Annotated in this window: 55 protein-coding genes and 3 pseudogenes (2 of these 58 running past the window's edge); 10 read left to right on the top strand and 48 right to left on the bottom strand. The window is 53.8% G+C overall.

Annotated elements, in window-relative coordinates; all coding sequences use genetic code 11:
- A protein-coding gene (locus tag MCM46_16095) for a hypothetical protein (protein ID MCG3113336.1) crosses the window boundary here: on the top strand, positions 1-204 show its 3' portion. The gene continues 72 nt to the left of window position 1, outside the view; 204 of the gene's 276 nt are visible here — the last part of the coding sequence; its start codon lies beyond the left edge, outside the window; the stop codon is at positions 202-204.
- A gap of 20 nt (positions 205-224) precedes the next feature.
- Here MCM46_16095 and MCM46_16090 read toward each other — a convergent pair whose 3' ends face one another.
- Both MCM46_16090 and MCM46_16085 read right to left on the bottom strand, forming a co-directional pair.
- A complete protein-coding gene (locus MCM46_16090; protein ID MCG3113335.1) occupies positions 225-497 on the bottom strand; it encodes a LuxR C-terminal-related transcriptional regulator in 273 nt (90 codons plus the stop codon).
- A gap of 15 nt (positions 498-512) precedes the next feature.
- Complete coding sequence (locus MCM46_16085) at positions 513-791, bottom strand: HU family DNA-binding protein (protein MCG3113334.1); 279 nt, start codon at positions 789-791, stop codon at positions 513-515.
- A 218-nt stretch (positions 792-1,009) separates the two neighbouring features.
- On the opposite strand from MCM46_16085, the gene MCM46_16080 reads away from it, so the two are divergent.
- The 6 genes from MCM46_16080 (at position 1,010) to MCM46_16055 (ending at position 9,072) form a co-directional block, all read left to right on the top strand.
- Positions 1,010-1,351 carry a hypothetical protein gene (locus MCM46_16080; protein MCG3113333.1) on the top strand — a complete coding sequence of 114 codons (342 nt, stop codon included), beginning with the start codon at positions 1,010-1,012 and terminating at the stop codon, positions 1,349-1,351.
- A gap of 209 nt (positions 1,352-1,560) precedes the next feature.
- Positions 1,561-1,935, top strand: coding sequence for a hypothetical protein (locus MCM46_16075; protein ID MCG3113332.1), 375 nt, complete (start codon positions 1,561-1,563; stop codon positions 1,933-1,935).
- 118 nt (positions 1,936-2,053) lie between these two features.
- Positions 2,054-3,307, top strand: a complete 1,254-nt coding sequence (locus MCM46_16070) for a TolC family protein (GenBank protein MCG3113331.1) — start codon at positions 2,054-2,056, stop codon at positions 3,305-3,307.
- Positions 3,308-3,333: 26 nt separating this feature from the next.
- Positions 3,334-5,013, top strand: coding sequence for an efflux RND transporter periplasmic adaptor subunit (locus MCM46_16065; protein ID MCG3113330.1), 1,680 nt, complete (start codon positions 3,334-3,336; stop codon positions 5,011-5,013).
- 70 nt (positions 5,014-5,083) lie between these two features.
- Positions 5,084-8,242, top strand: coding sequence for a CusA/CzcA family heavy metal efflux RND transporter (locus tag MCM46_16060; protein MCG3113329.1), 3,159 nt, complete (start codon positions 5,084-5,086; stop codon positions 8,240-8,242).
- Between the two features lie 56 nt (positions 8,243-8,298).
- Entirely contained in the window at positions 8,299-9,072 is a 774-nt protein-coding gene (locus MCM46_16055; GenBank protein ID MCG3113328.1) for a hypothetical protein, read from the top strand.
- Between the two features lie 33 nt (positions 9,073-9,105).
- Here MCM46_16055 and MCM46_16050 read toward each other — a convergent pair whose 3' ends face one another.
- Together MCM46_16050 and merA are read right to left on the bottom strand one after the other, a co-directional pair.
- Positions 9,106-9,477 carry a metalloregulator ArsR/SmtB family transcription factor gene (locus MCM46_16050; protein MCG3113327.1) on the bottom strand — a complete coding sequence of 124 codons (372 nt, stop codon included), beginning with the start codon at positions 9,475-9,477 and terminating at the stop codon, positions 9,106-9,108.
- 16 nt (positions 9,478-9,493) lie between these two features.
- Positions 9,494-10,891, bottom strand: coding sequence for a mercury(II) reductase (merA, locus tag MCM46_16045; protein ID MCG3113326.1), 1,398 nt, complete (start codon positions 10,889-10,891; stop codon positions 9,494-9,496).
- A 162-nt stretch (positions 10,892-11,053) separates the two neighbouring features.
- Between merA and MCM46_16040 the strand changes: the two are divergent.
- The 3 genes and pseudogenes from MCM46_16040 to cadA (MCM46_16030) all read left to right on the top strand — a co-directional run bounded on the left by MCM46_16040 (position 11,054) and on the right by cadA (MCM46_16030) (position 13,937).
- A pseudogene (locus tag MCM46_16040) lies at positions 11,054-11,251 on the top strand (MerR family transcriptional regulator).
- Complete coding sequence (locus MCM46_16035; protein MCG3113325.1) at positions 11,252-11,455, top strand: MerR family DNA-binding protein; 204 nt, start codon at positions 11,252-11,254, stop codon at positions 11,453-11,455. It abuts the pseudogene before it with no gap.
- Positions 11,456-11,537: 82 nt separating this feature from the next.
- Complete coding sequence (cadA, locus tag MCM46_16030; GenBank protein MCG3113324.1) at positions 11,538-13,937, top strand: cadmium-translocating P-type ATPase; 2,400 nt, start codon at positions 11,538-11,540, stop codon at positions 13,935-13,937.
- 13 nt (positions 13,938-13,950) lie between these two features.
- Here the strand turns inward: cadA (MCM46_16030) and cadA (MCM46_16025) are convergent, their stop codons facing one another.
- The 44 genes and pseudogenes from cadA (MCM46_16025) to MCM46_15810 form a co-directional block, all read right to left on the bottom strand.
- Positions 13,951-16,716: a cadmium-translocating P-type ATPase gene (gene cadA, locus MCM46_16025; GenBank protein MCG3113323.1), complete on the bottom strand. Its 2,766-nt coding sequence runs from the start codon at positions 16,714-16,716 to the stop codon at positions 13,951-13,953.
- Between the two features lie 20 nt (positions 16,717-16,736).
- Positions 16,737-16,913: a hypothetical protein gene (locus tag MCM46_16020; GenBank protein ID MCG3113322.1), complete on the bottom strand. Its 177-nt coding sequence runs from the start codon at positions 16,911-16,913 to the stop codon at positions 16,737-16,739.
- Between the two features lie 234 nt (positions 16,914-17,147).
- Complete coding sequence (locus tag MCM46_16015) at positions 17,148-18,134, bottom strand: SDR family oxidoreductase (protein MCG3113321.1); 987 nt, start codon at positions 18,132-18,134, stop codon at positions 17,148-17,150.
- Positions 18,135-18,183: 49 nt separating this feature from the next.
- Positions 18,184-19,617 (bottom strand): SPW repeat protein, encoded by a 1,434-nt coding sequence (locus MCM46_16010; GenBank protein ID MCG3113320.1) that lies wholly within the window; start codon positions 19,615-19,617, stop codon positions 18,184-18,186.
- A gap of 48 nt (positions 19,618-19,665) precedes the next feature.
- A complete protein-coding gene (locus MCM46_16005; GenBank protein MCG3113319.1) occupies positions 19,666-20,037 on the bottom strand; it encodes a hypothetical protein in 372 nt (123 codons plus the stop codon).
- 25 nt (positions 20,038-20,062) lie between these two features.
- Positions 20,063-20,497, bottom strand: coding sequence for a hypothetical protein (locus MCM46_16000; protein MCG3113318.1), 435 nt, complete (start codon positions 20,495-20,497; stop codon positions 20,063-20,065).
- Positions 20,494-20,763, bottom strand: a complete 270-nt coding sequence (locus MCM46_15995; protein MCG3113317.1) for a hypothetical protein — start codon at positions 20,761-20,763, stop codon at positions 20,494-20,496. The genes MCM46_16000 and MCM46_15995 overlap by 4 nt, the downstream gene beginning before the upstream one ends.
- Positions 20,764-20,926: 163 nt before the next feature.
- A complete protein-coding gene (locus tag MCM46_15990) occupies positions 20,927-21,271 on the bottom strand; it encodes a hypothetical protein (GenBank protein ID MCG3113316.1) in 345 nt (114 codons plus the stop codon).
- 209 nt (positions 21,272-21,480) lie between these two features.
- Positions 21,481-22,287, bottom strand: a complete 807-nt coding sequence (locus MCM46_15985) for a copper resistance protein B (protein ID MCG3113315.1) — start codon at positions 22,285-22,287, stop codon at positions 21,481-21,483.
- Positions 22,284-24,176 carry a copper resistance system multicopper oxidase gene (locus MCM46_15980; protein ID MCG3113314.1) on the bottom strand — a complete coding sequence of 631 codons (1,893 nt, stop codon included), beginning with the start codon at positions 24,174-24,176 and terminating at the stop codon, positions 22,284-22,286. The genes MCM46_15985 and MCM46_15980 overlap by 4 nt, the downstream gene beginning before the upstream one ends.
- 464 nt (positions 24,177-24,640) lie before the next feature.
- The gene (locus tag MCM46_15975) at positions 24,641-25,798 is read right to left on the bottom strand and encodes an OprO/OprP family phosphate-selective porin (protein MCG3113313.1); all 1,158 of its coding nucleotides are present in this window, start codon (positions 25,796-25,798) and stop codon (positions 24,641-24,643) included.
- A 281-nt stretch (positions 25,799-26,079) separates the two neighbouring features.
- Positions 26,080-26,310: pseudogene (locus MCM46_15970) on the bottom strand (helix-turn-helix transcriptional regulator).
- 515 nt (positions 26,311-26,825) lie between these two features.
- Positions 26,826-27,305: a hypothetical protein gene (locus MCM46_15965; GenBank protein ID MCG3113312.1), complete on the bottom strand. Its 480-nt coding sequence runs from the start codon at positions 27,303-27,305 to the stop codon at positions 26,826-26,828.
- A 113-nt stretch (positions 27,306-27,418) separates the two neighbouring features.
- Positions 27,419-28,570, bottom strand: a complete 1,152-nt coding sequence (locus tag MCM46_15960) for a cytochrome b N-terminal domain-containing protein (protein MCG3113311.1) — start codon at positions 28,568-28,570, stop codon at positions 27,419-27,421.
- An 87-nt stretch (positions 28,571-28,657) separates the two neighbouring features.
- Positions 28,658-29,029 carry a four-helix bundle copper-binding protein gene (locus MCM46_15955; protein MCG3113310.1) on the bottom strand — a complete coding sequence of 124 codons (372 nt, stop codon included), beginning with the start codon at positions 29,027-29,029 and terminating at the stop codon, positions 28,658-28,660.
- Between the two features lie 34 nt (positions 29,030-29,063).
- A complete protein-coding gene (locus MCM46_15950; protein MCG3113309.1) occupies positions 29,064-30,251 on the bottom strand; it encodes a hypothetical protein in 1,188 nt (395 codons plus the stop codon).
- A gap of 34 nt (positions 30,252-30,285) precedes the next feature.
- Positions 30,286-31,071 carry a hypothetical protein gene (locus tag MCM46_15945; protein MCG3113308.1) on the bottom strand — a complete coding sequence of 262 codons (786 nt, stop codon included), beginning with the start codon at positions 31,069-31,071 and terminating at the stop codon, positions 30,286-30,288.
- Positions 31,072-31,711: 640 nt separating this feature from the next.
- The gene (locus tag MCM46_15940; GenBank protein ID MCG3113307.1) at positions 31,712-32,494 is read right to left on the bottom strand and encodes a class I SAM-dependent methyltransferase; all 783 of its coding nucleotides are present in this window, start codon (positions 32,492-32,494) and stop codon (positions 31,712-31,714) included.
- A 70-nt stretch (positions 32,495-32,564) separates the two neighbouring features.
- On the bottom strand, positions 32,565-33,608 hold the full coding sequence (locus tag MCM46_15935) for an aldo/keto reductase (protein ID MCG3113306.1): 1,044 nt from the start codon (positions 33,606-33,608) through the stop codon (positions 32,565-32,567).
- A gap of 190 nt (positions 33,609-33,798) precedes the next feature.
- Positions 33,799-34,092 (bottom strand): hypothetical protein, encoded by a 294-nt coding sequence (locus tag MCM46_15930; GenBank protein MCG3113305.1) that lies wholly within the window; start codon positions 34,090-34,092, stop codon positions 33,799-33,801.
- A gap of 205 nt (positions 34,093-34,297) precedes the next feature.
- Entirely contained in the window at positions 34,298-34,684 is a 387-nt protein-coding gene (locus tag MCM46_15925; protein ID MCG3113304.1) for a hypothetical protein, read from the bottom strand.
- A gap of 151 nt (positions 34,685-34,835) precedes the next feature.
- The gene (locus MCM46_15920; GenBank protein ID MCG3113303.1) at positions 34,836-35,645 is read right to left on the bottom strand and encodes a prohibitin family protein; all 810 of its coding nucleotides are present in this window, start codon (positions 35,643-35,645) and stop codon (positions 34,836-34,838) included.
- Positions 35,635-36,513 carry a hypothetical protein gene (locus MCM46_15915; GenBank protein MCG3113302.1) on the bottom strand — a complete coding sequence of 293 codons (879 nt, stop codon included), beginning with the start codon at positions 36,511-36,513 and terminating at the stop codon, positions 35,635-35,637. The genes MCM46_15920 and MCM46_15915 overlap by 11 nt, the downstream gene beginning before the upstream one ends.
- 254 nt (positions 36,514-36,767) lie before the next feature.
- Entirely contained in the window at positions 36,768-37,157 is a 390-nt protein-coding gene (locus MCM46_15910; protein MCG3113301.1) for a hypothetical protein, read from the bottom strand.
- Between the two features lie 117 nt (positions 37,158-37,274).
- Positions 37,275-37,748, bottom strand: coding sequence for a hypothetical protein (locus tag MCM46_15905; protein MCG3113300.1), 474 nt, complete (start codon positions 37,746-37,748; stop codon positions 37,275-37,277).
- 81 nt (positions 37,749-37,829) lie between these two features.
- Positions 37,830-38,216 carry a hypothetical protein gene (locus tag MCM46_15900; protein ID MCG3113299.1) on the bottom strand — a complete coding sequence of 129 codons (387 nt, stop codon included), beginning with the start codon at positions 38,214-38,216 and terminating at the stop codon, positions 37,830-37,832.
- 35 nt (positions 38,217-38,251) lie between these two features.
- Positions 38,252-38,710: a hypothetical protein gene (locus tag MCM46_15895; GenBank protein ID MCG3113298.1), complete on the bottom strand. Its 459-nt coding sequence runs from the start codon at positions 38,708-38,710 to the stop codon at positions 38,252-38,254.
- A 163-nt stretch (positions 38,711-38,873) separates the two neighbouring features.
- On the bottom strand, positions 38,874-39,359 hold the full coding sequence (locus tag MCM46_15890; GenBank protein ID MCG3113297.1) for a response regulator: 486 nt from the start codon (positions 39,357-39,359) through the stop codon (positions 38,874-38,876).
- A gap of 187 nt (positions 39,360-39,546) precedes the next feature.
- Positions 39,547-39,888, bottom strand: coding sequence for a hypothetical protein (locus MCM46_15885; protein ID MCG3113296.1), 342 nt, complete (start codon positions 39,886-39,888; stop codon positions 39,547-39,549).
- A 104-nt stretch (positions 39,889-39,992) separates the two neighbouring features.
- The gene (locus MCM46_15880) at positions 39,993-43,184 is read right to left on the bottom strand and encodes an efflux RND transporter permease subunit (GenBank protein ID MCG3113295.1); all 3,192 of its coding nucleotides are present in this window, start codon (positions 43,182-43,184) and stop codon (positions 39,993-39,995) included.
- Positions 43,185-43,198: 14 nt separating this feature from the next.
- On the bottom strand, positions 43,199-44,431 hold the full coding sequence (locus tag MCM46_15875; GenBank protein MCG3113294.1) for an efflux RND transporter periplasmic adaptor subunit: 1,233 nt from the start codon (positions 44,429-44,431) through the stop codon (positions 43,199-43,201).
- Between the two features lie 11 nt (positions 44,432-44,442).
- Positions 44,443-45,738, bottom strand: coding sequence for a TolC family protein (locus tag MCM46_15870; GenBank protein MCG3113293.1), 1,296 nt, complete (start codon positions 45,736-45,738; stop codon positions 44,443-44,445).
- A gap of 92 nt (positions 45,739-45,830) precedes the next feature.
- Complete coding sequence (locus MCM46_15865; protein ID MCG3113292.1) at positions 45,831-46,232, bottom strand: hypothetical protein; 402 nt, start codon at positions 46,230-46,232, stop codon at positions 45,831-45,833.
- A gap of 203 nt (positions 46,233-46,435) precedes the next feature.
- Entirely contained in the window at positions 46,436-47,389 is a 954-nt protein-coding gene (locus tag MCM46_15860) for a transporter (protein MCG3113291.1), read from the bottom strand.
- Between the two features lie 963 nt (positions 47,390-48,352).
- A pseudogene (locus tag MCM46_15855) lies at positions 48,353-48,677 on the bottom strand (YnfA family protein).
- Between the two features lie 37 nt (positions 48,678-48,714).
- On the bottom strand, positions 48,715-49,323 hold the full coding sequence (locus MCM46_15850; GenBank protein ID MCG3113290.1) for a cation transporter: 609 nt from the start codon (positions 49,321-49,323) through the stop codon (positions 48,715-48,717).
- A 4-nt stretch (positions 49,324-49,327) separates the two neighbouring features.
- The gene (locus MCM46_15845) at positions 49,328-49,609 is read right to left on the bottom strand and encodes a DUF1232 domain-containing protein (protein ID MCG3113289.1); all 282 of its coding nucleotides are present in this window, start codon (positions 49,607-49,609) and stop codon (positions 49,328-49,330) included.
- Between the two features lie 57 nt (positions 49,610-49,666).
- Positions 49,667-50,581 carry a cation diffusion facilitator family transporter gene (locus MCM46_15840; protein MCG3113288.1) on the bottom strand — a complete coding sequence of 305 codons (915 nt, stop codon included), beginning with the start codon at positions 50,579-50,581 and terminating at the stop codon, positions 49,667-49,669.
- Positions 50,565-51,092 carry a hypothetical protein gene (locus MCM46_15835; GenBank protein MCG3113287.1) on the bottom strand — a complete coding sequence of 176 codons (528 nt, stop codon included), beginning with the start codon at positions 51,090-51,092 and terminating at the stop codon, positions 50,565-50,567. The genes MCM46_15840 and MCM46_15835 overlap by 17 nt, the downstream gene beginning before the upstream one ends.
- Before the next feature lie 75 nt (positions 51,093-51,167).
- Entirely contained in the window at positions 51,168-51,389 is a 222-nt protein-coding gene (locus MCM46_15830; protein MCG3113286.1) for a hypothetical protein, read from the bottom strand.
- A 55-nt stretch (positions 51,390-51,444) separates the two neighbouring features.
- On the bottom strand, positions 51,445-54,660 hold the full coding sequence (locus MCM46_15825) for a CusA/CzcA family heavy metal efflux RND transporter (GenBank protein ID MCG3113285.1): 3,216 nt from the start codon (positions 54,658-54,660) through the stop codon (positions 51,445-51,447).
- An 88-nt stretch (positions 54,661-54,748) separates the two neighbouring features.
- Positions 54,749-55,090 (bottom strand): P-II family nitrogen regulator, encoded by a 342-nt coding sequence (locus MCM46_15820; protein MCG3113284.1) that lies wholly within the window; start codon positions 55,088-55,090, stop codon positions 54,749-54,751.
- A 57-nt stretch (positions 55,091-55,147) separates the two neighbouring features.
- Positions 55,148-56,641 (bottom strand): efflux RND transporter periplasmic adaptor subunit, encoded by a 1,494-nt coding sequence (locus MCM46_15815; protein ID MCG3113283.1) that lies wholly within the window; start codon positions 56,639-56,641, stop codon positions 55,148-55,150.
- A gap of 89 nt (positions 56,642-56,730) precedes the next feature.
- Positions 56,731-57,671, bottom strand: the 3' portion of a protein-coding gene (locus MCM46_15810; protein ID MCG3113282.1) for a TolC family protein. Its footprint extends 445 nt past the window's final position; 941 of the gene's 1,386 nt are visible here — the last part of the coding sequence; the start codon falls outside the window, past its right edge; it ends in the stop codon at positions 56,731-56,733.

The raw sequence follows: 57,671 nt of genomic DNA, 5'->3' as shown, positions 1-57,671 counted from the left end.
TATAAGGCCATCTCTCTTCGAAACGAAACCCTTTCCGCTCGAACCGCTGCCAATTATTATCAGAAAGCCTATGAAGAGATCGCTGAAAGGAAAGACCCCGTACTTCAGTCCTTGCTCGCCGAGCGAGAGAGACTTACCCAGGAATACACAGCCACCCGCGAGATCGCGCACGAATACGGAGTCAAACCAGCCGATTCATTTTGATGCCAAATGGATCGGTCCCCTCATTCGTCTTCAATGGGTGCGATTCCCTTTGCGATTGCGTAGCGGATCATTTCCGAGATATTTCGAAAGGCAAGCTTGTTCATGATGTTGAAGCGGTGGGTTTCCACCGTCTTTACCTTAACACCCAGCTCTTTGGCGATTTCCTTATTCTTGTAACCGAGCGCAGCAAGCCGCAACACCTCCTTCTCGCGTTCGGTGATGCTTCTTTCTACGACCGGTCCTCGATCAATCTTTTTATCGCTTCTGGTGGCTCTTTTCAATACCGACGGCATAGTTGTCCCCCCGGCTTATAATCCTTTCTTGAGTGACGGCGCGGCTTTAAACTTCACCGATTTGCTTGCCTTGATTTTGATCGGCTGCCCGGTCTGAGGATTTCTGCCTTTGCGCGCGGCACGGGCCTTCACGGTAAAGGTTCCGAAGCCCGGAAAGGAGAACCGACCCGCCTTCTTCACCCCTTTCGTGATCGCCGCAAAGGTATCATCCACAATCGCCACGACGGCCTTTCGGGTGAGACCACTGCCCGCATGGGCTTTCGCAATCACATCGATAAGATCTGTTTTATTCATACAACCCACCTGAAAGAGATTGGTAAAACAGTACGGAATTTTAGCGAGTCGGCCACCGAAAGTCAAAAGAAAACGCTAAGGATTCTTAACTGAAGGGAGAATTGTCCCTCCTCTTCAGTTCAATCAAAAACCAGGGAGACTCGATTCGTAGTTTCCGGGGGGAAAGAAATCCTCCAGAAAAACTATGAGAAACTGCAATAGGAGAGGACAGCAGCAAGGTGAAGCATCCTCTATGTGAACTGCCGATTGAGCCGATCTACTTTTCCTTTCTTCTGGATCGCCTGGACAATCTCATTGGTGAATTCAGAAATGTTAAATGGCTTCGTCAGATAACCGCACGCACCGAGCCGAACCAACTCAATCGCGTTTTTGATCGTCCCATATCCAGTCATGATCAAGACCTCAATTTGGGAATCATCGGTTTGATTGCCCGCAGGACAGCCAGTCCATCCATTCCCGGCATTCTCAGATCAAGCGCACCGCATCGATTTTCTTTTTTGGATGATTTGCAGGGCCTGCAGACCCTCTTCCGCCATCCTCGATGCGGTAATGCGGTGTGAGGATCATCTTGAGTGATTCCCGAGAACCCCTTTCGTCATCAACAATTAAAATCGTATGCTTGACTTCCATTCCGCCTACCTATTGATCCTTTATATACCCGATGTGGATTGATCTTCTATCGATCCCCGCTCTGGACAAGGTGATGGTCATCAATCCCTTGACATAAACCAATCGAATCTGTATTCTCTTGTAGACATTGGGAGAGTTTATGTTTTCGAGTAGAAAAATAAAGTTGTTGATTCTCGTTATCCTCGGGTTCTCCTTTCTGACCCTCTCATTGGCCAGCGCTTGCATGATTCCGGATTGGGCGCCGAAGGCCGATGACTGCTGCGTCTTACCATGCAAAACGGTTTCTTCACCGGAGCTGGCCAAGAGTTACTGCGATCTATCTAATCAACAGCGCTCGCTGCACTCCGGGCCCCAACTCCCCGCGCCGGCAGTTCTTGTGGAAGATGGGCTTGCCCTGATCGCCCACTCGCTCAAAGCCCCTCCTCCCGTTTTCTTATCCCGATTTGAATTGGATCATTCCATACAACAGCCCCAAGAGGATCTCTTTATCCTCCACCGTACCCTTCTGCTTTAAATCAATCCCCTACAAAAACGAATCGTAAGTAATCGCCTGCTCGTCTGAAAATCAGAGCGGTGATTGCTCACCTCTACATTTACTCAACTCATATTTAAATAAGCTGGAGTGGTCTACGATGAAACGACTTCTCTTGTCCTTCATTTTTCTCATTGGCACGGTTGGGGCGCCGATCGGCGCTTTTGGCGCCAAAGAGGAATCTTTTGAAACGCTGAGCTTGGAGGAGGTTCTTCAACAAGTTGCCGAAAGGAACCCGGAAATTTCAGCCGCAAGGAGACAGGTGGACGCGGCGGAAGAGCGAATTCCACAGGCCCGCGCCTTCGACGATCCCCAGGTCGGCCTGATGCAGTGGTCGATTCCATCGAACTTTAATGTCTTTGATCCGAATGAAACCTGGTATATCGTCTCTCAAAACGTCCCCTTTTTTGGGAAAAGGGAGCTTCGAGGCAGGTTCGCGAAGCTGGAAAGCGCGATGGCTCGTGAAGATTTTCATGGCGTGGAGAAAAGAATCATTGCCCAGGCCCAGCAGGCCTATTATGATCTCTTTTTCGCGCATAAGGCTTTAGAGATTCATCATGAGCAGGTGGAGCTGGCCCGACGATTCTCTCAAATCGCCCGGGAGAAATTTGCTGTTGGAGAAGTCGGTCAACAGGATGTGATCCGCGCCCAGGTGGAGTTGCTTGATCTCTCGAATGCGTTGATTACCTTGGAGCAAGAGCGGGAGACCGCCATGGCACGCCTCAACGCCCTCTTGAATCGCCCCGCCCAATCTCCGCTCGGCGTGCCACAGACACCCACGGTTCCATTCTTCGAGCTTCCATTGGAGACGCTGCAAAAGGCAGCGGAGGAGGAGCGGCCCGAAAATCGAATGCAGGCCCTGGCGATTCGGCGCGGCGCCGAGGCGGTGAAGCTGGCCAAACGGGACCTCTTTCCGGATTTTATGACAGAGATTGCTTATTGGGATGTCCACGACGGCCCCAACCGATGGATGGCGACGATTCGAATCAATCTCCCCTGGTTCAATAAGAAAAAGTATGAGGCCCGGGTTCGGGAAAACGAGGCGGAGCGAATGCGTGCCCAGTCCGCCTATCAAGCGGCGATCAATGAAACGCAGTTTCGGGTCAAAGATCTTTTTGTCCGGTTTCAGACAAACAGGCGGCTGGTCAAACTCTATGAAGACGGCATTCTACCGCTGGCCGAGCAATCGCTGGAGGCGGCGACCGTCGGATATCAGACGAGAAAGAATGATTTCTTAACGCTGGTTGAGGCGCAGCAAACTCTACGGGAAATCGAGCTCACTTATTTTCGGTTCCTGACGGATGTGAACAAAAACCTGGCCGAGCTGGAAGAGGTGGTTGGAAGCGCGTTTTAATAAAAATGATAAAGGAGGATATCCACATGAAAAAGTTACAAAAAATTGGGATAACAGCGAAGATCGCTTTCTTGCTCGTCATGATCGTGGTTGGGGCTTTCTTCACCTTGCGCATGACCCACAATCAAGCAATGGGGGTCACTGAACAGGGTGGATCACTGGATGTCACAGAGCAGGCGATGCAGGAGCAGGGTGGGACACTGGATGCCATGGAAGGAATGGAAGGGATGAACATGGGAACCAATGAGACCGGCCAGGCGATGGCGATGCTGACCCCTCAAAAAAAGCAGTTGATCGGGGTCAAAATCGCCCAGGTCCAGGAGAAAGAGGCGGAGAAGGTCATTCGGACTGTCGGCAGGGTGGCTTACGATGAGCGGAAGCTCGCCCATATCAATCTCAGGATCGATGGCTGGATCCAGGACCTCTTTGTCAACTTCACCGGTCAGGAGGTGAAAAAGGGAGAGCCGCTCTTCACACTCTACTCCCCTGATTTGCTCTCCACACAGCAGGAGTATCTGCTGGCCATCAGGAGTCAGGAGAAATTTGCCGCAAGCCCGATCGCCGATGTCCGGGAGACCGGAGAGACTTTGGTCTCTTCGGCCCGAGAAAGGCTCCTTTTATGGGAGATTACCGAAAAACAGATTCAGGAGCTTGAGAAGCGAGGAAAACCCCAGACCTATATGACCATCTATGCGCCGATCAACGGTGTCGTGACCAAAAGGGAGGGAACCAAGGGGATGCGCGTGACCCCTGGGATGACCCTTTACGAAATTGCCGACATCTCGACGGTTTGGGTCTTTGCCGATGTCTATGAATACGAGCTCTCCTACATCAAGATAGGGCAGGAGGCCGATATCATGGTCGACGCCTATCCTGGAGAGACATTTAAAGGAAAGGTCACCTTTATCGATCCCTTTTTAAACCCCCAAACCCGAACGGTTCGTGTCCGGCTGGAACTGCCGAACCCCGGTTTTAAGTTGAAACCGGAAATGTTTGCCCAGGTGATGTTGAAGTCTCCTGTGGGGAAGGGACTCGTGATTCCCGAGTCGGCGATCCTCGATTCCGGTCTGCGCCAGATCGTCTTTGTCGATAAAGGGATGGAGATGTATGCGCCCCGCGAGATCAAGGCGCGCCGCCTTGACGGCGACTATCTGGTTTTAGAAGGGCTCACGGCGGGAGAGCGGATTGTCACCTCGGCCAATTTCCTGATCGATGCCGAAAGCAAATTGATGTCCTCCGCCAATATGATGGGGGCGCTCGGGATGGCCGGCATCAAGATGGAGCAGGCCCAGATGGGTGAAATGGACATGAAAGGGATGGAAGGAATGAAGGGGGAGAAAGCTCCCACAGGACCCCAAACCAGGAAGGCCGGCGGTCTCACCCTGACCCTGTCGACGGAACCGGCCCCTCCGAAAGACGGGGAGAACCTCCTTCGGTTGAAAGTGGTCGATGCCTCCGGAAAATCGATTGAGAACGCCAAGGTCATCTTTTCTTACACCATGCCGATGCCGGGGATGAAGGCGGTCAAAGCGCCGGCCTCCTTTAAGAACGGCCAATATGAAGGTAAAGCCAAGTTCGGCATGGCCGGGACGTGGGAGGTGACCGCGATCGTGACCCCGCCCGGAAAGCCGGAGGTCCAGGAAAAATTCACCCTGGAGGCCGGCGGAGGCGAGATGGAAGGAATGGAGGGAATGCCTGGGATGTGATGGGGCCGGAGGGGTCGTGCGGATGATCCCCAGACCCCTCCGGAAAGCCGATTTACCGACAGGAGTCACCATGCTTGCAAAAATCATTGAATACAGCGCAAAAAACAAATTCCTCATCTTTTTGATGATCTTCTTCCTCTCGGCCTGGGGAATCTGGGCGATGCGGAAGGTCCCATTGGATGCCATTCCCGACCTCTCCGATGTCCAGGTGATCATCTATACCGAGTGGCCCGGCCGAAGCCCGGATCTGGTTGAAGATCAGATCACCTATCCGATTGTGACCTCGATGATCGCCGCGCCCAAGGTGAAGAATGTCCGGGGGCAGTCGATGCTCGGCTTCTCCTTCGTCTATGTCATTTTCGAGGACGACACCGACATGTACTGGGCGCGAAGCCGGGTGCTGGAGTATATGCAGGGGGTCTCCGACAAGCTGCCGGAAGGGATCACGCCGCGGTTGGGCCCTGACGCCACCGGCGTCGGCTGGGTCTATGAATATGCGCTGGTGGATGAGACGGGCCGGCATGACCTTGCGGAGCTTCGCTCTTTTCAGGACTGGACCCTTCGCTACTGGCTCCAGGCGGTCCCCGGCGTCGCCGAGGTCGCTTCGATCGGCGGGTTTGTGAAGCAATATCAGGTGAACATCGACCCGAATAAACTCCTGGCCTACAACATCCCCCTTCGCGAGGTGACCGAAAAAATCCGGATGAGCAACAACGATGTGGGGGGGCGGGTGATCGAACAGGCCGGCCTGGAATATATGGTCCGCGGCCGGGGATATATTCAGTCCCTCGACGACCTCAGAAGCGTGGTGCTTGGGATCAATCAGCAAGGCACCCCCGTTCGCGTGGCCGACGTGGCGCGCGTAAGCTTCGGCCCCGACATCCGCAGAGGGGTGGTCGAATTGGATGGAAAAGGAGAGGTGGTCGGCGGGATCGTCGTGATGCGCTATGGCTCAAACGCCCTGGAGGTGATCGAGAATGTAAAGGCGAAGCTCAAGGAGATCACGCCTTCCCTGCCGGAGGGTGTGAAAATTGTCCCGGTGTATGACCGCTCGGAGCTGATCCACGCCTCGATTGATACCTTGAAGGAAGAATTGATCAAGCTGGCGATTGTGGTGAGTGTGGTCACCGCGGTCTTCCTCTTCCATCTTCCGAGCGCCTTTGTCGCGATCGTTACCCTGCCGGTGGCGATCCTGATCTCTTTTATTTTGATGTATTACCTCGGGATCACGTCGAATATCATGTCGCTCGGCGGGATCGCGATTGCGATCGGGGCGATGGTCGACTCTTCGATTGTGATGGTGGAGAATGCCCATAAGAAGCTGGAGAAATGGGAAGAGGGAGGGAAAGTCGGAAGCCGAACGGAGGTCATCATCAACGCCGCCAAAGAGGTCGGGCCGGCCCTTTTCTTTGCCCTGCTGATCATCTCAGTCGGCTTTCTGCCGATCTTCGTCTTGCAGGGGCAGGAGGGAAGGCTCTTTCAGCCGCTCGCCTACACCAAGACGCTGGCGATGTTCTTCTCTGCCTTCCTGGCTATCACCCTCACGCCGGTTCTCATGGTGCTGTTTATTCGAGGAAAGATCCGGTCGGAGGCGCAAAATCCGATCAGTCGGTTTCTGATCGCAATTTATGATCCGATCCTTCGATGGGTTCTCCGGTGGCCGAAGATGATGCTGGCGCTGACGGTATTGCTCCTTCTCTCGACCGTCCCGGTCTTTTTCAAGCTGGGGTCGGAATTTATGCCCCCTTTAAATGAAGGGACGATCCTCTACATGCCGACCACCCTGCCCGGTATCTCGATCACCGAAGCGACGCGGATCTTGAAACTTCAAGATCAAATGCTCAAAGAAATTCCGGAGGTGGCGCGGGTCTTCGGCAAGATCGGCCAGGCGCAGACCCCGACCGACCCCGCCCCCCTTTCGATGACCGAGACCACCATCACCCTAAAACCGAAAGATCAGTGGCGGCCCGGGATGACCTGGGATAAGCTGATCGCCGAAATGGACAAGAAACTCCGGTTTCCGGGGATGCCGAACATCTGGTGGATGCCGATCCAGACGAGAACCGAAATGCTGGCGACCGGCGTCCGAAGCAGCGTCGGGATCAAGATCCTCGGAGCAAACCTGGAAGAGATCGAAAAAATCGGCCGCCAGATCGAAGGGGTGATACAAGCAGTCCCCGGAACGCGCTCCGCTTTCTTCGAACGGGTCACCGGCGGTTATTACCTTGACTTTAAAATCAATCGCCAAGAGGCCGCTCGATACGGGCTCACTGTGGGGGAGATCGAAGAGGTGATCGAGTCGGCCGTCGGCGGCAAAAATATCTCACAGGTGATCGCAGGCCGCGAGCGCTATCCGATCAATGTCCGCTATTCCAGAGAATACCGGGATGATTTGGAGAAGCTCAAGCGGGTCTTGGTCGCCGCCCCGACCGGCGCGCAGATTCCGCTGGCCCAATTGGCCGAGATCGGGTATACGGAAGGGCCGCCGATGATCAAAAATGAAAACGGAATGCTCTCCGGCACGGTCTTTGTCGATGTGGCCGGGAGAGACCTTGGCGGTTTTGTTCAAGAAGCGAAAAAAGTGGTTGCGGAGGAGGTCAAGATGCCGGCGGGGTATGCGCTTCTCTGGGCCGGACAGTACGAGTATTTGGAGCGCGCCAAAGCGCAGTTAATGTATGTCGTCCCGTTGACCCTTCTCATCGTCTTTTTGCTCCTCTACCTCCACTTTAAGTCGGTCCCGGAAACCCTGATTATCTTCCTGGCGATCCCTTTTTCGCTCATCGGCGCGACCTGGATCCTTTATCTGCTCGGATATAACATGAGCATCGCCGTCTGGGTCGGGATCATTGCGCTCGCGGGTGTCGATGCAGAAACGGGCATCGTCATGATCCTCTACCTGGACGAGGCCTTTTATCGAAGAAGGGAGGAAGGGAAGATGGCCACCCTCTCCGATCTTTACGCGGCGGTGATGGAAGGGGCGGTGCAGCGGGTCCGACCGAAGCTGATGACCGTTTCAACCACCATGGCCGGCCTGGCCCCGATCCTCTGGAGCACCGGGACCGGCGCGGATGTCATGAAGCGGATTGCAGCGCCGATGGTCGGCGGCATGGCCAGCGCCACAATTCTGGAGCTTTTGGTCCTTCCGGTCATCTATATTCTTTGGAGGAAATCGGGCCTCATGAGAGAGATTGAACAGAGGCCGGTGATCGAGCAGGAAGTCTTGAAGTAAAGATAAGAGGCAGGCAGGTTGGCTCGCTTAAAGCGCATCGCGATGGGGGAAAGAGGATGAATAAAAAACAATATGCGACATTGCTGGCGTCGGTTTTCTGTGTTGGACTGGTCAGCGGAATATTCATCTGGTTTTTAACCAGCGCATTCGCCTCCGCCCAGAAGAGCGCTGAATCCGAGAGAAAAGAGTCCGGTTCTTCGAAAATCATTCTGACAGAAGAGATTCGCCTCATTGATCAGGATCGAAAGGTCCGCGCGACCCTTTCCGTACAGCCGGACGGGAGCGTGGGGCTGCACTTTATCGATCAAGCCGGAAGACCCCGCCTTGCGGTCGGTCTACTCGCGGATGGAAGTCCTGTGCTTAATCTTGCAGATCAGAATGGCAGGCCCCGCGCCGGCTTGAGCCTGATGGAAGACGGCAGTCCAGGGATGGCTTTCAATGATCGAGATGGGACATTGCGGGCCGGCCTGGGATTGGATCACAAAGGAAGCCCGGGTCTAGCCTTTTATGATCAGAAGAGTGAGCGCCGCCTGAATCTCATTTTGCTGGATGGAAATCCAAGTTTGGGTCTTTACGATCCGAATGATAAAGTGCGAATCGGGCTTGGAGTCGACGGGAACAGAGGCTCGGCGCTGATCCTCTCCGACCGGAATGGCAAATTGCGCGCGGGGCTCGGTCTACAGCCGGACGGGGTTCCAGGCTTCAAGCTCTATGACAAAAGCGGCGCGCGCCGCGCCGAGCTGGCTTTAACACCGCAGGGGAAACCTGACCTCTCCTTTTTTGATGAGAAAGGGGAAAAGAGCCAGAACAAAGAGAAAGACCGATTTTAAATCCTTCGTAGCGAATACAACTTGAGAAAAACTTCACTTTTTGCCATATTTTTTTCCGGATCGTTTTCCAGTGTGTCCTTTCTTTCCCACCAAGCTGCAAGATAAGATCCGCTCCGCCTGCACGATGACCTGCTTATGCGCCCAATCGAGGATTCGATCGATCTCAGGATTTGCCACCCGGTAGATCGCCATCCGGCCCTGTTTCTCCATTTCGGCCAATCCACAGGTTCTCAAACAATTGAGATGGTGGGAGACGAGATTCTGCGGTTTGCCGAGCGCCTCGTAGATTTTCGTCACATGCATCGGCCCTTTCTGGTGAAGCAACTCTAAGATCTGAAGCCGCGTCGGATCGGCCAAGGCCGAGAAGAGGCCGACTTGGGCAGAAAGCAGTTCATCCTGGATCATGAATCCTCCTCATATCCTATTCAATGCAGCACGAAAGATTGGCCACATCTTTTGTGAACGATTGGGCCACCAGCTTGATCGACTCCGACAGGGTCGGAAAGACAAAAAGGGTAGAGCGAATCTCTTTAATCGTATGCTTGAACTTCACCGCCATCACGGCGGCGTGAATCAAGTCGGCTGCCCCCGATGCGAGAAGATGCACTCCGATCACCCGCTCGCTCTTCGCCTCGATCACCATTTTAATGTAGCCTTTGGTTTCATGGATCAGATTGGCCTTGGGGATCACCTTAAACTCCAATCCCCGGCAGGAACAGGCGACGCCCATCTCCTCCGCTTTCCTCTCTGTGAGGCCGACGGAGGCGACCTCCGGACGGGTGAAGACCGCGCTCGGGACGGAGAGATAATCAAATGTGTGATGGCTTCCGGTGAGCGCATTCTCCGCGGCCATGCTTCCTTGCGAGGCCGCCACCGTTTCCAATGCGATTTTTGAGGCCACATCACCGACCGCATAGATGTTCTCGTTCGCCGTCCGCATCTCTTCATTGACCTGGATATACCCTTTTTTAGTGACCTCCACACCCGCTCTCTCCAATCCGATCTCTCTGCTATTGGGGGAGATCCCGACGCCGACCAGCAGCGCTTCCCCTTCAAAGGTTCTCTCTTTCCCATCGATCTCTGCGGTGATGATCTTCATCCTGCCACGGCCTTGCACCCGGGTCACAGTTGCTCCGGTGACGATGCCGATCCCCTCTTCTTTCAGGTACTCGGTGAGCCGCTCGGAAATCGACTCTTCCTGCTCCGCCAGGATGCGGGGCTTCATCTCCAGAAGAATGACACGCGAGCCGAAGCGGTGATACATCTGGGCAAACTCCAATCCGACATAGCCGCCCCCCAGAATGACCATCGATTCGGGAGGCGATTCGAGTTCGAGTGCCGTCGTGCTCGTCAAGACATCAACCGCTTCGATCCCCGGAATCGGCGGAATCGCAGGCTTGGCCCCGGTGGCAACAATAAATTTCCTGCCGGCGACCCGTTCGCCATTGACCTCCACTACTTGGTCTGACACAAATCGCCCCATATCAGGAATGTAAGTGATGCCGAGATGGGAAATAACATCGGCATATTTGCTCTTCTGTTCTCTCTGGATGACCTGGCGCTTCTGCGCCATCACTTCCTCAAAATTGAATCTGCCCTCTCCATGACGAATGCCGGGGAAATGAGCGCCCCGGTGGTAGTAGAAGTCCTCACCCGCTTTCAGAAGATTTTTTGAAGGAACACAGCCGCGGTTGATGCAGGTGCCGCCCAATCGATCGCCTTCAATGAGCGCGACAGACTTATCCAACTCCCGCGCCTTGATCGCCGCGGCAAAGGCGCCGGAACCGCCGCCCAAGATAACCAGATCAAACTGCCGCATCTCTTTCTCCCTTTGTCATATAGAGCCAGCTTATTTTTAATATATCGATATGGGTAGATATTTTACAACTAAAATTTAAAATGAATCCTGATGCGAATGGAGAAATAAAGGGCTTGACTCTACACCCAGGTGCAGGGTTTATAGTAGGGACGGAGGTGAGAGATGAAGGGGCTGACCATCGGGCAGTTGGCGAAGAGAGCGGGGGTCAAAATTGAAACGGTCCGTTATTATGAAAGACGCGGGCTGATCCTGGAGCCTCCCCGACGGGAGTCGGGCTACCGGCAGTACGCTGAAGACGCCGTGGCGCGCATTCAGTTTATCAAGCGCGCCCAGGAGCTTGGGTTCTCTCTCAAGGAGATTTTGGAACTCCTCTCTTTGCGAGTCGATCGGCATACGACCTGCAGTGATGTCAAACAACGGGCCGAAGCCAAAATTTACGACATCGAGGTAAAGATCGCCGACTTGAGAAAAATGAAACAGGCCCTTGTCAAAGTAACCAACGCTTGCAGCGGGCGCGGTCCAACCAGAGAATGCCCCATCTTGGAAGCAATGAACGAAGATTGATCTTATTCAAGAGTCGGCTATCGAAGATCGCCACGTCCCTCGGAGCCGATTTCGTCGCTTTTCTGACGAGGAGGATTTTGGCATGGCAACAGAAACGGTACAACTGAAGGTATCAGGGCTCATGTGCTCCTTTTGCACCATGAGCGTGGAGAAAGCGCTGAAGCGCCATTCAGGCGTAAAGAAGGTCGTGGTCAATCTTGTTCACGGGATTGTCCTCGTGGAGGCCGATACGTCGCAAATCAGCAAAGCGGATCTCGCGGCGGCCGTCGAAAAGCTGGGATACAGCGTTTCCTCCACGGAGACGCAACAATACGCCACTGATCAAGCCCTCTTCAAGTTGATTAAAGGGAGAAGCACGCTCGGAATGATCTTGGCAATTATCGGCATGCTCGTGGATCCTTTAAATCTCTTTAGGCTTCCCCAAAACATAAGGGCTTATTTCAGCCTGGCGATTGCCGCCTTTATCCTTTTCTGGGTCGGTCAGCCGATTCTGAGGAAGACCCTTTTGGCGATTCGTCAGCGGGTGATTAACGCCAACGTGCTCCTTTCGGCCGGCGCCTGGGGCTCTTTCATCGTGGGCGTCGCGTCCCTCTTCGATCCACGCTGGCCGAACTTCCTCCCTGTGGCATCGTGGTTGATGGCGCTGCACCTCTTTTTCGGCTACTTCAAACTCGACACCCGGCGAAAAGCGGCCGAAGCGGTTCGAAAACTCCTCTCCCTTCAACCAACGAGAGCGCGGGTGTTGCGTGGGGAGCGCCCCGTCGAAGTACTCACGAATGAAGTCGAAGCCGGAGAGGTGACGATCGTCCGGCCGGGCGAGCGGATTCCGCTCGATGGAAAAGTAATTGAAGGGTCCGCCAGTGTCGATGAATCGAGCTTCACCGGAGAGTCGGTCCCTTCCGCGAAGACCGCTGGAAGCGACGTCATCGGGGGGACGCTCAACCTCGATGGTGAACTCAAAATCGGCGTCACCAAAGTCGGCGAAGAGAGCTTCCTGAACCAGATTGTCAGACTCATGACCCAGATTCACGACCGAAAGCCCCCGCTGGAGCTTCTGGCCGATCGGCTCATGAACTACTACGGACCGGTGGTTTTCATCGTCGCAGGAATTGCCTTTGCAGGGTGGTTGCTCGCCACCGGAAACGGGGTTGCTTCCGTCCTCGTTCTCCTGACGACGGTGATCATGGGCTATCCCTGTGCCTTGGGGATTACCACCCCGATGCTCGCTGCCATCGCCGGCGGCAAAGGAATCTCCATCGGACTTCTCGTAAAAGCCAGCGAAGTCTTTCATGAACTTTCGATCACCGACACGGTGGTCTTCGATAAGACAGGCACCTTAACCTACGGACGCCCGACGGTCACCGATGTGGTTCCTCTGGGCGTGGACGAAGCCGATCTCTTAAGACTTGCCTCGGCGGTAGAAGGACCCTCCGAACATCCGATCGGACAGGCGATTCACTTTTATGCCGAGAAAGAAGGGGCGAAACCGGTCGCAGTGAAAGACTTCAGAGCCTTTCCCGGGAAGGGGGTTTCAGCAAAGGTGGAGGGGGTCGAGATTCTCGCAGGGAAGCCCTCTTTCCTCGAAGAACGAGGGGTCGCGCTTCTGGAAGGGGGGCATCTTCGGTTAAGACAGCTCTCCGCTCAGGGAAAGACGGTGGTCCTCTTTGCCCGCGATGGGAGTCTTGCCGGGATGATTGCGCTTCAAGACACCCCGAGAAGGGGGGCGACGCGGGCGATCGAGCGGTTAAAGGAGCAGGGCATCCGGACCGTGATGCTCACCGGCGACGCCCAGCCGGTGGCAGAGGCGATCGCGGGACAGCTCGGCATCGATGAGGTCCGGGCGGAACTCCTTCCTCCTGAAAAAGTCTCCGCGATCGAATCGCTTCAAAAAGAGGGAAGAAAGGTGGCAATGGTGGGGGATGGGATCAATGACGCCCCGGCGCTGGCCCAGGCCGATGTCGGAATCGCGATTGCCGCCGGAACCGACGTGGCGATTGAATCGGCGGGGGTGATCCTGGTGAGCGACCGGCTGGAAGATGTGGCGAATGCGCTGACGTTGGGCAACGCGGCCTATCGCACGATGACCGGAAATGTCGTCGTGGCGGTCCTCTTCAATATCATCGGAATGCTCCTGGCCGCCCTCGGCCTCATCACCCCGCTCTATGCGATCGGCTTCATGATCCTGAGCATCTTCGCCATCTTGCTCAACACCCTTTGGATCCGCCGAATTCCGCTTGCGCATGAAGCGGAGGCGGAAGAGAACGTTCAACTTGCCGAAGTGGAGTTTTTGATTCCGAAGATGGTCTGTGAAGGGTGCGCTCAGACGATCAGCGAAAGATTGAGGCCGATCTCCGGTGTACGCGAAGTCAAGCCGAAGGTCGCACAAAAACATGTCGTCGTTCGGTATGAGCCGGCAAAAGTGAAAGAGCCGCAGCTCAAGAAAGCGCTCGACGATGCCGGCTACACCGCGCTGGAGGCATAATTCAACCCTTTCTTTAAGCCGCCTTCTTCCGTTCCTCAGGCTCAGAGATGCCCATTGTCCTTTCATTGGCCGGGCGGGCGGGCATGTGAAAGGTCTTCAATCGCAGCGCATTGAGCACCACCGAAATGGAGCTGGCGGCCATCGCCGCCGAAGCGATGATCGGCGAGAGCAAAAGACCGGTGAACGGGTAGAGCACGCCGGCCGCAATCGGGATACCGAGACCATTATAGATAAACGCAAAGAAGAGATTCTGTTTGATGTTCCGCATCGTGGCCCGCGAGAGTTGAATCACCCGGGCGACATCAAAAACATCATTCTTCACCAAGGATATGTCGGCCGATTCGATGGCGACATCAGTCCCCGAGCCGATCGCGATCCCGACATCGGCTTGCGCGAGCGCCGGCGCGTCGTTGATCCCATCGCCCACCATTGCGACGATCTTCCCCTGGCGCTGAAGCTTCTTAACTTCCTGGGCCTTATGCTCCGGCAGGACTTCGGCCAGAACGGTGTCGATGCCGAGCTCCTTCGCAATCGCGCGGCCGACCCCCCAATTGTCGCCGGTGATCATCGCCACCTCGATTCCCAGGCGATGGAATTCCGCCACCGCCGCACGCGAACTCGGCCGGACCTGATCGGCCAGGCTGATCAGCCCGATCAGGCGGCCACCTTTGGCGATGAAGTTCACCGTCTTCCCTTCCTCATCCAGCCGCCTGGCCTGATCCTCCAGCGAAGTGATGTTCACCTCCCGCTCGGCCATCAGCCGGCGGTTGCCGACGAGCAGCTCGGCCCCCTCGACGACCGCCCCCGTCCCCTTGCCGGTGAAGTAGCGAAAATCTTTCGGCGGCGGAATCGCCCCTCCCTGATCCTCGGCCGCGCGGACAATCGCCTTTGCCAAGGGGTGCTCCGAGCCCCGCTGCGTCGCCGCGGCCCAGCGGAGCAGATCCTCTTTGGAGACCCCTTCCGCAGGAATCAGATCCCGGACGGCGTGGCGCCCTTCGGTCAACGTGCCGGTCTTATCCAGAATCACCGTCGTCACCTTGCCGGTCACCTCCAGCGCCTCGGCATCCTTGATCAGAACCCCGTTCTCGGCCCCCTTGCCGGTCGCCACCATCACCGAGGTCGGCGTCGCCAGCCCGAGCGCGCAGGGACAGGCGATCAGAAGGACCGCCACGGTGTTCAGGAGCGCCAAGACAAATGCAGGCGCCGGCCCCCAGACGAACCAGACGGAAAAAGTGATCACGCCGATGATGATCACGGCCGGGACAAAGTAGCTTGAGACCAGATCGGCCAGCCGTTGAATCGGCGCCTTCGACCCCTGGGCCTGCTGGACCAGCCGGACGATCTGCGCGAGCATCGTCTCCTTGCCGACTTTCGTCGCTTCAAAGACAAACCCGCCGGCGCTGTTGAAGGTCGCGCCGATCACAAGATCGCCGGGGCCTTTGGTCACCGGGAGACTCTCGCCGGTCACCATGCTTTCGTCGATGACGCTCTCCCCCTCCCGGATCACCCCATCGACCGGGATCTTTTCGCCCGGCCGGACGATGACGAAGTCACCGACCCGGACCTCCTCGACGGGGAGATCGATCTCTTTGCCGTCCCGCCGGACCCGCGCCGTCTTCGCCTGGAGCGAGAGGAGCTTCTCGATGGCGGCCGAGGTGCCGGCCTTCGCGCGCGCCTCCAGCAGGCGCCCCAATAAAATCAGGGTGACGATCACCGCAGCGGTCTCGTAGTAAACGCCCGCCTCGACCCCGCGGCGAAGCAGCCAGTCGTCAAAGAAGGTCGCGGCGACGCTGTAGAGGTAGGCGGCGCCGATGCCGATCCCGATCAGCGTGTTCATGTCGGCGGTTCGGTTCTTGAGGGTGAACCAGGTCCCTTTGAAGAACCCCCAGCCGCTGTAGAAGAGGACCGGCGTGGAGAGAACGAGCTGGATGTAAGGATTGGCCAGCAACGCGATCAGGGCGCCGAACGGCCCGCCCGGCATCGGGAAGAGCTCATGCCACATCGCGCCAACCAGCAGCGGAATGGTCAGAATCAGCGAGACGAGAAAGCGGCGTTTGATATCGGCCACCTCCGATTCCCGGGAGTCTCCCTGATGATCGGCCTTCCCTTCACCCGCTGTGACCGGTTCCGCCTGATATCCGGCCTCAGCCATCGCGCGCGCCATCTGATCGGGCGAAACCTGTCCGGGGGTATAGTCAATCGTCACCCGCTCTGTGGCCGCATTGACCTGTGCTTGCTCCACCCCCGGCAGCCGTTCGATCAAATCCTCGATCGCAGTGGTCGTGGTGATGCTGCGCATCCCCCGGATCAAAAACTCAGCGCGGGCCGGTTTCTCATCGGCGCTTGGATGCGGTGTCACCTCAGAAGGGATCTGTTGGGGGGACGCTGCCCTCTCGGCCTGTTTCATTTTCTCATCGGGCTCGACGACCAGCGTCCCCCGGTACATATTCATGGCGCAGGAAAAGGGGTACTCCCCCGGCTTCTGAGGGGTGAATTCAACCGATGTGGCGGCGAATGCCGGCAGGGCGAGCGAGATCCCGAAGTCGGGAAGGACAACACGATTTGAGCAATCGGTCCCTTCGCGTCGGTCGAATTTCAACCGGACCGGCATCCCGGCTTTGACGACAACCCGATTTGGCTGATAAGCTCCCTCGACCCGGATCGTCACCTCCTGCACACCGGCCTGGATGGCGGCGGCTTTTCCTTGCTTGGAACCGAAGAAAAACCAGAGGAGGAAGACGATCAGCCCCAATCCGGCGACGATTACAGTTAAATCCATTGCTGTCATGTTCTCCTTCCTTAATTATTGGAAGTTTCTCCCGCATCTCCGATGGGCGTATGCTTCTGTTGAAGCCTTCGAATTTCTCTGAGAATTTTGAATTGAAGCGCCGTCTGGATGATGAGGGTCACCATCACGATCAGGACAAACAATGTTAAGGCCGTCATACAATACATCATCATGCCGTCCATCATCATCTCGTCCACTCCCGGTTCATTTATCGCCCTCTCCATAAAGACTGTTGTGCGTTCCTAAAATTCCTAATGCCCGTTTCCTTCTCGACTCTGAAGGCGCGGGGATACTTCGTCCCTCATCGTCCTCGATCCGATTCGCTGTCCGGCGCGGAAGAAGCGACAGCGCCGGACCGAAGCGAAAAAAAATTTCTTCCCGACATCATAGGGGGCAGATTGTTTCTTGACCGCCCCGGTCGGTCAAAGCGCGATGCCAATCAATAGGCCGAGGAGCGCCGCGCCAAGGGCGACCCACCCGCGATGCGTGGTCACCCACACCTGCACGCTTTGGGTCTTTGCCCTTTTATCGAAGATGCCGTGCGCCCCATGATCGCCCGGAACCGGCTGCCAGAGGTTATCCGGCCTATTGGGATCGACCGGCTGATCGGTTTGCTGGGAAGCATAGCCTTTCCGGGCAAGATAGTGATCCAGAAGACCTGGGATAAATTTCTCTCCCCAGATCGCTTTCACCGTCGGCCACCCCACATAGACCTCCCGCCGGGTGTGATGCGCGGCCCAGACAATCGCTTCCGCCGCCACCTCCGGCTGGAAGATCGGGGGGACCGGCTGGGGATGGTTCGGCATGCGGGTTCTGATCCAGCTGAATTGCGGCGTGTTCAATGCCGGAAGCTGCACCATCGTGACATGGACACGGCTTCCATCATGAATCAATTCGGAGCGGAGCGATTCGGTAAAACCTTTGATCGCATGTTTGGCGCCGCAGTAGGCCGACTGCAATGGGATCGAGCGGTAGGCGAGCGCTGAGCCGACCTGAACGATCGTCCCATGATCGCGCGGGAGCATCCGCTTGAGCGCCGCAAGCGTCCCATAGACATAACCGAGGTAAGTGACTTCGGTGACCCGTTTGAATTCTTCGAAGAGCATCTCTTTGGCCGGCGAAAGGACGGAGACCATGGCATTGTTGATCCAGATATCGATCGGTCCGAACGCCTCCTCGACCGCGGCGGCCGCCGCTTCCATCCGATTAAAATCAGCCACATCGGTTGGCAGAACCAACGCCTTTCCCCCCTCTGATTCGACCTCCTTGCGCGCCCCCTCGAGCCCATCCCCGCGCGCAATGAGGCCGATGTGCGCTTTCCGCTTAGCGAATTCCCGAACGACCGCCCGACCCACGCCGGCGGATGCCCCCGTGACGACAACGACTTCAGACCTATTTTCTCTGTTCATTGCTATTCCTCTTTTTCTATCTCTTCACTATTTTAATGATCCATGACGCCTATGCCGCCTTTCGTTGTTCTTGCACGGCTTTCTTACGCCCCGGCCGCCAGACGACATAGTGATCGAATCTCCCGTAAGCATCCCGGATTCTTCCTACCGGCAAGCTAAGAACTATCAGAAGGAGCCCGGAGAGAAGATCGCTCCATCGGCTCACCGTCGACCCGCCGCTTAGAAACCAGGTTCCGGCCGCCAGCCAGGCGCCGAGAAGAAGGTTCAGGTATCGCGCCGGACGACCAACCTCTGCCCACGCAATCACGGCAATGGTAATCACCAGCGCCCCGACCAGGCGGTCGCTATCGGCCGATGCCGATCTTGTGTCAATTCCGAATAGGGCAGGGGCGAACAGCAGCCAGATTCCAATCGCCGTACTGAGGATCAGATTCCAGCCGGCGGTCACCCCCCACGCCATCGCAGACGGCTCCCAGGCAGGCTGCCGGTCCGGCCCCGGCTTCTCCTTGGCATCGGGAAGATTTCCGCCGGTCCAGAAGACTTTCCACCAAGGCTTCCCGGCGCGATGGCTTTGGGCCAGAAACTGGATCATCGCCACCACCTCATCGAGCGAAAGAGCAATCATCACCAGCATCGCCCCGGCTGCCGCCAGGCAGAGGGTGCACCACTGTCCGATGACCAGCGGCTGCATGATCACCAGCACGACGCTGACCACCCCTAGAGGGATGACGGCAAAACCGAAGATCGCGACCATCCAGGGCATCGTCCGCCAGCGGCGTGCATCTCCCATCGCTCCCGAAAGCGCTTCGATCAGATAGACCACCGCCCCCAAGCCCGCATCCGAGATCGGCCAGGCGCGGGAGACCTCCGATTTGAGGATGATGTCCGTCCCTCTTCCAAAAAAAGGATCCCAGACGGAAGAGAGATATCCCAGCTGGTAGCCGGCCATATAGCGGGCCAGGAAGAAACCGAAGAGTCCCAGCGCAATAATCGGCGCCCGCTGCGCCCAGGTCGATGGATTGTACGACCAGCCGGGAGGGACCTCCGGCCCCGGCATCTCCATGCTCATCGGAATGATGAAGGAAAAGAGGATCAAGAAGGCGCCGATGAGGGTGTCGGTCTCATACGCCGCCGCATCGGGGGCCCAAAAGATCAGCGGCGCAAACAGAAGCCAGAGACCGACGAAGGTATTGCCATAAGAGACCCAGGCGCGGCGGGGTGAGATCAGAGCAAAGAGGGCGATCGAGATCGCGACCGCCCCGCTGATGATGTTGCTCCAGGTCATGGCTGTGCTCCGATAGCCGAGGGTGACCGGGCTGAAGATCAGCCAGACGCCGAGCAGCATGATGATCGGCTGAATCCAGGGGTACATGCTCGGATGCTCCAGCATCATCGCGCCGGGGTTTTCGATATAGTACTTCTCATCCTGTTTCATCGAGCCCATCGAATGGCTCATCTCTGTTGTACGATCTATCTGTTTCATAATGATCTCCGACATCTAAATCTGTCAGACGCGGGTAGAAAGACGATTTCATTTTGATCCGCCACGGCCCGACATCGTTCCCATCATCATTTGATGCTGGGATTTCATTTGATCGATATGGGCCAGCATTTGATCCGCCTTTGCCTTTGCATTGGGGTCTTCTGCCTGATCTTTCATCATCTGGGCCATCTCTTTCATGGTGTCGAGCATCTTGGCCATCATTTCGTTTTGGTTGGACATCATGGACATCATGGAATCGTCCATCATGCCTCCGTCTTTCATTCCGCCCATTTCCTGTTTCTCGGTTTTCTTTTGCGGGAACTGGGGACCTTTCTTGTTCTGCTCTTGAGATAAAGCGGGGGCAAGCGCGATGCCCCCCAACAGAATGACCAACAGCGCAAACTGAAATAACCGTTTCATTTTTATCCTCCTTTGCTGATTACTTTCATGCTCTTTGTATGGTAACTTCCCACTTCCTTAATGCAGTTCCATTGACTTTCAAAGTAAAGGATGTCTCTGATGAGAGATCATGCCGCCAAATCCTTTTTTTCTCCTCATACTCTTTTTGATCGATCTCCCCCTTTGCATAGTGTTCTTTCAAAATGGCGATCGCTCGATCAGTAGATCGCGCTTTCCGAGAAAAGTATCCTTCCCGTTTTGCCAGCCGAATTGCCCAGATCATTCCTGCGATCAGCAGGATGAAGAGGACAACCCAGAGCAATCCGATCAATAAAACCGAAAGACACATCGGACACATCATCTCCCCGCCGTTTTGCATCAATCCCTCCTTCTTCACGGCAAGTGGCGCTCCTGAAGTCGGTCCTCCGCCGCCGTGATCATTCTGTGAAATGGATAAAAACGCTCCGGGTGTTCGTTTCATTTTTCACCCATGGCTCTCCCCCTTTTGTATTCCGGGTCTTCTCTCTTCGGCTTGGAAACAGACCGATCCGAATGTTCACGCATCCCGTCGCGAGCCGACTCTCCTCCCATGGTATGGCCGGTCATGCCCAAGTAGTAGATGGCCAGGGGACAGCCCAGGATAAGCGCAATCAGCAACAGCGTAAGCGGCGGCATACCCAGCGCGAGGGCGGCGGCAGCCGCTGCCACGGCGCCCCCCAGCCAGAGCCATTTTCTCCGTATCATCATCACCTTTCCTCCATGTCAAAACGATCTTGATTTTCCTCCGATCGTTAAAATCGTTCCGTACATCCGATGCCTCGATATTCTTCAAGTTAAACGCTTTTTTATAGGAGACGGCAAAAACGACCGGATAAACGGCGAAGAACGATTTTATTTTGGGAAGTTTTGATTAAATCAAGAGGGCATGGTGAAGAATAGAGAGATCCTGGGAAGATTCTTTCCTGGGATAATTCAAATCACATTGAGGCGCAAAAAGAGCGGGAGGGGGCTTAATCGACGCGGCAATCAGAACAAGCCCGTCCTCCACAAGAATAGCCGGCGGAGGAAGCTGAGGGCCGGCGTGAAGGGAGCGCTGCTGATCGGAGAGATTGCAATAAGTTTTGGCCAGCTCCGGAGAGGAGACCGTCTTGCACGGCAGCACGCAGCAATCTTCCGCGTCGGGCGCCCAATCGGGCACCATGCAGGCATTGGCCAGGGAGAGGGTTAAAAACGAAAAACCCAAAATGATGAACACCAGCCACTTTGATTTTGGATTAAAAAATAAAGAATACCGCATATCATCAGCATAGAGATTTCCATCGGCCGGTGTCAAGGTATGGGTCCTTACACCGCAAGAACAAGGCGGAACCTGCCTCATCCAGCTTCAATGGGTAGAAAAGGAAAAGTTTTTAAACGCAGAGGGCTTAAAATGAAAAGGGATCAAACAGATCCTTTCCGAAAGGTTTAGAACCACATCCGCACGCCCGCGGCAAAGCGAACCTGGCGTGGGTCGCCCCCTTCTTGCCGCACGAGGTCGGCAGTGCCGGAGAAGCTTCGGTCGAACGAGACGCCGATGTAAGGGGCGAGCTCGCGCCGGATTTCATATCGCAGACGCAGTCCGAACTCGATGTTGTTCAGGCCTCTACCGGTCGTAAACCGCGCGACTCTTTGCACCGCAGCGTGGGATTCAAGACGCGGCTGAAAGACGACCCGCTGCGTTAAAAGAAAATTTTTTGTAATTGTGAAACGCACCGACAAATCGCCCCGATGGCTGATAAATAGCGCCGACTCGACTTCATATCGATAAGGGGCAAGTCCTTCTACTCCCACCACGGCCTGTACCCGAGTTACATTTTGCCCTCCGAATGTCTGCGTTTCGGAACGAAGGCCAGCCTGAAAATCATAGTATTTCCTGAAGAAGCGGCCGTAGAGCAACTGGAAATCGATATCGTAATCGGCTTTGAACGCAGTGTTGCGCTCGCCTTCGCTCTTAAACCAGATCCGCTTGTAGTCGCCCCCGTGCCAACCCTCGATGTCCCACCGGAAGTCGCTGTGGTCTCCTTTCGGACGGTATTCGAGCACGTCTGCAAGGATGAAGGTGAACCGCTCCATATCGTCGACCGGGCTGGGCCAATGCTGCTGGGGTATCAGGTTGGATGGTGTGCTGCCTTCGTCCTCCGGTAATGCGTTCGCAGTCGCAGCGAGAGAGGGTGCCGGATGCAGCAGATAGATCAAAACCATTACAATGAGAGTGCCCAAGGAGGTTTTCATGACGGCGCCTCCGCTCCTTTGCCTGAGACCTCGACGACGCGGAACATTCCTGCTTCCATATGAAATAGCAAGTGGCAATGAAACGCCCAGGGCCCTGGGGCATCCGCCGTGATCGCCACCGAGACGCGCTCGGCGGGTTTGACGTTGACCGTGTGCTTACGGGGCAGGTAATCACCCGCTCCGTTTTCCAGTTCCATAAACATCCCATGCAGGTGCAGCGGATGTTCCATCATGGTGTCATTGACGAACGTCCAGCGAAGGCGCTCGCCGTACTTAAAATGGATTGGCTCTCTGGCCTCGGAGTATTTTTTTCCGTCGAATGACCAGATAAAGCGCTCCATATGACCCGTGATGTGAATTTCGATTTCCCGCTCCGGCTGGCGTCGATCCGGATAGGGATGCAAGCTCTTCAGATCGGTATAGACAAGCACCCGTCGCCCATCGTTTCCCAATCCAGCACCGGGTTCGCCCAATCGGCTGCGCGTAAAATCGGGGACCATCTGGTTTCCTGGGCCATGTGTGTCCGGCCCATGCTTGACCGGGGCGCTTCCGGGGATCTCCGACCGCATTCCAAGCATGGCCTTCGTATCCTCCATCTTGTGCTCCCCATGTTCTTTCGGCATTTCTTCCATCTCATAGTCATGCTGCGTCTCCGGCATTGCTTCATCCTTTGCGCCATGCTGCATATGTTCCATATCTTTCATGCCGCCGGACGGTTCCTTGTCCGGCATCTCCATGTTTCCATGATCCATCCCTTCCATGCTCATCCCCATATCTTCCATGGTCCGGAGTGGACGCGGACGGGGCGGCGGGACCTCCGCATTCATGCCGGGCCTGGGGGCAAGTGTCCCGCGCGTGTAGCCGCTGCGGTCGATCGACTCAGCAAAGATGGTATATGCGCGGTCTTCTTCTGGTTCGACGATCACATCGTACGTCTCCGCCACCGCGATCCGGAACTCGTCGACCTCGACCGGCTGCACATTTTGACCGTCGGCCTGTACGACCGTCATCTTCAATCCCGGAATGCGCACATCGAAAATGGACATCGCGGCAGCGTTGATGAAGCGTAAACGGACTCGCTCGCCTGGACGGAATAGTGCTGTCCAGTTGGCGTTATCCGACAGACCGTTCATTAAATAGGTGTAGGCGTGGCCGGTGATGTCGGCGAAATCGGTCGGATCCATCCGCATCCGCGCCCACATCCGATAGTCGTCGAATGTCGCCCGCCAGCCGTTTTTCTTCGCGTCGGAGAGGAACTCGCGCATCGTCCGCCGTTGAAAATTGAAATAGCCCGCCTGCTTCTTGAGCTTCCCCATCATCTTCATCGGCTCCTCAAAGGTCCAGTCCGAGAGGATTACCACATATTCGCGATCGTACCGGACCGGATCGGACTCGATCGGATCGATGATCATCGGCCCATAGACCCCCAACTGTTCTTGAAATCCTGAATGGCTGTGATACCAGTAGGTGCCGCTCTGCTTGAGGGGAAAGCGGTAGGTGAAGGTCGTTCGCGGCTTGATCCCGCCGAAGCTGACGCCGGGCACCCCGTCCATCTCGGGAGGAAGAAGGATCCCATGCCAGTGAATCGAAGCAATCTCCTTTAATCGGTTCGTCACGCGCAGCGTGACCTCGTCTCCTTCGCGCAGGCGAATGAGCGGGCCCGGCACCGTGCCGTTGATCGTATGCGCCGTCCCGGTCCGATCGCCGATACGGAACGGCGTCTCGGCGATGGTCAAGTCGATGACCTTTCCGTTCAGTTGCGGAGTTTGGGCGGCTTCCGTCGGCCTCGCCCAAGCGTAGGCGGGGGCGAGGCGTTCCAGGACCGCCAACATTCCAAGCGCCCCGGCGCGCTTCAGCAGTTGACGCCGAGAGATTAGGTCGTTTTTCATTTGGTAATCCTCCTTGCTTGATATCGCTCGACGAGCGAAGAGAAGAATACTCTGTAAATCTGCGGCCTCATAATCGATGGACAAATTCGATCCATTATCTCAAGCAACCCAGGGAAGTTCGATCGAAGCAAAGCTCGTCTGCTGTGTCTTTCTATTGTATCGATAAGTTGTGTAAAAGGTTGATATATCATTGATGAAATCATCAATTTAATAAACAGGCAGCGATTTATCCATAGCGAACAGCTGTCCCAGGATGCTGTTTCATGTATCCTGCGCGTTTCCTATCTTGACGAATTTAATTTATTTATTGTGAATTTAATTTATTTATTGTTTGATGTAACATTCTGTCTACAAATTGTCTTGAATTAAAAAGGTGAGTTAATCTTCCTTCTCACCTCAGGGGAGGCCAAGCGGCCTCCCCTTCCTGTTGTCATATATACATTGCATTCTCATTATTGATGGGGTCAGAACATCCAACCGACGCCTAAATTAAATTGCTTGAGGGTCGTCCCATCTTCGCGATCAAACGTCTGGTAGTCTCCCTTCAGGGCGACCCGCTCATGGGGATAATAGGCCACACCCGCAGTGATGACCTCCTGGGCATTGGCCAGGTTCCTTGAAAAACCTGCTGGCACTTTGTCCTGTGTATCGAGCTGCTCATAACGGACAAAAGGAACCAAGTCTTGGCCTGACGGCATCAAACCGCCCAAATGATAGCCTAAGGTGACATACCATCCAAACAACTGTTCTCCAACGGATTGGCTGCCTGTGAACCCTTTGGCCGCATTCAGCGCCGCCACATCGTCGATGGTGGCCCGGACATAGAGTCCCTGGAGATCAAAACCTGCATATCGCAGATGAGCATCGACATCCCACATCGTGACAGTTACATCGGCGCCAGGAATCTTCCCCTGGTCGGCTCCTCCCCGATAACCGGAAATCCCCAATTGCAGCCCAGGGAAACTTGTGTATTCAATCCGCCCGACCACTGCGAAGTCCTCAGAAGAGCTTTCGGCCGCTTTACATCGTCCCCCCCGAAGGCCGCTTCCGGCTGTGAAACCATCTCTGCAAAACTGCGCAGCTCTATCTTCATCCCCTAGAGCATCCAACCCTGAAACCAAATAGACACGGTAGCGAAGGCCTGGGAGTAGACTTCCAAAGAGACCGGCCCCTCCCTCCGGCCAGGTAGTCGGAATGATCCTGTTTTCTACTAAAGGTCGCTCAACACTAAAGAAAACAGGCGGCTCGTGATACTCATTGGTAAATCCCATCGGCACCAAGACGCTGCCGGCCCGAACATTAAAAGCGGAGTTCAGCTCTAAATCCAAATGAGCATATTCTACATACGGCTCCGCGAAGCCATGCTCCAGGTCGACCTCCGAATGAAAACTAATCCAACTATTAAATTGATGCGAAATCCCGATGACAAGACGGTGGAAATCCATCTGATTGGTCCCCCCCTTCGGGGAATTAAAATGCATTTCGCCATATCCATAAAGAGAAGTGGGTTGCCCATTTTCACGTTCCGTGATTCCTGGCTCGGGCTCCAACTCCAGCGCTTTTCCCCAAACCGGTTGAACCAGAACAAAGACAAGCAAAAAAACCTCCGATATCCATTTCATACGCATTTCCCGGACCTCCTTGTTGTAACGTGATTTTGGTTCGGGCGCTGGCTCGAAGGGGCCTCAGGCCTCTTTTTGTGGGACACCCCATGTGCCCGCACTCTTTTATTACTTTTAAGAATATTGCCTTCTTCTGACTTAGAACGATAAAAATAATGTAGATAGAATCATCCGGATGCTGCAAACCCAATGTATGACCTCTGTCTCCGAAATGTGGCGAAAACTGATCTTCCCGATTAATTGTCAATGACGGGCACCGCGACTTTAAGACTCTTTTCCATTCATACCAATTTAAATATCCCGATGGTGCTATTTGCCCGAGATCTCAACAGAGAGAATTTCTGGATGGCATAGCGAATCAAATCGACTACATTGCGAAAAGCAAGCTTGTTATTGATGTTTGCCCGGTGAGTTTCTACTGTTTTAACAGAGATGCCGAGCAGCTGGGCAATCTCCTTATTTTTGTGCCCTTCGGCGACCAGACGAAGTACTTCGCGCTCCCTCGCGGTTAGCGGTTTGTGGTTTCTGACAGTCGTAGATCTGTGGGACGCTCCTTCTATTGTTATTATGTGATCTGATTTGGGCACTTTCATGGGAATACCTCCTTTGACGGATAGCGGCAGTCTGCCGATTCTCTTTAGGGTCGCGAGAACACGATCTCCAGATCCTAAATCACTCCAAAGGATGGCTCGAACCGTCACCGCCGCGATGTTCGTCAGGTTTTTCTCGAAAATGCCACAGCAGAGCGTGACCGCCTACATGTCGCGATACTCCCTCTCAATGGTAGAAAACTCGCGATCCGTTCCAATTGCCTCGAGTATTCCTTTCAAACCGGCTCTAAATATGAGGAAGGTGTTTTCAACGTCCTCTATCAGCGTTTCTGCTACGGTCACGGTGACAAAAGTATTCCAGAGATATCTTTGTAAATAGTCGTCGAGAAAACTTCCAGAATCTCAAACCCTATTGTCATTATGACCAAGATTTTTTTGATTTTCCGGATACCGTTTCTGCAGTTTACGCGATGACTCTACTCCGACGTGGCATCCGAATTTGAAGAATGAAGACCTTGGGTAACGGCCGAGCAAAGCCCCTTTAAATTCCCTTCATTTGCCATGCCGGCGCCGCTCTTCTCTGAGCCAATGACCTTTGCAAGATCATTCGAGAATATAGTGTCGGTATTGCCATCCTCTACTACCTGAGGTTGAAATTCCGGACGCTGCTTCGAATTAGATGGGTCCTGAACGATAATGGTGGTATGAGCATTCTCCTCCTGATTTTTACTTTTTACGTGGTCTGTCTCAATAGTGGGCGTATTCGTCTTCATCGGACAAGGATCCTGTTGCTGCTCTTTCTTGCTGATATCCGCCTGCTTAGGGGGCGGCTCGAGAATCCCGTCTGCGTCTTTCTTTTTCTCTTGCTTTACCACGGTGACACCGAAAACCAAAAACAGAATAAGCACGATCGTCGTAACGAATCCGCTTTGCAGACCACCGGTAAATCCTCTCACGACCTTCTCCTTTCTTGATTTCTATAGTTACACTTATTACTAACTGCTAATGGGCGAGGTTGCAGGGAAGTACTCGAAGCGGCACTGCTCCGTCGATAACGTCACCAATCACCCTATGAGTCGTCATGTGCTTCGTCATCGGAATGGGGCGCCTCGTCCCCTCCATGTTGGTGGACTTTCAGCGGTGCAACCAACGCATAAATGGAGAAGCTGATGATAAGAAGAAGGATGATTGCTCCCCCTGCCATCGTCCCAATCCGCTTCATTGGATTTCGCTCCGGACCCCGGTCCAGAAGCGGCAGGAGAATAAGTAGAATAAAGAAAACCCCAGTGGCATAAATAAGGGTGTCGCTCCGTCCGGTGAGATTCTCAAGGCCATAAAGCCAAAGGAACGGCCAGGGGGGTTTTGAGCCGACCTCTTCCCCGGAATTTGGGGGGCCGAGTGGGGCCGGAATCATCAAGGAGACGATCGTCACCAGGGTGTAATAAATCACGCTGTATAGAACGATACTTTTGGAATGCTCTAAAAACTTTCCGGTCATTCGCTCGGATGGAACGTGGGCACGGGCGGAATCTTCTCCGAACGGAAGCGGCGAGAGATTAAAAACGTTGATCAAATAGAAGTGCCCGAGAATCAAAACAACTAAAAGAAGTGGAAAGAATGAGATGTGGGAGAGGTAGAGTTTGATGTTCAGAGGAACCGCCTCTACCGACCCTATAAATTCCCCAATTGGACCTAAAAAACGAAGCCCTTCCCGGTAATGCGCAAGGGCTTCAAAGCTCTCCTGGTCCCACTTCAAGACAGTCCCACTAAAATAGGGCCCAAGCAGGGTCGTTGCCAGAAGGACCACACCAAAATACCAGGTGAAGAGCCGGGGCGCCTTATAGGCCCCGGTGACAAAGACCCTCAGCATGTGCAGAAGAAGGACGAAGACCACCGCCTGCGCCGTCCAGTAGTGAAAGGCACGAAGGAATGTGCCTCCCGGAACCTCTTTTACGACATACTTGATGCTCTCATAGGCACTTTCCGGCGCGGGATTGTAGAACTGACCTAAAATCAGACCACTCACAAACAGGAGAAGAAAGCCGACGAAGGTGATTCCCCCAAGCGTGTAGGGGAGCATCCTGGCATGCGGCGGAACCGGATAGGAAAGACGACTGATTTTAAACCATCGCTCCAGAAAACCAACTCGCGATGGTACAGCACTCTCACTTCGCTCAAGCTCTCCTCGATTTAAGATTTTCTTTTGCCTTAGATAGCCCATCTCACTGTTCCTTTCCTCGCCTATGCGGCGGTCTGCGAAGGAGGGAACAGACCGCCGCATACCCCCCGAAAGATTGTTAAGATTTCCTCATGCTGCCTTGCCTTGAGCTCGGGCCATTTGGTTGCAAGAAGCCGCGCAACGGCGGCAGGCTTCGGCGCAAGCCTTCATCTGGATATCTTCGCCGAACTGCTCGCAGCTCTCTGCGCAGCGTTCACACACCTCTGCGCAGACCGCGCAGGCCTGCCCGTGCAGGTCGGAATTCCGGAGCATAAAGCTTGCCGACGTCTGGCAGATTTCAGCACAATCAAGCAGCAGGAGAATATGCTCCGCCGCCGCATGTTTTCCGCCCATTTTCAGACAGTAAGTGACCGTCTGCAAACAGACCCGGTAGCAATCCAGGCAGTTCTGAATACACTGTTCCATCTCTTCACTCATTCGATGAGTCGCTGTGTGTGTCATGGCTTTCTCCTTATGTTGAGTGTGGGCTCTTCTATCACTTCCCTGAATGGTCCATGTTTTCATGGTCCATCTTCTGTTCTCCCCCCTCATTTTTCATTCCGCCATGGTTCATATTCTTCATCATTTTTTCCGTTATTTTTTTACGCTCCAAAGAGGAGAGCGTCAAGAATCGCATCTGCTCTTTCGTCGGCATCATCATCATCGCCATATGCTCCATTTGGTTCGTCTGAAGGAGCGGCTGCTGTTGATCAAACGGAATCGGCGGCAAAGGATGAGAGGGCATCGTTTCCAAGTTGCCACTCGGGTCGCTGATTAAAGCGAGCTGCCGATAGGCTTCATCCCGTTTGTCCCGAATTTTAGGATGAGTCAGCAGGTCCATATAGATGTCGTGGAAGGTATGAAGGTTATCAAATGTGGCTGCAATCTCGGGATACCGTTTAGCAAAGGTCGGCGAAACCTCGTGCGCCATCGGCATATGTTTCGGAAGACGGGAGGGATCTCTGAACATCTGTTTAAATTCCTCTACCGCGAGATCAACCTTTTGTCTGCGGACACCGGGATCAGGCTCGATCAGCACCTCATTGGCGGCCAATTGTAACCAGTGGTAGGCCCAAATCGCCCCATTGAATTTGGGGTATTTCTCTCTCCAGTAACCGGAGAAGGGCTGCCCTTCCATCAGCTCCATTGATTTTAGTTTCGGCGGGAAGGTCCGCTCGGGCTCCGTCCGATAATAGTTGAAGGCCTCCTTGATGGTCTGATCTTTATCCTTGACCCGGTCATCAGCAAGAATGTCGTAGACCTGCCGGTGAAGGTAGTGCGTCCAATCAAAGGCCTTGTTCACCTTCCAGGCGAGCTTCGAGCTCTCGGGCGCCACGGTCTCTTCCGAGGGTGCGAAACGGGGACGACGCGCTTGTCCCAGGAACATTTTGGTGACCATTTCGAAGAGGTCCTCTTCGATTAATTTGACTGCTTCCTCTTCGTTTTTCGCGGAAACCAGCCGCTCTGCAAGCTGGGCGTGTCCGATATCGATAATATTCAACATCGCGTTGAATTCCGGGTAGACCCGCCGTGTGGCAAAGTTGTACTTCCCGTACAGATAAAAGATGCTCTCCCGCTTCTCAAATTCCGGTTTCTTCTCGAACCGCGCGAAGCCGATTGAAGTAAAAGAGAAGCTGATTGCGATAATCAGCGTGATCACGACAAAACGTTTTAAGTAATTCATGATGAATTCCCCTATTCAAAAAATGTGTCCTCTCCTACCTCGGGAAGAGGCCCCGGAAAGAGAAGACATAAGATAATCCGACTGTGAACCCGAAATCGGGACCCTCCCGTAAACCAGTAAAGAGCCCCGCATCCAAGACCCAGAAGGGGGTTAATTGATAACGGGCGCCCAAATCGGCAATCACCTCGGTCGGCCCACCGGCAATCGGTCTGACGGCATAGACATCCGCCAGCAGTGCCAAGAATTCGATCGGAAAGGTCCGCTCGTAAGCGATCCCATAGAAATAACGATTGACGAGTTCCCCGCCCCGTCCAGTTGCCTCCGTGGGACCCGCTGTGTAAGAACCATTTAAATGAACCCGGTTCATTCCGATCGATTTGCTGACGATGGCCTTTAAGGCCGCGTGGACATTCTCGCTTCCCAAAGCGCCGGTCGGAAAGGTCAGCTCCGGACGAAACGCAATGGCCGGAATCGTAAAGCTCTCCTGATTTAGGTCATAGAAGAGGTGAAGCTGCGTGTCCCGGAAGCTGTTGGTTGTTCCACCATCACGGAGAGTCGTGTTCTCCCCACTGATCCCGAACTGCCAGTCCTTTGCAAACCCCCACTTTAATTCCGGCTCGAACGAAAGCGCCTTACCACCTTCTTCCCGGCTGTACCGGGGGATGCCAAATTGAACCTCTAAAGCACGAAACTCGATTGGATAGGCATCCTCAATTGCGATTGGCCGGCCGGGGTCGAGGTTGCGATAGTCGGCCTGGCCGAACGCAGATGTGCTGATGCCCACAACAGCAACAAAGATGAATAAGAGATGGAACATCATCCCTCCCTCATCGGTTTTTTAGAATCGGATTTAGAAATGAGAGATGAGGGTGACCAATCCACGCGACCTGAAAAAAGCGGCGACGCGGACATGCCACAAATCTCATCACAAATTTTAAGAGAGGGGTTTTAAATTCGGTAGATGGAGTAGAGTTGATAAAATTCGGTCATTATTTTAGGGAGGGTACTTCTTTCAATAACAAGCTTGAAAAACCCGGAGTTCTGATTTGAGCTGACGGTCGGATCGGTTAAGGTAGGGACTTGAGTAGGACTTGAGGCAAGAAGAGCCTGATCGGTCTTCAGGTTGTTTTGACTATAGGAGATGGCCCCCGAACAGGAATGCTCGGTCCCTTTGGAAGCATGGTGCGTGTCGTCCATCCCATGGTGACCGTGTGCAGCGTGCGCGGCCTCTGCGGGTTGGGCGACGGCGGAGGAGCTGTTCCAGGGACAGATTCCCCAGATGAAAAACCAAACAATCAGCAGAACAGGTATTGTATATTTCTGAGAGGGGAGCGTCATTTTCTACCTCGATAAAGTTAAGTTTAGGTCTTTACATCATCCTCTGTCAAGAAGTCATTTATTCTCTCCGCCATTCCAATACTGTGCAGCCCATTACGGTTTCCAAAGCGAGAACCTGGTTTTTATTTTTGAGCAATCACAAGGCAGTCCGTTCCGGCCGGAAAGGGTTTTTCGTTCTTTTGAAGTTTATCCAGGTAAATTAAAAAAAGAAGAAAGGGATAAAAGAGCAATCTTCGTTTCTCCTTCCCTTCTAATATGGAAGACAGCTCCCAAGCCAGTTGAGCGTACAGACCGCTCGGATTATAAAGTTTTAGAATTTTAAATCCTGCCTTGGCGACCAGGAGAGATAGCTCGTTATTGTCGTATGTTTTTGTTGACAGCACCTCACTTTGATGAAAACGCTCTCTCTCTTTTCCTAAAAAAGAAAGTCTGGGCGGCCGCGGCAGGCTCGGAACGTTTAGGATCAAATACCCGTGAGGCTTTAGGACATTATATAAGGAACTGAATGCCCGTTCCTGATCCTGAATGAATTGCATGACGCTGATGCTAAAGACTAGATCAAATCGATCCCTCTCCTCGAGCGCCCCAATATCCTTTTGGAAGAAGTCGACATTTTTGAAGCGGAGCAGCTCGTTTATTTTCAGAGAGCGTTTTACCATTTCAGGGTCGATATCGATACCCGTGATGTGCCATCCGGGGAATCTCCGGGCCAGATAAAACGAATGCGCGCCATTGGCGCTTCCTGCATTGAGGACCTCCGCATTCTTCGGAAGGTTTATAAATTGGAGGCCATCCATCAGATAATTGTGCCGGGAGCGCTCGCCCAGGTGGGTGCATCCGAATAACTTGGTAATCACTTTTTTAAAACTACTTTCAACCAGAGACTGCTCTTCTCCATATTTCATGAAACACTCCTACCTTTAGAAGAATCTATTCATGGTAATTTTTTATCCAGGTTCTTAAAAAAACGCCATTTTAGTCTTCCGTGGATCTCTTAAAGTAAGAAAGGCACTTCTTTAGCATTCGGGTCACATAATTTCGGGTACCGGAAGAGTAGAAGTTCTTTGGCCAGGCATGTGGAGCCATTTTTTCCAGAACCTCACTCGAAAGGGTTCCTCCCTTAGAAGCTAGAATATTGCGGTAAACATGCTCCGTCTTTCTCATTCCGGGGACGACCGTTGAAACCGCTGGATGCGAAAGACAATAACGAAGAGCCAGCTCTCCAACATCATTTGCCCCGGCTTCATCCAACAAACTCTTCAAGCGTTTCACACGCGCTACGATCTCTTTTCTCCTTTTTGGTGTAAAATACGCTTCTCTCCAATCTCCGGGCTCGAAATGGGTTTCCAGCGTAATAGCGCCGGTGAGCGCCCCTTCATCAAAAGGGGATCGGACGATGATACCGACATTCTTTTCCTCGCAAAGACGAAACAGAGGAAAGGCCGCGTTCGGATCGAAAATGTTGTAAATCACTTGGACGGTATCGATCAGGTCCGCCGCAACAACATCCAGAGCACTGTTCGGCTCATGGTCATTGATCGAAATGCCGAAATGGGCGATCTTCCCTTCTCTCTTGAGTTGTTGAAGAGTTTCACGCCACTCCATCTCGTCGATCCAATTAGGCGCCCAGACGTGAAGATGCTGAAGATCGATCCGATCCACCCCTAGGTTCATTAGACTCATCTCCGTGCATGCGATGATATGATCCTTGGGGAAGACCTCCTTCAGCCGGACTCTCTTTCTCGCGGGCCACTCCAAATTCTTGGGGGGAATCTTGGTGGCAACGTAAATTCTCTCGGATCGCTGCGAAACCAACTTTCCGATCAGCCGCTCGCTATGTCCATTTCCATAGGAGAGGGCGGTGTCGATGAAATTGAGACCTAGATCAATTGCAAGATGGAGCGCACTCAGGGACGCTTGATCGTTCCCCCCTTTCCAGATATCCCCTCCGATCCCCCAGCCACCAAAACCGATTTCAGAGACGGAATACCCGGTCTTTCCCAGTGGACGATACCGCATCAGCTTGCCTCCCTCTCTAAATATCTATTTTCTACCGATCTTTAGAAGCGCCCTTCTTTAAATAACCCATTCGAAAACTTCTCTCCAAACCAGGAGCATTCTCAAGGCAATCAGGATAAGAAGATCCGTCCTTTTATCTTGAACCTTTCGAGATTTCGCGCAGCTGTTCTTTAGATTTCAGAGGGGAGAATTAAATCCGGTAAACCGAGTAGAGCTGATAATATTCGGCAAGCAATTTAGGAAGGGTCCTTCTTTGAAGAAGGGGGGTTAGAAAATATTCTATTTCAACAATGGGCACAACCGGATCTGCCAAAAGAAAAACAGGCTGAATTGAAACATGATCCTGTGGTCGATCGTTTCGTGATTTAAAACCATAAAAGATCGACCCTGAACAGGAATGCTCTGTCCCTTTGGAGGCATGATGGGTATCATCCATCTCTTGATGGCCGTGTTGGGCTTGGGCTGCTTCCATGGCCTGGGCCACGGGAGCGGAACTATTCCACGGACAGATTCCCCAAACCCAGAACCAAACGATCAGGAAAAGGAGAATGGAATATTTTTGAGACGGAGCGAAGGTTATCCTCATTTCTTTTTATCCGGTCAGTGCTCTCTTAAGGAGAGGGAGAAGGTTTCAACAACTTTTGGTGGACCGACCCGTAATTGGAAAGAGTGAAGTCCACCAAAAGGAATCACCCGATCTTCTCTATATCGGTGATCACTTCGGTGCCGCCCAGTATCGCCAATTCAAGCTTAACCATCTCTCCTTTCTTAAGATCCCTCAGCGTCTTCTGCAGGCGCTCGAATCGAATGCCGGGATCGATAGGATAGGAACGCCTCTTGCCACTACCTGTCTCCACTTCGATACTTTGTTTTCCGGGACCGATCTCGGTGACCTTCCCCGAGAGGGATCCCCGCTCTATTCCCAGACCCGGCACTTCATTTGGACTTGGAAGGCTCTGATCGGGGGATATTTTCTGATCAACCTGCTTTCCTGAAACCGGCGCGGTTTGTGAAAATCCCGATCCCACTAGAACCCAAATCAAAACCAAAGGAACAAACACGAAAATACCTTTCATAAAAATCACCTCCTTTCTTGATTAAACATGCCTTTTCCCTCTCCTAAGAGAAACATCTCGTTGTGTTTATCTTAGTCGTATCTTACCTTCTCAATGGACCTGACCAGATGATTTTGTATCTTCCAGGAAATTATTCTCTTTCCAGACAGATCTATTCTCCCTCGGGGGCGATCACCACCGGAAGTCCCTGTTTGTCGATTGGGACAAAGATAATCTTCGCGTTCGGATTATCAAAGGCCTTAAACTGTAAAAACCGGGAGGTCAGGGTCTGGTCGATAATCCGTTGGGCTTCGGCCTGACCGGAGGCACGAATTTTGGTGGCGTCCGCTTCGCCCTTGGCCTTCTCCCGAGCAATCTCTGCATCCTGACGGGCGATATCCAACTCAAATACCTTCTGAATTTTCTCTTGCTCCTTGGCCTGTTTGGTTTCAATCGCCCGAAGGACCCCCTCGGGAAAGTCGATATGACTGATGGCGACGTTGTTCACCTCCAGATGCTTTCCCTCGATCCGCCTTCTCAAATCTGCTAGAACCTTCGCTTCGATCTCGGGACTCTTCTCCGGAATTTCCACCATCATGTAGTCGGCAAGTGCGCTCCTGACCGTGGTCAGAAATTCCGGCTTTAGTACCGTGTTGTAAAAATCGGGACCGACCTCCAACTGAAGCTGGTAGAGCTCCTTCGGAAGAAGCCGGGCCTTTGCCACCGCCTCCACAGTGATATGCAGGTCATCTTTGGTCAGCACATCGACTTTCTCGGTGAAGCTCTGCCACTGGATTGAGTAGACAAAAACGTCATTCCAAAAAGCGTGGGAATAGAAACCTTCCCTGACCGGCTCTTTGCTCAGCCCCTTTGTGAGGGGCTGCCACTTGAGGCCCATCTGCCCCGGCCGAACGGTCGTACCGCACCCGGCCAGAATCAGGATCGATGCGATTGTCATCACAGTGAATATCTTATTCTTCATGGTGTACCTCCTTTACGGTGCGACGGCGGTTGCCTATTCTCTCTAAGGTCGCGAAGACCCGATCACCAGATCCCCAATCGCTCCAGAGGACATCTCGAACCTGCACTACGGCAATGTTTGTCAAGTTTTTCTCGAAAATGCCATGGGTAAGCGTGACCGCTTCCATATCACGATACTCCCTTTCAATGATGGACAATTCGCGGTCGGTGCCGATTGCCGCGAGCATCCTTTCAAAGCGGCTCCAAATATGGGGAAGGTGTTTCTCAGCGGCCTCTATCAGGGTTTTTGCTTTTGTCACGATGACAAAGGTATTCCAGAGATATCCTTTCATAAAAAACTGAAGAGCCGATTCCGTATCTGGTTTTTCCAGGAATCGTCCGACCCGTCGCACGTCCGGACCGAATTCTTCCTGGATCGGCTCGGTCGGCTCAATCCATCCATATTCTATTTCCGGACCTTCAGGTTGAACGCCCAGCAAGACAATTTCGCCGGGAAGGCGCTGGACCACCTTATGCGCCAGCTCCACGTATCCCATGAACTGATCTTCTTCCCATATGAAATGATCGGAGGGAAAGATCGCAACCCGGGCCTCTGGGTCGGATTTAAGAATATAGATCAGAGGCAATAAAACGCCGGGTGCGGTTTCCCGATTATAAGGCTGAAAGATCAATGTATTTTGAGGTCTACCGGAGAGCTGCGCTTTGATCTCCCGATCATGTCTTGGATTGACCACAATCAGCGTTCTTTCCGGGGGAATCAATTTCTCCACTCGGTGCAACGTGTGTTGTAACATCGATCTTCGACCCTTAAACGCGATATATTGCTTTGGAGAATGCCGCCCACACCAATAACGGATAAATTGCCTCATTCTGCTTCCTTCTCCAGCCGCCAAAACAATCCCCCACAACTGCCCCTTCTTCGAATCTCGGGATCGCATCGGTATCCTCCCTTTTTGAGTTTTTATCCAAAGTCCTCTTTACTTATTGATTCAAACATCAGAACCTTTCTCCCTCGTTTTCGAAAAGATCCGAAAAGCGCTTGCTCTGCTCTCATTGTCGATTCAGTGATCGTTTGAAGAATCGGCCTGTGAGGCGCAGATCGTGATGGCCTGCTCGGAAGGAATTATTCTATCTTTTCAATCTCAGTGATCACTTCGGTAACACCCCGTGTGGCCAATCTGAACCTAACCGTATCTCCCTTCTTGAACTCCTTCAGCCTCTTCTGGAGGTGCTCAAATCGAATACCGGAATCGATACGATAGGAACGCCTTATCCCGTTTTTTGTCTCCACTTCGATAATTTGCCCGCCAGGCCCGATTTCTATGACCTTCCCAGTGATGCTTCCTGGATCCTCTACTAGACTCGGCACATCGTTTGGATTTGAAAAGATCTGAACTGAAGATATTTCCCGGTCAATCTGATTTCCGGAAACCAGGGCGTTTTGCGAAAATCCTGATTCCGCGAAAACCCAAATCAATATCAAAGAGACAAATAGTACAGACAGGCCTTTCATAAAGTTACCTCCTTATCTTAGTCGGCTGCCCCTTCTCTCTGTTTTAAAGGAGCAATTTCTGGGTTTCATGAACATCTTTAGGATCAATTGCCTTCCTCGTTATATGCGATTTCTCTTTTAAGCTGTTCTTACCACCGCTCCGATCCATGGCTTAAGAGGTTCCATTCTTTCTGCGGAGAGGAGGGCCGCTGTACCCATCGTTCCAACCAGGAAGAGCAGCAAGATTGCAGTGGCTAATGACCTAGATATCTGTTTGGGAAACACTCTCCCTTGAACTAACTTAGCCCGACAAAACGAGGAGTTTTTATATCGGTTAAGCCATCTTTCTCTTTCCGGCCGGTTACCCATTTGCATTTCCTGAAAGCAGACCGAAGTGGCATCGCTTTCTTGCATGACCGGCTTCCACCCACCTGCATTTTTGAGGCGATATGACGAGTTTCCTGCATGAGACTCCAACAGTTGTAATTCAATCGGGCGGGTGGCTTCAATCGTAATCGGTCGACGCAGGTCGAGGTTTCGATATTCGGCCTGCCCGAGAGCAAGCGTAGTCCCACCTAAAATCGATAAGATGAGCGATAAGAGATAAAACATCTGCTCCTCCTTATGGGAGAAAAGACGGACGGATCTCATTGACTAAGGATTTTTTAGAAAAGAAATCTTTTGTGAGGAGTATTAAATTCGGTAAACGGCGTAGAGCTGATAATATTCGGTCAGCAATTTTGGAAGGGTACTTCTTTCAAAGAGTGGTTGTTGGTAACCATTGGATCGGCGCTGCCAGTCGGCAGGATCTGTGGAAGGGAAGATGTGTTGAATCAAAACAACCTGCTCATAAGGTCGATCTTTTTGCAACTTGCTACTATAGGAGATCGATCCGGAACAGGAATGCTCGGTTCCTTTGGAAGCATGGTGTGTATCGTCGGCAGACCGATGGCCATGTTGGGCGTGGGCTGCCTCCAGGGGCTGGGCGACCGCCGAGGAGCTATCCCAGGGGCAGATCCCCCAAATCCAAAACCAGAGGAGCAGAAAAACAGGGGTCGAATATTTTCGGAAGAGCATCATCTCTATTCCTCAATGATTAAGTCTAGATTTTTGATCTACCGCGTGTCAAGATGCGGTTTTTGGGTGTAAGAAAACTCAGCCGTGCGGCGCTCCCCATCAATCTTCAAGCTAACGCTTGCTTGAAATGAATCCACTCCCATCAGATGAACCCTCCCCTCTAAACAGGGGGCATTCTCAAAAATGATCGGGGTGAGGGGAACCGACTGATTCCTGTTGTCTGGAAGCTGAACAAAAAGTTTGGCCTCCTTATCGACCACCGGTACCGGCTTTCCTTTCAGCGTCGGACAAATCAGGATTACCTCTTTATCTTTGACCAGGAGCTCCACATCATATTTACCCGCCTGCGAGACAATACCGCCGTGAGGAGCAGTGTGGCCCTGCCCCTTCCCTTCATCGGCGTAAATCCACGAAGAAAATGTTGAAAAAGTGACTCCAATAAGAAGTACCTTTCCTAAAACGTTGATTACTCTCTGAGCATTATTTTTCCCGCTCATGTCTATTCTCTCTTCCTAGCAGCCAGCCGTGAGGCACGGCTACCCTCTTCGCCCCCTATGAAAGGCTTTCTTTAAATATCCATTCCACTTCTCTATTTTTCTATTTTCCTCGGCACGACTTCGTCCGCCTTCTTGTCAGGATTCATTCGGGAAGCGTTGACATTTAGGTTGTAGTTATGCGTTTATAAGCACAATTTTCCGATTTGGTACGTCGTCGGATTCTGTTTTTCCTGCTGTTCTCGGAGTTACTGACACCCCTTTCATTGATGGTTCTGCTCGTCCATAAACATCTATGCAATACCTTCTTGAGGCGAAATTCGTCTACAGGTTTGAGAAAGATCTCATCAACGCCTACCTCGGCAATTCTCATACGATCACGAATTCCAGGCAGACTGAAAGTCAGCAATACTTTTCTCATCTCAAGCCGATCGTGAAGTTGAGCGATGAGTTCAAGCCCATCCAAAACGGGCATCGAATAGTCTGTAATCAGCAAATCAATACGAGAGTAGCTCATTATCCCCAAAGCTTCCACCCCTAAAGATGCAGTAAGGATTTCAACAGCGCCTTTGTCTTCAACCAATGAGCTTACGAGCTCTTCCGTTCTTCTTAATACTGTGACATCATCATCGACAATCAGTATCTGTTTCATTCGTTGTCCCCTTATACTGTGAAATGGTTTTTCTTCCGGTCCTATATAGCCGGAGGTAAAACTTTCTTTCACCGGACTGTCCTAAGATCGTCTCTGCTCTCCAGCGGTTTGGATGGCAAATGGGAGGGGGGCAGCTTCTGCGCCGACCCCTCTCTTAGATCTGTCGCCTTTCAGCCCCTCCACTTGTTCACTGCGCTACGGCGGACTGAAATCTCAGGTTTTGTCTTTTTCCATCCAGGACCAAACTGACGATCGCTTTGAAACGACTGATTCCCTTCAGGTCGACGGCTCCTTCCAGACATGAGGATTCTTTACTCGGTTGTAACGGAACGTCTTTCTTGATCTTGTCTGAAAGTTGCAACAAAACCTTTCCTTCTTTTTGCTGAAAAGCGACTGGTTTAAGATCTTTGTCCGCCAGGCAGACCAGAATGCCATCCCTTCCCCGAACAGCCAACTCTACTTCATACCCGCCGCTATGAACCGTCTCTCCGCCATGAGGTCCCCGATGGGCGTGTTCCTCTTTTTTCATCGGGGCTTCCTTCTCCGGGCCGGAATGCCCCGCATCGGCCCAAGAAAGTGATATTGCCAACCCTAAGACCACCCACACTCCAAAACCGATCGTAAAAAGCTTATTCATACCTTTCCTCCTTTTTCTTCCAGAGGGGAAAGGGTCATGATCTCTTCATGGCCATTCCGCTCCTCCACTGTGTCTAATTTTTTCCCTTCTTCCTTCAAAAACTTCTCTACCGCAGGACCGCCGAATTTGTAGAAGACCGCCGGGGTGAGGGCCATATCGAGAAGGGTGGAAACGATGATCCCCCCCAGGATGACAGTGGCCACCGGATAGAGGATCTCTTTGCCCGGCTCCCCCTTGGCCAGGACGAGGGGAACCAGAGCCAGGCCGGCCGTCAGCGCGGTCATCAGCACCGGGACCAGCCGCTCCAGAGATCCCCGCACAATCATCTTCTCATCAAATCGCTCTCCTTCTTCTTTGATCAAATGGATGTAATGCGAGATCATCATGATCGTGTTCCGATTGACGATCCCGATGCAGGCGATGAATCCGACCAGCGAGGCGACCGACAGGACCCTGCCGGTCAAAAAGGTGGCAACCATCCCGCCGATGAAGGCGAGCGGGATGTTGATCAGGATCTGAAGGACGATCCGGGCCGATTTGAAATGGGTGTAGAGGACCAGAAACATCGCCGCGACGGAGAAGAGGCCGAGAAGGCCGATCATCCGGGTGGCCGCCTGCTGGCTTTCGAACTGTCCGCCGTAGGTGATGAAGAATCCTGGCGGAAAGGACACCTGCGAGGCGACCTTCTTCTGGATCTCTTCGATCACCGCTCCTAAATCCCGCTCCGCCACGTTGGCCATCACCACAATGCGTCTTTGAACATTCTCCCGGTTGATCACGTTCGGCCCCAGCGATTCCTGGATCTCCGCAATCGTTCCCAGGCGGACCTTGCCGCCGGTGGGGGTGTCGATCAGAGCGTCTTCGAAAGCGGTTAGGTTGGCCCGGGCCTCCGGTTCATACCGGATCAGGATGTCAAATGTCCGGACACCATCCAACACCTCGGAGACGACCTTTCCGTTAAAGGCGGTCTCCAGCAGCTCCGCGAGCTCTCCGGTCTTGATCCCGAAGCGCGCCGCTTCCTCCCGTTTGATTTTGATCTTCACCTGAGGGATCAGAACCTGTTTTTCTGTTTGAAGATCAACCACCCCCGGCACCGTCCGCATCGCGGACTCGACCTCCTGGGCCTTCCGGCGCAGCAGATCAAGATCGGTCCCGAAAATCTTCACCGCGATCTGGGCCCGGACCCCGGAGAGGAGATGGTCCAGACGATGAGAGATCGGCTGGCCCACATTCGCCACCACACCGGGAAGTTGAGCCAGACGGCCCCGGATGTCCTGAAGAATCTCCGAACGGTCACGTTTAGAGCGTTTCATATCGACATCGATTTCGGAGGAATGCACCCCCTCCGCATGCTCATCCAACTCTGCGCGCCCGGTTCGCCTTCCGACAGAGACGACTTCGGGAACTTGCATCAGAAGGCGCTCGGCCGAAGAGCCGATCCGGTTCGACTCTTCCAGAGAGGTTCCGGGAACGGTTAAGAGGCTGATCGTCGCGGTCCCTTCATTAAATTCCGGCAGAAACTCCCGTCCCAGAAAGGGGATAATTGCGACGGCCGAGAGAAAAAGGACCCCCGCCCCGGCCATCACGAGGTAAGCATGCCGAAGGGTAAAATGAAGGAGCTTCCGATCCTGGTTTTTTAGGAATTGCACCAACCTGCTTCCATATTCCTCTTTCTCCATTGCTTTTGACTTCGGTAACAGATAGGAGCAAAGGGCCGGGGTCACCGTCAAGGAGACAAAAAGAGAGGCGGTGATAGAGGTAATGTAGGCAATCCCGAACGGGGCAAAGAGCCGGCCTTCGATCCCGCTCAGGGCAAACAGGGGAATAAAGACCAGAATAACCAAAATGGTGGCATAGACAATGGAGCTTCTGATTTCCAGAGAAGCCTGATAGATCACCTTTAGAATATTTTCGGGATCGGCTTTGTGACGATTCTCTTTCAGTCGCCGGAAGACATTCTCCACGTCGACGATGGCATCATCGGTCAATTCGCCGATTGCCACGGCGAGTCCCCCTAAAGTCATCGTGTTGATCGTGATGCCGAAATATTTGAACACAATCGCCGTGATGATGAACGAGAGAGGAATGGCGGTCAGGGTGATGAATGTGGTCCTGAAATTGAGCAGGAAGAGAAAGAGGATGATGGCCACCATGATGGCGCCGTCCCGCAGTGCCTCCTCCACATTGGCGACGGCCGCCTCGATGAAATTGGCCTGCTTGAAAAGAGGGAGCAACTTCACGTCACCGGGCAGCGTCCCCTGAATCTCTGCCATGGCTTTTTCGATTTCCTGGGTGAGGGCGAGTGTGTTGGCTCCCGGCTGCTTCTGGACCGAGAGGATCACCGCCGGACTTCCGTTGATCGAGGCATCGCCTCGTTTGATTCTGGGACCGAATTGGACCTGGGCGACATCCCGAATTAAAATTGGGACATGGTCGCGATTGGTGATCACCGTATTGGCGATCTCGGAAAGCTCCGAAGTCCGGCCTAAATTTCGGATCAGAAACTCTTTGTTCGGGTTTTCTAGGAAACCGCCAGTGGTATTTTTCTGGGCCTCTTTCACCGCCTGCTCCACCTCCGAGAGAGAGATCCCAAGGCGCGCCAGACGCGGAGGAGAGACTAAGACCTGATACTGCTTTACCTCTCCGCCGATCGGGATCACTTGCGCCACACCGGAGATCGTCAGCAGGCGCTGCCGAACCACCCAGTCGGCCAGAGTCCGGACCTCCATGGGAGGGGTTTCTCCTGTTTCACTTCGCATCCCGATCAGGAGGATCTCTCCCATGATGGAAGAGATCGGTCCCATGACCGTCCCCACCCCTTCGGGAAGCCGTCCGGCGGCGATCTGAAGCCGCTCGTTGACGATCTGGCGATTGATGTAAATATCGGTGCCCCAATCAAACTCGACCCAAATAACCGCAAAGCCGACCGCCGACGAGGAGCGAACCCGCGTCACACCCGGAGCGCCGTTTAAAGTCGTCTCAATCGGAAAAGTCACCAGCGTTTCGACCTCTTCAGGAGCCAATCCCCCGGTCTCCACCAGGACCGTGACGGTCGGCCGGTTCATGTCGGGAAGGACATCGACCGGAAGGCGGATGATAACAAAGGCGCCATAGACAAAAAGGAGGGCGACTCCGGCCACCACCAGCAACCGGTTTTGAAGCGAAAAATGGATCATTTTGTTAAACATCGTCCCCTCCTCTTTTAGTGGGTATGCCCATCCCCGCCGCCCGTAGAGCCGCCCGACATCTGGGCCAGCATCAATTGCTGATTTCCACGGGTCACCACCTGGTCCCCCGGCATCAACCCCTCTTTCACCTCAACATACCGGTCATCGCGGACCCCCAAGACCACCGTTTGCCGGATGAATTCCTCTCCGTTTTGAACAAAGACAAAGCGCTCCGCCCCTTCTTCCAAAATCGCCCGAATCGGAACGGCGACGGCCTCATTTTTCTTTTCGGTAATCACCGACACTCTGGCAAACATCCCCGGTTTTAATTTCCGGTCCGGGTTGGGCACGGCACTCCAGAGATGAATCGTCCGCTTTTGAGGATCGACCACATCGGAAATATAATTGACCCGGCCGCTAAAGGCGTCCTCCGGATAGGTCGAGACGCGGACGCGGACCTCCTGGCCTTTTCGGATCATTCCCCCCCGGTCCTCTGGAATATCCCCCTCCACCAACACCCTGGAGAGGTTGATGATATGGAACATCTTGTCCTGAGGATCGACCGTGCCGCCGACCGTGGCGGCCCGCTCGACCACCTGACCCGAGATCGGCGCCACGACGGGAAGGACCGGAATAAATTGTTTCGTCTGAACGAGTCTTTCGACTTCCTCCTCTTTGAGACCTAAAAGGAGAAGCTTATTCTTAAGCCCATTAATTTCACCTTCAACCTTCTTATGGTCGGACTCCACCTTTGCAAGCTCTTTTGATGCCGCGATCTTCTTCTCCACCAGATTTCTGATCCGCTCCCGATCAATGTGGAGAAGCTCCTCGTTGGTCAGTTCCCGAAAAAACTCCACTTGTAGATTTTCAAAATCGAGGCTTCGAATCTCGGCTAAAAGCTGCCCCTGCTTGACCGGCTCGCCCAGGTTCACATAAACCCGCTCGACCTTTCCGGGTATTCGGGAGGTCACAAAGACCTCCTGATCCGGCTCAGGAGAAATTCCACCTGTAAATGTCATCAGCTCTTCGATGGCGCGGACCGCCACTTCTTCGATCTGAAGCCCAATGTTTTGGGCCGCTTCCGCAGAGAGATGAATTCCCTCCTCCATCGTGCCGCCCGAGGGCGTCTCTTCGGAAGCCGCCTCGTCGCTTTTTCCCGGCACTGTCTCACTACCTCTCAAAAAGGAGCGCCCCCCTAAAAAAAGCGCGAGAAGAAACAACAGGAGGAGCCCCAAAGAGAGCGTTTTTTTAATTTTTTTTATCATCATCGAATTCTCCTTTACATCATCCCTTCCATGATTCGCTTCCCGACCGACTGTTCCAGATCGATGAAGGCGACATGGAAGTCAAAAAGGGAGTCGAAATAGGAAATATTGGTCCGGATAAAACGCTCCTGCTCCTGGATCACCGTCGTGATCCCGACCTCTCCGACCTCATAGGCGGCTCGGATCAGATCGAGATTCTCCCGGCTCTGATTCAAGATCCCTGTCTCAAAGAGGGTAAGAACTTTTTGGGTCAGGCTGAGTCTGGAAAAGGCCTGACGAACCTCCTCTTCGACCTGCAGGACCAGCGCCTCCTTCTCCTGCTCGGTCCGATGCGCGATCCCCCTCGCCTCGATGATCTCCCCCTTTCTCTGGTTTAAGATAGGGAGGGAGAAAGAGAGTCCGATTCCGATCAGCGTATCCTGATCTGAAAGGGTGGCTCCGGCCGCATCACCAATCGTTCCGCGGCTCTTCTCTACAAATGTAGAGAGCCGAAGGTTTGTCATCCGCTGTCGCTTTTGGAGGGTTGTTTCAATGTCGGCCTGTTTGAGCCGGGTTTGGAGGGAGATTAAATCGGGCCTATTTTCCCGGGCGAGTTGCAGAAGCGCCTCTAAATCCGGGGAGATCGGGTGAAAGGCAATGCTGCCGACCAGTTTAAGATTGTCCTGAGGAGGCCTCCCCATCACGCGATTCAAGCGGGCCCGGAGCACAGCCATTTCCCGTTCCAGGCCCGTCCTCTCATTGATCGTTCTGTTCAGTTCCACCTGGGCGATGCTGACATCCAACCCCGGCGCCTCCCCGACGTCAAACCGGTCCTCCGTTGTTTTGACCAATTGGCGGTTTAGGTTAATGACCTCATCGGAGAAGGCAACCCTTCGTTCTAGGTGAAGCAGTTGATTAAAAAGCGCCTGGACCTCCGCCACCAGAAGCCGCTCTGCGTTTTGAACCTCCCGTTCAATCCTATCCTGCTCGAGGGTCGCCGACTGAATTCTTAAGCCCCGCTGACCGGCAATTTCTATTTCCTGGGAGAGGCCAATACTACGGGTGTTTTCATTCTCGTTCTTCGTCCATTGATCAGTCATCATTCCAAAGTTAATCTCAGGGTTAAAGGGATAGGTGCGGGACTGAACCAGTATTCCCTCGGCAATCTCGCGATTCTTTCTGACGGCCGCCAAGTCACGATTCCGCTCAAGGGCCTCTTGAATGGCCCGATCCAAAGTGAATTGATCTGGATTTTTTTCTTGGGCCAGCAAAACGGAGGAGAGGCTAAAGAATAGGACGAACGCCCATCGGCAAATACGGATGATCTTCATCCGATTTCCCTCCTTTTCAAAAGTAAAATCCAAAGATCCGGAGCGATTAAATGCTATCCGGAACTACTTCATTTAGTTTTTGAAAAGACGGATTAAATACGAAGGGTTGGATTGAATTGATAGAGCTCAGAAAAACGTTTTGGCAATTGCGGTGTTTGGGAGAAAGGTAAGGAGAGGTGATGCGGTTGAGAAAGGTAGGAGGGTAAAACCACCAGAACGATAGAATCGCTCAGTGGAGCGGGCTTAAGGAAGCCCTTTCCCTCTATTAATTTCACTTGAGAATATGAAATCGAACCGGAACAGCTATGTTCGATTCCTTTAGAAGCATGATGGGTATCTTCGGCGGCCTGATGGCCATGCTGGGTATGGGCCATCTCCAAGATCTGCGCGGCCTCGGAGGAATTGTCCCAAGGACAGATCCCCCAGATGAAAAACCAGAATAGGAGCAACACAGAGATGAAAAATCGATTCCTGAAATAGAAGTTCGGTTTCATGTCCTTCATTGTACTTGCGACTTGGGTCGTTGTCAAATAAAACGAACAGAAGGTGAGTGTAATAAAGTTGGAAAAAATCCTCCTCTGGAAGCCAGCCGGTTCTAACAGTATCTGCTGTGGGCTCGAACCGGCCGGCTTCAGGAAGAAATCTACCAACGCAAACGACCCGCTCCGATGCGATTTGAGCGGAAACAAGTGATGAGTCAGAAACCAATTCCGTAGCCGAAGGCCAACCGATAATCCTCTTCATTTTGTATCCCGGGAAGAGACTGCCAGAGGGGAACGGAATATGAGGCAAAGAGTGTGTGAACCCGCGCTAATGTCAGGCGAAACCCAGGCGAGACAAAAAGTGAAGCGACGCCGCTGTTTTTCTTTACTTCGTCAAATTCCATATCCCGCTGCTGAAAAATGGCATTTAATTCGATGAAGGGGACAAACGCGGAGTGCGGTCTATAACCCACTGCAAAATCAGCTAGAATCGAGTTTCCGCTTCGAAATTCCCCGGCCCCTTCGGTGTTGACCCTGGAAATCAGATCGGCCGAGATGGCCAAAAGATCCTGGAGGTGTCCTGTATACGCAACACCGAGTTGGAAATCGACCGAACCACTGCCGGGCTGATTGTGGGTTCCGACGAGGTCTCCGGCATTCGTCCTCTGCCGGTAGTCTCCGGTTGGCAGCTTCACCCCCATGAGCGCAGCAATATGGTGGTCGTCCTTTTGAAAAAATCGATACCTCCCCAGAATCACAAGGTCTCCCAATCCTTGTGACACATCGGTTTCAGAGATGGTGTTGTTCGCAATGGCAAAATCATCTCCATTATCTTTAAAGCCTGTGAAGCGGGCTGCAGGTAAAGTGAACCCAAGGTCCCAATCTTTATTCAGTCCGACCGAGAAATTAAGAGAGATCGTCTCTTCGCTCGAATGCTGGTGCACATCTTCCCCTTGTGCCCGGAAGGCAAGCAGTTGCTCATCGGAAAAGAGATCATAAGCTCTTCGGTCGTACCGGATCGAGAATCCGACCCCTTCGCTGACCTCTCCACCGGTCGTGTAATTGCCTACGGCACCGAAGCTCCGGACCGGATCTCCGTGTGCCCATGTCTGAACCGAAGATACGATTAGAAGGCCGACTGCAAAACAGATCGTTATTGTATTTCTCATTTCTTCTCTCCTTATTTCTATGCTTGATGTTTCAAAAAAGGGCGTCCTCTCTAGAGAACATAGAGCCTAGTGCGCACGGCACGCGGATCAAAGCAGACGCTGCGTAGGTGCGAGAGAAGATTTAGATACGATAAACGGAGTAGAGCTGGTAGTATTCGGATATCAATTTTGGGAGGGGACTTCTTTCAAAGAGAAGTTTTTGAAATTCCTCAACTTGGCTTAAATTATCAGAGTCGGTATCGATTGGGAGAACCAACACCGGGGTAGTATAGCTGAAAACAAGACCTAAATTGGGATTATCGCTGCTATAAACAATGGAACCGGAACAGCTATGCTCGGTTCCTTTTGAACAGTGGTGCGCATGATCCATTTCATGGTGATGACCGTGACTGGTATGAGCCATCTCCATCGCCTGGTCTGTAGGCGAAGAATTGTCTGAGGGACAGATACCCCAGATGAAAAACCAAACAGTCAGCAGAACAAGTACAGAATACCTTCGTATGGACATTTTCATTTTGTTAACCTAATAAAAAAGACATTTGTCTTGCGATCGGGATCTTTTTTTGAGTACTTGTTACTTACATAATCGACGCCGGTCTATTGGGATTGGTCCCCGATTAGAAGGTGAGATTCTCCAATTCAAATATCCCCATGGATGTATAAGCCAGTGTGTTACAGTTTTTTTAATTTATAGCACGGAGACCCCGCTGCGTGTCAAGAAAAATATTTTCGTAGCACTAACAGTTGAAAACTCTGCGAGATCACGAAACTGAAAATTCTTTACATTTTATTGGGTACAGCTAAAGTAGTGTCCTATTCAGAGGTTCCGGAAATTCCCATGAATAGTGGGGTCTACGGGTCATCCGTAGGACTTTAATGTTAGCAGGGGTCAAAATAATGCGGTTTGTACGATTAATGCACATTGCATGCAGGTTAAAGGAGCAATGGATAAGGAGTCAGTCTTCATGCATTCGGAGCACAGGAATGCAGCTCTAAACTCAGACTCCATAATATGGATACGCCGATCAGATCGAATCTGTCCGGGGCGATCTCGTCCACCTGCCATCCCCATAGGAGAGAAAGAACGATAGACACCTCCGTAGGCGGCATAGACCCGCCCGAAATGCGCCGGTTGCAGCGTCGGAATCGCTCCATAAAGAACCAGTACGACCGATCCCATCAAGGCGAACCCGATCGGCTTCCCCTCTCGCAGCCAGAGCCAGACGAGGTATCCTCCTCCGATCTCACAGAGACCCGCCAGGATGAAATAAAATATCGACGCAGTGATGCCCATCGCGTTATCTCCTTTGCGGCCTAGTCACAGTTCAGCAGCAGAGCTTTTCTTCTTTTAGAGCCTCGTACCCTTCTTTGATGACGAATAGAACAATCATCAAACCGACGATCGGGTCCGCCCACCAAAAGTCATAGAGATAATTCAACCCCAATCCTGCCAACAAAGCAACCGATAAAAAAACGCAGGCGAGCGTCTGTTTGGAATCGGCCACCAGGCTTCGGCTGTCGATCAACTTTCCGACCCGGTATTTCTGATAGGTGAGGACCGGCATGATGAGGATCGAGGCGACCGCGATAAAAATTCCGACGAGACTTTTCTCCGGAATTTCACGAGAGATCAACTTCTCAACCGATTCATACCCCACGTAAGCGCCGAGAATGAGAAAAGCCCATCCGATCAGCCGAACGGCCTTGGCCTCGCGTCGCGCCTCCTCTTCCGGAGTAAACACTTTATGCTCGCTGAATCTCCAAATCATGATGCTTCCGGAGAGCGATTCGACGAAGCTGTCCAACCCGAAGCCGACCAGGGCGACGCTCCCGGCGAATAATCCGGCGGTAATCGAGAGAATTCCCTCCAGCATGTTATATCCCACTGTGAAATAAGACAACCGGAGCGCTCGGCTCCGAAGTGTTGGATCCATCCGATCAGCCTCCCTCCTTCTCTGCAGTCATCCTGCATTCCTCGACGACCTCTTTGGGAATCATTTTCACGGCCATAAAGATAAGCGCCGGAACGATAATCATATCATCGATCTGGCCGATGAGAGGAATAAAATCGGGAATGAGATCGAACGGCAAAAGGGCATAGCCGACGGCGAGCGCGAGAAGAAACTTGGCCGTCCTCGGCGTGCGGCGATGCCGGAGCATCCGCTGATAGGCCTTTAATTCACGTTTCAAATTCATTCCGACCGACTTCAACCGGTTCATTCTATTGCGGCTCCGTCACAAAAGAGGTCGGCCGGTCAAAAAGAGGCCGATCACATTTCACCCGTTCTCCTCCGGAAACCGGATCGCTTCGATCCGATGGCCCGGGGTCACTGCCACCTGAAGCGTTGTATGGCCGATTTGAAAACGGTCGGCCAGAATCGTTTCAAGCTTTTTTTGTATGGCAGGCCAGTCCTCAAGCCGAGAAAGGGTCACATGGGCGCTTAAGGCATACCTTCCCGATGTCAGTGTCCAGACGTGAAGATCGTGCACCTCTTCGACTCCCTCCACCGCGGCCATCGCTTGTCCAACCTCCTCCAGGTCGATATGCTCGGGGACGGCCTCCATCAGGATGTTGACCGCCTGTTTGAGCAAGCCCCAAGTGCGGGGAAGGATAAAGAGACCGATGCCGACACTGATGATCGGATCGGCCAGGTACCAGCCGGTGGTGAGCATCACGAGCGCAGCGATGATTACGCCGATTGAGCTGAGCATGTCGCTGAGGACCTCCAGGTAAGCTCCCTTTAGATTTAGACTCTCTTTCGAGCCGGCATGAAGAAGCCGCATGCCGATGAGATTGACAATCAGCCCGACAGTCGCCACAGCCATCATCGGGAGCGCAAGGATCGTGGGGGGATCGACAAATCGCCGGTAAGCTTCATACAGGATATAAAAAGAGATAAAAACCAGGATGACGGCATTGACCAGCGCGGCTAAAATCTCGATACGATAATAGCCGTAGCTCTTCTGAGGCGTCGGAGGGCGTTCGGCGAACCACATGGCAAACAGCGCGATCGCCAGCCCCCCCACGTCGGTCAGCATATGCCCCGCGTCGGCCAGGAGGGCGAGGCTGCGGGTCCAAAGACCGCCGACCACCTCCACGATCAGATAAGTGAGGGTTAAAAAGAAAACAAAGAGGAGCCGCTTCTTTCGTCCGGACCGGTCGTCCGCCGTCGGGTCAATGTCCATCCCCATGATCATCTCCCGATTCTTGAGGGGCCTCTTTGATCACGGCAGGATTCACACCCGTTCCGAATTCAAAGACGAGGCGGCCCCCCCGGTCGGCCCCCAAGGCGACCAGCGCCGACAAAACCGCCAGCCCCAACAGGAGTCTCCCGCGATGGGAGGCCCAATTTCCTTTTTGGTTGATCCAGAAGAGATAGCCCGCGAGAAGGATTCCTACGGCGGTGGAAGCGATCATCCAGTTCCGGTGAATGTGGATAAAATCATGTCCGGGAGCGTCGTGTCCGCGCGGGTCGGTCGCCGCGACAATGTTGGCGGCGATGAATCCGGTTGGGAGGGCGACCAGCGCCGAAAGGGTTCCCAAGTAGAGCATCCAGGTCGCGACGAGGTGAAACTTTTCATCGCGCAAAACGGCCAACCCTTCCATCGCCAGCGCCCCCAAAAAGAAGGCGATCGGAAAGTGGATCAGCAGGGGATGAATGTTTTTCTGAAGCGCGGTCATTCCGGGAAACAATGTTTCCATTTTATTCCCTCCTTGTTTTATCCATGGAACGAAAGGTGCTCAAACAAACGGCGGAAGGTTTCCCTTAAACCGATCTTAAGCGTCTCTGATCGATTCGATAAGATACTTGTTCAAGGAGAGATGTCCGATCTTCTCCGGACTATCCTTCATCCGCACGTCGGTCAGATTGATGAAGAGCGCGCCGGGATCGTTGATGACATCCGAAAAGCGTTTCCGCTTGGCCGGGACGAACAGGTCTCCCGTGTAGACGGCATGAATGGTCCGCACCTTCACCCTGACGTGTTGTCCTTCGTTCATGAGAAGTTGCCTCCCTGTTGAGGGTTGATATAGGGCGCGGCTCTTCGCACAGGCTTCATGCCCGCTCCGGCAGTTCAGTCGCGGCTTTCTCCGATACCTCCTCCGCCCTTTCTCCCTTCTCGCCGATCTCTTCTCTGGCATGAAAGATCCGGTAGAGCACCGGCAATACCAGCAGGGTCAGCGCGGTGGAGGAGAGGATACCGCCGATCACCACGGTCGCCAGCGGCCGCTGAACCTCCGCCCCCCGTCCGACCGCCAGGGCCATCGGAAGGAACCCAAGCGACGCAACCAGAGCCGTCATGAGCACTGGCCGCAGCCGCGTGATCGCGCCGTGAAAGATCGCTTCATCCAAAGCGTGGCCTTCTTCGCGAAGCTTATTGATGAAGGTAATCATCACCAGCCCATTGAGCACCGCCACGCCGGAGAGGGCGATAAACCCCACCCCCGCCGAGATCGACAAGGGGATTCCTCTGAGCCAGATCCCCGCGATCCCGCCGGTCAGCGCCAGCGGCACGCCGGTGAAGACCAGCAGGGAGTCTTTGACATTCCCGAAGGTCACAAAGAGGAGGAGAAATACCAGGAGCAGCGAGACCGGAACAACGATCTTCAGGCGATTTGTGGCGGAGATCATCTGCTCGAATTGCCCTCCCCAGGTTGTCCAGTATCCCGCCGGAATTTTGACACGTTCCTTGATCATCGCCTCCGCCTCCCGCACGAACGATCCGATGTCGCGCCCCCGGACGTTGGCCGTCACCACCACACGCCGCTTGCCGTTTTCCCGGCTGATCTGATTCGGGCCGGGAGCGACTTTAAAATCGGCGACGGCGCCGAGAGGAAGATAGCCCGGCCGCGACTCGGCCCGGACGGCTCGGGTATCCGGTTCGGCCCGGGGAAGAGGAATCGGAAGACGCTTCATCGCTTCAAGGTTGCTCCGCGTCTCCTCCGGCAGGCGAACAATCAATTCAAAGCGCCGGTCTCCCTCAAAGATCTGGCCCGCGCTCTTCCCCCCGACGGCGATCTCGATCGCCTCCTGAACCTCGGAGAGATTCAGACTGTATCGGGCCATCTCTTTCCGGTTGATTTGAATGGTCAGCACCGGGAGGCCGGTCACCTGCTCGACTTTGACATCCGATGCGCCGGGGACCCTTTCCAGGACTTCGGCGATCTCTTCGCCGGTTTCGAAAAGAACATTCATGTCGTCGCCGAAGACCTTGACCGCCACGTCGCTTCGAACGCCGGCGATCAGCTCGTTAAAGCGCATCTGAATCGGCTGCGTGAACTCGTAGTTGTTGCCCGGAATCTTCTTGACCGCTTCTTCAATCTCATGAACCAGATCGGCCTTGGGCCTTTTCGGATCGGGCCACTCCGATCTCGGCTTGAGCATGATAAAATTATCGGCCACACTGGGAGGCATCGGATCGGTGGCGATCTCCGCCGTTCCGAGCTTGGCAAAGACGGTCTCCACCTCCGGAAATTCTTTGATTCTGATTTCCAGGAGGTGCTGCATTTCAATCGCCTGGGAGAGGCTGGTCCCTGGAATCCGCAGTGCGTGCATCGCAATGTCCCCTTCATCGAGGCTTGGGATGAACTCACTCCCCATCCGGGTCGCCAGCAATCCGCTTAAGAGCACCAGAACCGTTGCCGCGGTGACCACCAACGCCCTGTTCGCCAGGGAGAGATTCAGTAAAGGGGTATAAACCTTCTTGGCCCACCGCACCAGAAAATTCTCTTTCTCGGAAATCCGTCCGGAAAGGAGCAGCGCCACGGCGGCGGGGATAAATGTCACGGAGAGGATCATGGCCCCCAGCAGCGCCGCGATGACGGTGAAGGCCATCGGGATGAACATCTTGCCCTCCACCCCGCTGAGTGTCAGGATCGGGAGGTAAACGATCATGATGATCAGCTCCCCGAACATCGTTGCTTTCCGGACCTCTTTGGAAGCATCGAAGACAATCTCGAATCGCTCGGCGCGGGTGAGAAGTCTCCCCAGGCGATGTTGCTCCTCGGCCAGCCTGCGGATGCAGTTCTCGACAATGATCACGGCGCCGTCGACGATCAGCCCGAAATCGAGCGCGCCCAGGCTCATCAGGTTCGCGCTGACTTGGTTTTCGACCATCCCGGTAATGGTAAATAGCATCGACAGCGGAATGACCAGCGCGGTAATCAGGGCCGCTTTCATATTCCCTAAAAAGAGAAAGAGGATGGCGATGACCAGAAGGGCCCCCTCCATCAGATTCTTCTTCACCGTCTCGATGGTCGCATCGACCAGCGTCGTCCGGTCGTAGACTGTCTTGGCGACCACCCCTTCCGGAAGGGTCCGGTTGATCTCGACGAGCTTATCGGCGACTTTTTGAGAGACCGTTCGGCTGTTCTCTCCCATCAGCATAAAGACGGTGCCGAGGACGACCTCTTGGCCGTTTTCCGTGGCTGCGCCGGTCCGTAGCTCTTTTCCCAGGAGAACCTCCGCCACATCTTTGATATGGATCGGCACCCCTTGATGGTTGCCGATGACGATTTGCCGGATCTCTTCCAGGTCCGCCACCTGACCGGGAGCCCGGATGAGATACTGTTCTCCTCGATGCTCGATATATCCCGCGCCGATATTGGCGTTGTTTTTTTCGAGGGCTTCCAAGACATTCTGGAACGTCAGACCATAGGAGATCAGCTTTTCCGGATAAGGGGTGACATGAAACTGCTTCTCATAACCGCCGATGGTGTTGACCTCGGTGACCCCCTTCACGTTCCGAAGCTGCGGTTTGATCACCCAATCCTGAATTGTCCGAAGGTCGGTGGGTGTATAGGCCGAGCCGTCGGTTTTTTTCGCTCCTTCTTCCGCCTCGACCGTCCACATGAAGATTTCGCCCAAGCCGGTGGCGATCGGTCCCATCGTCGGCTCGATCCCCGGCGGAAGCTTCCCTTTGGCTTCCTGGATCCGCTCGTTGACCAGCTGCCGCGCAAAGTAGATGTCGGTGCCGTCTTCAAAAATAACGGTCACCTGGGAGAGCCCATACCGGGAGAGCGACCGGGCCTCCTTCAGATGAGGCAATCCCGCCATCACCGTTTCGACCGGGAAGGTAATTCGCTGCTCGGCCTCCAGCGGGGAGAAGCCCGGGGCCTCGGTATTGACCTGGACCTGGACATTGGTAATGTCCGGGACGGCATCGATCGGAAGGCGCCGGTAATTGTAGACACCCAGCGCAGCAACCGCCAGGGTCGCCATCAGAACCATCCATCGCTGGCGGATGGAAAATTTTAAGATTCGTTCAAGCATCTGCGTTCCTCCTCATTACAGGCGGGGCCGGCGCTGGAAGAAATCGTCGGTCCCAGATCTTCCCACCAGATACGCCATGCCCCACACCCTATACGGCAATGTCGCCTGTTTCACCGGTGCGGATTCGGATGACCTCCTCCAGATTCTTCACCGTGATGATGCCGTCTCCTCTTTGCCCCGTATGCGCCGTTTCCCGGATCGTGTCGGCGATCGTTGCGGCTATCTCGTCGGAGCAGACAACCACCATCACCGTCTTGCGATGATAGTCAATGTCGTCTTCCGTGACGACAAAGGCGCCGCCGGCGCCGCGACCTCGCCCCTGCCCACGCGCATCGAGCAGGGTAAAACCGGGGAAGTGTTCAAGCTCATGCAGGGCATGAACCACTTTATGGACCATATGCGGGTGAATGATCGCCTTGATTTCTTTCATCGGTGACATCCCTTTATTTTTGGGTAGAGACGCCCCGGCCGAGCGTCTCTACCGGTTTTAATGATCATGCGAAGCCCCGCTTTTTCCCAGATCGGCCTTCAGCACAAAGCTGTTCTTCGCGGCGTATTTTTCTCCCGGCGAGAGGCCCGAGACCACTTCCACCCACTTTCCGTCGCTTCGCCCCAACTCCAGCGGGCGCGCTTCGAACTGATCTCCGAATTGGACGAAAACGACGTTCCAGTCCCGAAAGGTCTGAAGGGCCTCAGAGGAGACGGCGACCTGTGTGGGGACTTCTTCTTGCGCCAGCTCTACGGTCACAAAGAGACCGGGTCGCCAAAGCCCCTTTGGGTTCGGTATATCGACATGGGCGGAAGCGGCCCGGCTCTGCTCGCCGATCAGGGGGCCGATAAAGGAAATCTTTCCGGTCGCCTCCACTCCGAGTTCCTTCGATCGCACCGTGACCGTCTGTCCCAACCGAACCGCGCGCAGGTCCTTGGCGTAGACCGTGATGTCTCCCCAAACGGTAGAGAGATCGGCAATAACGAAGATGTCGGCGTCTTCTTTGATCGCCTCTCCCACGGCGATTCGTTTTTCGATGACCACGCCGTCAAGGGGCGCTCGCAACTCATAGCGGGCAAGACCTTCTCCTTTGGAAGCATGATCGAGATCGTTTCTGGAAAGCCCCAGCGCGAAGAGTTTTTCGGTTGCTGTTTTGAAGCCGATTTCGGCCTGGGCCAGGGTCTGCTTCGCAGCCAGAAATTCTTGCTCGGGGGAGATCTTTTTCTCGAAAAGCTGCTTTTCCCTCTCGAATGTCGCTCTGGCCAGTTCAACCTGTTGGGCCGAGGCAAGATAGTTGCTTTTCAGGTCGGCCAATTCGCGGCTTTCGATGACAGCGAGCAGCTCTCCTTTTTTGACCTTGTCGCTTAAATTTTTTCGAACCTCGGTCACAACCCCGGAAAGCCTCGGAACAACATGGGCCACCTTATTTTTGTTTAGAACGATCTCGCCGGGAAGATCCAAGACCGTCTTCATCCGTATGGGGCCGGCGGTCTCGATTTCGATTCCGGCGGCCTTCGCGGCCTCGGGGGCCATCTCCACCCTTCCTTCGACCTGCGAATATTGCCACTGAGATGCCTTTCCCTTTCGCTCGGCCGCAACCTTCACGTCGAACGAGTGCGGCTCTTCGACCGTTTGATCTCCCCGGAGATAGTCCCCCTCTTTTTGAAACCGGATCTCGTTCACCCGCCCTCCGAGCCGGTGAAGCGCGACCGTCAATTGGACCTCGCCCGGATCGACCGGTTTTTCTTTCTCGTAGGCGTAGGCCCGGAATTGCGGCGGAACCCCCCGCTCATAGATGGTCAGCTCGATCTGAAAATCGCCGTCCGACAGGAGCCTCCCTCCATGAGGCCCTTTCACCGCCTCCTCACCGGCCTGTCCCTCTTCATGAGACTCGCTCCCCTTTGACGTTTTTTCGGTCCGCAGAATCGTCAATGCCAGGACGATCCCCACAAGGAGGACGGTGGCGACAGCCATGAACTTTTTACTATTCATCTGATGACTCCCTTATTTTGATCGATCTCATTTTTCCCCTGTCCGTTTCGGATAGCCTAGAAAATGTAGCCCAGGGAATGGAGCGGCCACTAGGGGCGGCCACCAGTAACATCCAAAGGCTCCCCGATCAGCCGTTCGACCTCTGCCACCGCCTGGTGATAGTCGGCCAGGGCGCGCAGATGTTGCGCACGCGAACCGAACAGCGTCCGTTGCGCGTCTAACACATCCAATAAACCGAACTTTCCGAGCCGATATCCCTCGTTCACCGCCTCGAATGCCTGCGCGGCGCCGGGAAGGACCTTCTCCTCCAGAGCGGTCGCCTCGATGTGCGCGGTTGAGAGGGTCCGGTAGGCCTCCGAGAGCGCAGTCGTGACCCGCACCTCCGCGGCCCGCCGCTCTTCTTCCCCCTTCTCCAGCCGGTCGCGCGCCTCCTGAATCCCCCCTTGATTCCGGTTGAAGAGCGGGAGGGGAAAAGAGAGGCCGATGATGAAGACGTTGTCTCCCGTCGATTCGTACCGCCGGATGCCGCCCATCAGGGTCAGGTCGGGAACGCCCTGCGATCGCTCCAGATCGATTACTGCCCGGCGCTGGGCGATTTCGGTCGCCCAGCGGGCGAGATCCGGATTCTGGGACAGACGCTCGGCCAGTTGTGAAATGGAGGGAATAGGAGAAATGGCGTCCAGTATTCCCTCCGCTTTTTCAAATTGGGGGATCGCGCTTCCCCAGGTGGCCGCCAATTGTTTTCGGGCGGCCTCTAATTCCTTCCCGGCCCGATTGCGTTCGATCCCCGCCGAAGCCAGCGCGACGTTCGCCCGGATCTCCTCGATCGGCGACACCTTTCCCGCCCGGACCCGTTCGGAGACGACGCGGGCCGTCTCTTCGGCAAGCCGGACCGTTTCTTCCGTCAACTCCTGCTGCTGCTGTCCTCTCAACAGATCGGCAAACGCCTGGGTGACCTGCGTGAAGATCTCGATCCGCTTGGTTTCGTAGTCCCATCCGGCGAGGTCGCGCGAAAGCGCCGCGGCCTCGC

This window comes from Candidatus Manganitrophus morganii, assembly GCA_021651055.1.
In the GTDB taxonomy this organism is placed as follows: Bacteria; Nitrospirota; Nitrospiria; order SBBL01; family Manganitrophaceae; genus Manganitrophus; species Manganitrophus morganii.
Note: the sequence above shows the minus strand (reverse complement) of the source record. Positions and strands in the feature narration are given on the sequence as shown.

Coding starts and splice junctions, on each gene's coding strand:
- MCM46_15870 (MCG3113293.1), bottom strand. CDS start 45,738: ATGAAGATCATCCGTATTTGCCGATGGGCGTTCGTCCTATTCTTTAGC.
- MCM46_15950 (MCG3113309.1), bottom strand. CDS start 30,251: ATGAATTACTTAAAACGTTTTGTCGTGATCACGCTGATTATCGCAATC.
- MCM46_16070 (MCG3113331.1), top strand. CDS start 2,054: ATGAAACGACTTCTCTTGTCCTTCATTTTTCTCATTGGCACGGTTGGG.
- MCM46_15845 (MCG3113289.1), bottom strand. CDS start 49,609: ATGAACCGGTTGAAGTCGGTCGGAATGAATTTGAAACGTGAATTAAAG.
- cadA (MCG3113324.1), top strand. CDS start 11,538: ATGGCAACAGAAACGGTACAACTGAAGGTATCAGGGCTCATGTGCTCC.
- MCM46_15865 (MCG3113292.1), bottom strand. CDS start 46,232: ATGAAACCGAACTTCTATTTCAGGAATCGATTTTTCATCTCTGTGTTG.
- MCM46_15895 (MCG3113298.1), bottom strand. CDS start 38,710: ATGAGCGGGAAAAATAATGCTCAGAGAGTAATCAACGTTTTAGGAAAG.
- MCM46_15980 (MCG3113314.1), bottom strand. CDS start 24,176: ATGAAAAACGACCTAATCTCTCGGCGTCAACTGCTGAAGCGCGCCGGG.
- MCM46_16050 (MCG3113327.1), bottom strand. CDS start 9,477: ATGATCCAGGATGAACTGCTTTCTGCCCAAGTCGGCCTCTTCTCGGCC.
- MCM46_15875 (MCG3113294.1), bottom strand. CDS start 44,431: ATGATGATAAAAAAAATTAAAAAAACGCTCTCTTTGGGGCTCCTCCTG.
- MCM46_15815 (MCG3113283.1), bottom strand. CDS start 56,641: ATGAATAGTAAAAAGTTCATGGCTGTCGCCACCGTCCTCCTTGTGGGG.
- MCM46_15900 (MCG3113299.1), bottom strand. CDS start 38,216: ATGATGCTCTTCCGAAAATATTCGACCCCTGTTTTTCTGCTCCTCTGG.
- MCM46_16005 (MCG3113319.1), bottom strand. CDS start 20,037: ATGAAACGGTTATTTCAGTTTGCGCTGTTGGTCATTCTGTTGGGGGGC.
- MCM46_15940 (MCG3113307.1), bottom strand. CDS start 32,494: ATGAAATATGGAGAAGAGCAGTCTCTGGTTGAAAGTAGTTTTAAAAAA.
- merA (MCG3113326.1), bottom strand. CDS start 10,891: ATGCGGCAGTTTGATCTGGTTATCTTGGGCGGCGGTTCCGGCGCCTTT.
- MCM46_15985 (MCG3113315.1), bottom strand. CDS start 22,287: ATGAAAACCTCCTTGGGCACTCTCATTGTAATGGTTTTGATCTATCTG.
- MCM46_15905 (MCG3113300.1), bottom strand. CDS start 37,748: ATGTTTTATCTCTTATCGCTCATCTTATCGATTTTAGGTGGGACTACG.
- MCM46_16020 (MCG3113322.1), bottom strand. CDS start 16,913: ATGATGATGGACGGCATGATGATGTATTGTATGACGGCCTTAACATTG.
- MCM46_15975 (MCG3113313.1), bottom strand. CDS start 25,798: ATGAAATGGATATCGGAGGTTTTTTTGCTTGTCTTTGTTCTGGTTCAA.
- MCM46_16065 (MCG3113330.1), top strand. CDS start 3,334: ATGAAAAAGTTACAAAAAATTGGGATAACAGCGAAGATCGCTTTCTTG.
- MCM46_15830 (MCG3113286.1), bottom strand. CDS start 51,389: ATGAACGAAGGACAACACGTCAGGGTGAAGGTGCGGACCATTCATGCC.
- MCM46_15960 (MCG3113311.1), bottom strand. CDS start 28,570: ATGGGCTATCTAAGGCAAAAGAAAATCTTAAATCGAGGAGAGCTTGAG.
- MCM46_15935 (MCG3113306.1), bottom strand. CDS start 33,608: ATGCGGTATCGTCCACTGGGAAAGACCGGGTATTCCGTCTCTGAAATC.
- MCM46_16085 (MCG3113334.1), bottom strand. CDS start 791: ATGAATAAAACAGATCTTATCGATGTGATTGCGAAAGCCCATGCGGGC.
- MCM46_16000 (MCG3113318.1), bottom strand. CDS start 20,497: ATGAAACGAACACCCGGAGCGTTTTTATCCATTTCACAGAATGATCAC.
- MCM46_15925 (MCG3113304.1), bottom strand. CDS start 34,684: ATGAAAGGTATTTTCGTGTTTGTTCCTTTGGTTTTGATTTGGGTTCTA.
- MCM46_15820 (MCG3113284.1), bottom strand. CDS start 55,090: ATGAAAGAAATCAAGGCGATCATTCACCCGCATATGGTCCATAAAGTG.
- MCM46_16060 (MCG3113329.1), top strand. CDS start 5,084: ATGCTTGCAAAAATCATTGAATACAGCGCAAAAAACAAATTCCTCATC.
- MCM46_16010 (MCG3113320.1), bottom strand. CDS start 19,617: ATGAAACAGATAGATCGTACAACAGAGATGAGCCATTCGATGGGCTCG.
- MCM46_15920 (MCG3113303.1), bottom strand. CDS start 35,645: ATGAAGAATAAGATATTCACTGTGATGACAATCGCATCGATCCTGATT.
- MCM46_16015 (MCG3113321.1), bottom strand. CDS start 18,134: ATGAACAGAGAAAATAGGTCTGAAGTCGTTGTCGTCACGGGGGCATCC.
- MCM46_15955 (MCG3113310.1), bottom strand. CDS start 29,029: ATGACACACACAGCGACTCATCGAATGAGTGAAGAGATGGAACAGTGT.
- MCM46_15840 (MCG3113288.1), bottom strand. CDS start 50,581: ATGGGGATGGACATTGACCCGACGGCGGACGACCGGTCCGGACGAAAG.
- MCM46_16090 (MCG3113335.1), bottom strand. CDS start 497: ATGCCGTCGGTATTGAAAAGAGCCACCAGAAGCGATAAAAAGATTGAT.
- MCM46_15880 (MCG3113295.1), bottom strand. CDS start 43,184: ATGTTTAACAAAATGATCCATTTTTCGCTTCAAAACCGGTTGCTGGTG.
- MCM46_15835 (MCG3113287.1), bottom strand. CDS start 51,092: ATGGAAACATTGTTTCCCGGAATGACCGCGCTTCAGAAAAACATTCAT.
- MCM46_15825 (MCG3113285.1), bottom strand. CDS start 54,660: ATGCTTGAACGAATCTTAAAATTTTCCATCCGCCAGCGATGGATGGTT.
- MCM46_16055 (MCG3113328.1), top strand. CDS start 8,299: ATGAATAAAAAACAATATGCGACATTGCTGGCGTCGGTTTTCTGTGTT.
- MCM46_16075 (MCG3113332.1), top strand. CDS start 1,561: ATGTTTTCGAGTAGAAAAATAAAGTTGTTGATTCTCGTTATCCTCGGG.
- cadA (MCG3113323.1), bottom strand. CDS start 16,716: ATGGATTTAACTGTAATCGTCGCCGGATTGGGGCTGATCGTCTTCCTC.
- MCM46_15910 (MCG3113301.1), bottom strand. CDS start 37,157: ATGAAAGGCCTGTCTGTACTATTTGTCTCTTTGATATTGATTTGGGTT.
- MCM46_15885 (MCG3113296.1), bottom strand. CDS start 39,888: ATGAAAAAAGAGGAACACGCCCATCGGGGACCTCATGGCGGAGAGACG.
- MCM46_15945 (MCG3113308.1), bottom strand. CDS start 31,071: ATGATGTTCCATCTCTTATTCATCTTTGTTGCTGTTGTGGGCATCAGC.
- MCM46_15915 (MCG3113302.1), bottom strand. CDS start 36,513: ATGAGGCAATTTATCCGTTATTGGTGTGGGCGGCATTCTCCAAAGCAA.
- MCM46_15890 (MCG3113297.1), bottom strand. CDS start 39,359: ATGAAACAGATACTGATTGTCGATGATGATGTCACAGTATTAAGAAGA.
- MCM46_15850 (MCG3113290.1), bottom strand. CDS start 49,323: ATGGATCCAACACTTCGGAGCCGAGCGCTCCGGTTGTCTTATTTCACA.
- MCM46_15860 (MCG3113291.1), bottom strand. CDS start 47,389: ATGAGAAATACAATAACGATCTGTTTTGCAGTCGGCCTTCTAATCGTA.
- MCM46_15995 (MCG3113317.1), bottom strand. CDS start 20,763: ATGATGATACGGAGAAAATGGCTCTGGCTGGGGGGCGCCGTGGCAGCG.